At 56.7% G+C, this 56,071-nt stretch carries 57 protein-coding genes and 1 pseudogene (1 of these 58 cut by a window edge); 38 read left to right on the top strand and 20 right to left on the bottom strand.

The genetic code is table 11. The annotated features are described in order from the left end of the window. On the bottom strand, nucleotides 1-79 hold the 5' end (the start) of the coding sequence (gene glpX, locus EYQ49_02415; protein HIG24733.1) for a class II fructose-bisphosphatase. 914 nt of this gene lie to the left of the window's left edge; only the first 79 of its 993 coding nucleotides appear in the window; its start codon is at nucleotides 77-79; the stop codon falls past the left edge of the window. A 95-nt stretch (nucleotides 80-174) separates the two neighbouring features. Here glpX and EYQ49_02410 point away from each other — a divergent pair, with 95 nt between their 5' ends. Beyond that, complete coding sequence (locus EYQ49_02410) at nucleotides 175-963, top strand: hypothetical protein (GenBank protein ID HIG24732.1); 789 nt, start codon at nucleotides 175-177, stop codon at nucleotides 961-963. 43 nt (nucleotides 964-1,006) lie between these two features. On the opposite strand, the gene EYQ49_02405 is transcribed toward EYQ49_02410, so the two are convergent. Next, the gene (locus EYQ49_02405; GenBank protein HIG24731.1) at nucleotides 1,007-1,984 is read right to left on the bottom strand and encodes a hypothetical protein; all 978 of its coding nucleotides are present in this window, start codon (nucleotides 1,982-1,984) and stop codon (nucleotides 1,007-1,009) included. 35 nt (nucleotides 1,985-2,019) lie between these two features. Here EYQ49_02405 and EYQ49_02400 point away from each other — a divergent pair, with 35 nt between their 5' ends. Beyond that, complete coding sequence (locus EYQ49_02400; protein HIG24730.1) at nucleotides 2,020-2,586, top strand: dienelactone hydrolase; 567 nt, start codon at nucleotides 2,020-2,022, stop codon at nucleotides 2,584-2,586. Here the strand turns inward: EYQ49_02400 and EYQ49_02395 are convergent. Then, nucleotides 2,583-4,061 (bottom strand): MFS transporter, encoded by a 1,479-nt coding sequence (locus tag EYQ49_02395; GenBank protein ID HIG24729.1) that lies wholly within the window; start codon nucleotides 4,059-4,061, stop codon nucleotides 2,583-2,585. The two genes, EYQ49_02400 and EYQ49_02395, sit on opposite strands and share 4 nt — an antisense overlap. Nucleotides 4,062-4,167: 106 nt before the next feature. Between EYQ49_02395 and murA the strand changes: the two genes are divergently transcribed. From murA to EYQ49_02365, 6 genes are all read left to right on the top strand, one after another. After that, nucleotides 4,168-5,406 (top strand): UDP-N-acetylglucosamine 1-carboxyvinyltransferase, encoded by a 1,239-nt coding sequence (gene murA, locus EYQ49_02390; protein HIG24728.1) that lies wholly within the window; start codon nucleotides 4,168-4,170, stop codon nucleotides 5,404-5,406. A gap of 185 nt (nucleotides 5,407-5,591) precedes the next feature. Next, nucleotides 5,592-5,891 (top strand): NifU family protein, encoded by a 300-nt coding sequence (locus EYQ49_02385; GenBank protein HIG24727.1) that lies wholly within the window; start codon nucleotides 5,592-5,594, stop codon nucleotides 5,889-5,891. Nucleotides 5,892-5,914: 23 nt separating this feature from the next. Continuing rightward, nucleotides 5,915-6,706 (top strand): enoyl-CoA hydratase/isomerase family protein, encoded by a 792-nt coding sequence (locus EYQ49_02380; GenBank protein ID HIG24726.1) that lies wholly within the window; start codon nucleotides 5,915-5,917, stop codon nucleotides 6,704-6,706. 24 nt (nucleotides 6,707-6,730) lie between these two features. Beyond that, nucleotides 6,731-7,609 (top strand): rhomboid family intramembrane serine protease, encoded by an 879-nt coding sequence (locus EYQ49_02375; GenBank protein ID HIG24725.1) that lies wholly within the window; start codon nucleotides 6,731-6,733, stop codon nucleotides 7,607-7,609. A 12-nt stretch (nucleotides 7,610-7,621) separates the two neighbouring features. Further along, nucleotides 7,622-7,792: a DNA-binding protein gene (locus EYQ49_02370; protein HIG24724.1), complete on the top strand. Its 171-nt coding sequence runs from the start codon at nucleotides 7,622-7,624 to the stop codon at nucleotides 7,790-7,792. Nucleotides 7,793-7,849: 57 nt separating this feature from the next. Beyond that, a complete protein-coding gene (locus tag EYQ49_02365; protein HIG24723.1) occupies nucleotides 7,850-9,118 on the top strand; it encodes a DUF3089 domain-containing protein in 1,269 nt (422 codons plus the stop codon). Nucleotides 9,119-9,263: 145 nt separating this feature from the next. Here the strand turns inward: EYQ49_02365 and EYQ49_02360 are convergent. Beyond that, nucleotides 9,264-9,488 (bottom strand): annotated as a pseudogene (locus tag EYQ49_02360) (TIGR00266 family protein). Between the two features lie 175 nt (nucleotides 9,489-9,663). Between EYQ49_02360 and EYQ49_02355 the strand changes: the two are divergent. Beyond that, nucleotides 9,664-10,350 carry a hypothetical protein gene (locus tag EYQ49_02355; protein ID HIG24722.1) on the top strand — a complete coding sequence of 229 codons (687 nt, stop codon included), beginning with the start codon at nucleotides 9,664-9,666 and terminating at the stop codon, nucleotides 10,348-10,350. On the opposite strand, the gene EYQ49_02350 is transcribed toward EYQ49_02355, so the two are convergent. Beyond that, nucleotides 10,347-11,198 carry a class I SAM-dependent methyltransferase gene (locus EYQ49_02350; protein HIG24721.1) on the bottom strand — a complete coding sequence of 284 codons (852 nt, stop codon included), beginning with the start codon at nucleotides 11,196-11,198 and terminating at the stop codon, nucleotides 10,347-10,349. The two genes, EYQ49_02355 and EYQ49_02350, sit on opposite strands and share 4 nt — an antisense overlap. Nucleotides 11,199-11,251: 53 nt before the next feature. On the opposite strand from EYQ49_02350, the gene EYQ49_02345 reads away from it, so the two are divergent. Together EYQ49_02345 and mnmA are read left to right on the top strand one after the other, a co-directional pair. Beyond that, the gene (locus EYQ49_02345; GenBank protein HIG24720.1) at nucleotides 11,252-12,385 is read left to right on the top strand and encodes a cysteine desulfurase; all 1,134 of its coding nucleotides are present in this window, start codon (nucleotides 11,252-11,254) and stop codon (nucleotides 12,383-12,385) included. Then, nucleotides 12,385-13,413, top strand: coding sequence for a tRNA 2-thiouridine(34) synthase MnmA (mnmA, locus tag EYQ49_02340; GenBank protein HIG24719.1), 1,029 nt, complete (start codon nucleotides 12,385-12,387; stop codon nucleotides 13,411-13,413). Before EYQ49_02345 ends, mnmA begins: the two co-directional genes overlap by 1 nt. Here the strand turns inward: mnmA and EYQ49_02335 are convergent. Further along, entirely contained in the window at nucleotides 13,410-14,294 is an 885-nt protein-coding gene (locus EYQ49_02335) for a hypothetical protein (protein HIG24718.1), read from the bottom strand. The two genes, mnmA and EYQ49_02335, sit on opposite strands and share 4 nt — an antisense overlap. A 64-nt stretch (nucleotides 14,295-14,358) precedes the next feature. On the opposite strand from EYQ49_02335, the gene ligA reads away from it, so the two are divergent. Beyond that, entirely contained in the window at nucleotides 14,359-16,401 is a 2,043-nt protein-coding gene (gene ligA, locus EYQ49_02330) for an NAD-dependent DNA ligase LigA (GenBank protein HIG24717.1), read from the top strand. Here the strand turns inward: ligA and EYQ49_02325 are convergent, their stop codons facing one another. After that, nucleotides 16,402-16,815 carry a hypothetical protein gene (locus EYQ49_02325; protein HIG24716.1) on the bottom strand — a complete coding sequence of 138 codons (414 nt, stop codon included), beginning with the start codon at nucleotides 16,813-16,815 and terminating at the stop codon, nucleotides 16,402-16,404. Between the two features lie 44 nt (nucleotides 16,816-16,859). On the opposite strand from EYQ49_02325, the gene EYQ49_02320 reads away from it, so the two are divergent. From EYQ49_02320 to gatB, 4 genes are read left to right on the top strand one after another with little or no spacing between them, the layout of a single operon-like run. After that, nucleotides 16,860-18,722, top strand: coding sequence for a serine/threonine-protein kinase (locus tag EYQ49_02320; GenBank protein ID HIG24715.1), 1,863 nt, complete (start codon nucleotides 16,860-16,862; stop codon nucleotides 18,720-18,722). Nucleotides 18,723-18,777: 55 nt separating this feature from the next. Beyond that, nucleotides 18,778-19,080: an Asp-tRNA(Asn)/Glu-tRNA(Gln) amidotransferase subunit GatC gene (gene gatC / locus EYQ49_02315; GenBank protein HIG24714.1), complete on the top strand. Its 303-nt coding sequence runs from the start codon at nucleotides 18,778-18,780 to the stop codon at nucleotides 19,078-19,080. Further along, on the top strand, nucleotides 19,077-20,510 hold the full coding sequence (gene gatA / locus EYQ49_02310; GenBank protein HIG24713.1) for an Asp-tRNA(Asn)/Glu-tRNA(Gln) amidotransferase subunit GatA: 1,434 nt from the start codon (nucleotides 19,077-19,079) through the stop codon (nucleotides 20,508-20,510). Before gatC ends, gatA begins: the two co-directional genes overlap by 4 nt. Next, a complete protein-coding gene (gene gatB, locus EYQ49_02305; GenBank protein HIG24712.1) occupies nucleotides 20,507-21,940 on the top strand; it encodes an Asp-tRNA(Asn)/Glu-tRNA(Gln) amidotransferase subunit GatB in 1,434 nt (477 codons plus the stop codon). Before gatA ends, gatB begins: the two co-directional genes overlap by 4 nt. Here the strand turns inward: gatB and EYQ49_02300 are convergent. Next, on the bottom strand, nucleotides 21,937-23,241 hold the full coding sequence (locus tag EYQ49_02300; protein HIG24711.1) for an MATE family efflux transporter: 1,305 nt from the start codon (nucleotides 23,239-23,241) through the stop codon (nucleotides 21,937-21,939). The two genes, gatB and EYQ49_02300, sit on opposite strands and share 4 nt — an antisense overlap. 60 nt (nucleotides 23,242-23,301) lie before the next feature. Between EYQ49_02300 and ilvD the strand changes: the two genes are divergently transcribed. Continuing rightward, nucleotides 23,302-24,993, top strand: a complete 1,692-nt coding sequence (gene ilvD, locus EYQ49_02295) for a dihydroxy-acid dehydratase (GenBank protein ID HIG24710.1) — start codon at nucleotides 23,302-23,304, stop codon at nucleotides 24,991-24,993. 39 nt (nucleotides 24,994-25,032) lie between these two features. Here the strand turns inward: ilvD and EYQ49_02290 are convergent, their stop codons facing one another. Both EYQ49_02290 and EYQ49_02285 read right to left on the bottom strand, forming a co-directional pair. Next, nucleotides 25,033-25,353 (bottom strand): nuclear transport factor 2 family protein, encoded by a 321-nt coding sequence (locus EYQ49_02290; GenBank protein ID HIG24709.1) that lies wholly within the window; start codon nucleotides 25,351-25,353, stop codon nucleotides 25,033-25,035. A 10-nt stretch (nucleotides 25,354-25,363) separates the two neighbouring features. Beyond that, a complete protein-coding gene (locus tag EYQ49_02285; protein ID HIG24708.1) occupies nucleotides 25,364-25,681 on the bottom strand; it encodes a nuclear transport factor 2 family protein in 318 nt (105 codons plus the stop codon). Between the two features lie 253 nt (nucleotides 25,682-25,934). Here EYQ49_02285 and ilvB point away from each other — a divergent pair, with 253 nt between their 5' ends. From ilvB to ilvC, 3 genes are read left to right on the top strand one after another with little or no spacing between them, the layout of a single operon-like run. After that, complete coding sequence (gene ilvB, locus EYQ49_02280; protein ID HIG24707.1) at nucleotides 25,935-27,668, top strand: biosynthetic-type acetolactate synthase large subunit; 1,734 nt, start codon at nucleotides 25,935-25,937, stop codon at nucleotides 27,666-27,668. Next, nucleotides 27,665-28,174, top strand: coding sequence for an acetolactate synthase small subunit (ilvN, locus tag EYQ49_02275; GenBank protein HIG24706.1), 510 nt, complete (start codon nucleotides 27,665-27,667; stop codon nucleotides 28,172-28,174). Before ilvB ends, ilvN begins: the two co-directional genes overlap by 4 nt. 35 nt (nucleotides 28,175-28,209) lie before the next feature. Then, complete coding sequence (gene ilvC / locus EYQ49_02270) at nucleotides 28,210-29,241, top strand: ketol-acid reductoisomerase (protein ID HIG24705.1); 1,032 nt, start codon at nucleotides 28,210-28,212, stop codon at nucleotides 29,239-29,241. A 60-nt stretch (nucleotides 29,242-29,301) separates the two neighbouring features. Here ilvC and EYQ49_02265 read toward each other — a convergent pair whose 3' ends face one another. Continuing rightward, a complete protein-coding gene (locus EYQ49_02265) occupies nucleotides 29,302-30,507 on the bottom strand; it encodes an acetyl-CoA C-acetyltransferase (GenBank protein ID HIG24704.1) in 1,206 nt (401 codons plus the stop codon). Nucleotides 30,508-30,689: 182 nt separating this feature from the next. Here EYQ49_02265 and EYQ49_02260 point away from each other — a divergent pair, with 182 nt between their 5' ends. From EYQ49_02260 to EYQ49_02245, 4 genes are all read left to right on the top strand, one after another. Beyond that, complete coding sequence (locus tag EYQ49_02260; GenBank protein ID HIG24703.1) at nucleotides 30,690-30,821, top strand: redoxin domain-containing protein; 132 nt, start codon at nucleotides 30,690-30,692, stop codon at nucleotides 30,819-30,821. A gap of 3 nt (nucleotides 30,822-30,824) precedes the next feature. Continuing rightward, a complete protein-coding gene (locus tag EYQ49_02255) occupies nucleotides 30,825-31,157 on the top strand; it encodes a redoxin domain-containing protein (GenBank protein ID HIG24702.1) in 333 nt (110 codons plus the stop codon). Nucleotides 31,158-31,159: 2 nt separating this feature from the next. Next, entirely contained in the window at nucleotides 31,160-32,362 is a 1,203-nt protein-coding gene (locus tag EYQ49_02250; GenBank protein ID HIG24701.1) for a 2-methylfumaryl-CoA isomerase, read from the top strand. A gap of 185 nt (nucleotides 32,363-32,547) precedes the next feature. Then, a complete protein-coding gene (locus EYQ49_02245; protein ID HIG24700.1) occupies nucleotides 32,548-32,886 on the top strand; it encodes a WhiB family transcriptional regulator in 339 nt (112 codons plus the stop codon). A gap of 14 nt (nucleotides 32,887-32,900) precedes the next feature. Here EYQ49_02245 and EYQ49_02240 read toward each other — a convergent pair whose 3' ends face one another. The 4 genes from EYQ49_02240 to EYQ49_02225 are packed head-to-tail and all read right to left on the bottom strand — an operon-like array spanning nucleotide 32,901 to nucleotide 38,476. Next, on the bottom strand, nucleotides 32,901-34,169 hold the full coding sequence (locus EYQ49_02240; protein HIG24699.1) for a Glu/Leu/Phe/Val dehydrogenase: 1,269 nt from the start codon (nucleotides 34,167-34,169) through the stop codon (nucleotides 32,901-32,903). Nucleotides 34,170-34,199: 30 nt separating this feature from the next. After that, the gene (locus EYQ49_02235; GenBank protein ID HIG24698.1) at nucleotides 34,200-36,521 is read right to left on the bottom strand and encodes an HAD family hydrolase; all 2,322 of its coding nucleotides are present in this window, start codon (nucleotides 36,519-36,521) and stop codon (nucleotides 34,200-34,202) included. A gap of 24 nt (nucleotides 36,522-36,545) precedes the next feature. After that, nucleotides 36,546-37,292, bottom strand: coding sequence for an NUDIX domain-containing protein (locus EYQ49_02230; protein HIG24697.1), 747 nt, complete (start codon nucleotides 37,290-37,292; stop codon nucleotides 36,546-36,548). Then, nucleotides 37,289-38,476, bottom strand: a complete 1,188-nt coding sequence (locus EYQ49_02225; GenBank protein HIG24696.1) for a CoA transferase — start codon at nucleotides 38,474-38,476, stop codon at nucleotides 37,289-37,291. Before EYQ49_02225 ends, EYQ49_02230 begins: the two co-directional genes overlap by 4 nt. A gap of 74 nt (nucleotides 38,477-38,550) precedes the next feature. Between EYQ49_02225 and EYQ49_02220 the strand changes: the two genes are divergently transcribed. Both EYQ49_02220 and EYQ49_02215 read left to right on the top strand, forming a co-directional pair. Then, nucleotides 38,551-39,384, top strand: a complete 834-nt coding sequence (locus EYQ49_02220) for an SDR family NAD(P)-dependent oxidoreductase (protein HIG24695.1) — start codon at nucleotides 38,551-38,553, stop codon at nucleotides 39,382-39,384. A 34-nt stretch (nucleotides 39,385-39,418) separates the two neighbouring features. After that, the gene (locus EYQ49_02215; protein ID HIG24694.1) at nucleotides 39,419-40,666 is read left to right on the top strand and encodes a cytochrome P450; all 1,248 of its coding nucleotides are present in this window, start codon (nucleotides 39,419-39,421) and stop codon (nucleotides 40,664-40,666) included. A 75-nt stretch (nucleotides 40,667-40,741) separates the two neighbouring features. On the opposite strand, the gene EYQ49_02210 is transcribed toward EYQ49_02215, so the two are convergent. The 5 genes from EYQ49_02210 to EYQ49_02190 are packed head-to-tail and all read right to left on the bottom strand — an operon-like array spanning nucleotide 40,742 to nucleotide 45,632. Beyond that, entirely contained in the window at nucleotides 40,742-41,695 is a 954-nt protein-coding gene (locus EYQ49_02210) for an MBL fold metallo-hydrolase (protein HIG24693.1), read from the bottom strand. 46 nt (nucleotides 41,696-41,741) lie between these two features. Then, complete coding sequence (locus tag EYQ49_02205) at nucleotides 41,742-43,526, bottom strand: nitrite/sulfite reductase (protein ID HIG24692.1); 1,785 nt, start codon at nucleotides 43,524-43,526, stop codon at nucleotides 41,742-41,744. Then, a complete protein-coding gene (gene cobA / locus EYQ49_02200) occupies nucleotides 43,523-44,284 on the bottom strand; it encodes a uroporphyrinogen-III C-methyltransferase (protein ID HIG24691.1) in 762 nt (253 codons plus the stop codon). Before cobA ends, EYQ49_02205 begins: the two co-directional genes overlap by 4 nt. Further along, nucleotides 44,281-44,958, bottom strand: coding sequence for a bifunctional precorrin-2 dehydrogenase/sirohydrochlorin ferrochelatase (locus EYQ49_02195; protein HIG24690.1), 678 nt, complete (start codon nucleotides 44,956-44,958; stop codon nucleotides 44,281-44,283). The genes cobA and EYQ49_02195 overlap by 4 nt, the downstream gene beginning before the upstream one ends. Next, the gene (locus EYQ49_02190; GenBank protein HIG24689.1) at nucleotides 44,940-45,632 is read right to left on the bottom strand and encodes a phosphoadenylyl-sulfate reductase; all 693 of its coding nucleotides are present in this window, start codon (nucleotides 45,630-45,632) and stop codon (nucleotides 44,940-44,942) included. The genes EYQ49_02195 and EYQ49_02190 overlap by 19 nt, the downstream gene beginning before the upstream one ends. Nucleotides 45,633-45,767: 135 nt before the next feature. Here EYQ49_02190 and EYQ49_02185 point away from each other — a divergent pair, with 135 nt between their 5' ends. From EYQ49_02185 to EYQ49_02130, 12 genes are all read left to right on the top strand, one after another. Further along, the gene (locus tag EYQ49_02185) at nucleotides 45,768-46,409 is read left to right on the top strand and encodes a PaaI family thioesterase (protein ID HIG24688.1); all 642 of its coding nucleotides are present in this window, start codon (nucleotides 45,768-45,770) and stop codon (nucleotides 46,407-46,409) included. After that, on the top strand, nucleotides 46,406-46,915 hold the full coding sequence (locus EYQ49_02180; GenBank protein HIG24687.1) for a hypothetical protein: 510 nt from the start codon (nucleotides 46,406-46,408) through the stop codon (nucleotides 46,913-46,915). Before EYQ49_02185 ends, EYQ49_02180 begins: the two co-directional genes overlap by 4 nt. Next, nucleotides 46,912-47,580: a branched-chain amino acid ABC transporter permease gene (locus EYQ49_02175; GenBank protein HIG24686.1), complete on the top strand. Its 669-nt coding sequence runs from the start codon at nucleotides 46,912-46,914 to the stop codon at nucleotides 47,578-47,580. The genes EYQ49_02180 and EYQ49_02175 overlap by 4 nt, the downstream gene beginning before the upstream one ends. Continuing rightward, nucleotides 47,574-47,873, top strand: coding sequence for an AzlD domain-containing protein (locus tag EYQ49_02170; GenBank protein ID HIG24685.1), 300 nt, complete (start codon nucleotides 47,574-47,576; stop codon nucleotides 47,871-47,873). The genes EYQ49_02175 and EYQ49_02170 overlap by 7 nt, the downstream gene beginning before the upstream one ends. 30 nt (nucleotides 47,874-47,903) lie before the next feature. After that, entirely contained in the window at nucleotides 47,904-48,602 is a 699-nt protein-coding gene (locus EYQ49_02165) for a hemolysin III family protein (protein HIG24684.1), read from the top strand. A gap of 36 nt (nucleotides 48,603-48,638) precedes the next feature. Further along, nucleotides 48,639-49,007 (top strand): hypothetical protein, encoded by a 369-nt coding sequence (locus EYQ49_02160; GenBank protein HIG24683.1) that lies wholly within the window; start codon nucleotides 48,639-48,641, stop codon nucleotides 49,005-49,007. Nucleotides 49,008-49,062: 55 nt separating this feature from the next. Further along, a complete protein-coding gene (locus EYQ49_02155) occupies nucleotides 49,063-50,262 on the top strand; it encodes a pyridoxal phosphate-dependent aminotransferase (protein HIG24682.1) in 1,200 nt (399 codons plus the stop codon). Beyond that, nucleotides 50,213-52,168, top strand: coding sequence for a S9 family peptidase (locus EYQ49_02150; GenBank protein ID HIG24681.1), 1,956 nt, complete (start codon nucleotides 50,213-50,215; stop codon nucleotides 52,166-52,168). The genes EYQ49_02155 and EYQ49_02150 overlap by 50 nt, the downstream gene beginning before the upstream one ends. Nucleotides 52,169-52,224: 56 nt before the next feature. After that, nucleotides 52,225-53,160, top strand: a complete 936-nt coding sequence (locus EYQ49_02145) for a hypothetical protein (GenBank protein HIG24680.1) — start codon at nucleotides 52,225-52,227, stop codon at nucleotides 53,158-53,160. A gap of 195 nt (nucleotides 53,161-53,355) precedes the next feature. Continuing rightward, nucleotides 53,356-54,930 (top strand): 2-isopropylmalate synthase, encoded by a 1,575-nt coding sequence (locus EYQ49_02140; protein ID HIG24679.1) that lies wholly within the window; start codon nucleotides 53,356-53,358, stop codon nucleotides 54,928-54,930. Between the two features lie 63 nt (nucleotides 54,931-54,993). Beyond that, on the top strand, nucleotides 54,994-55,569 hold the full coding sequence (locus EYQ49_02135) for a DUF2892 domain-containing protein (GenBank protein HIG24678.1): 576 nt from the start codon (nucleotides 54,994-54,996) through the stop codon (nucleotides 55,567-55,569). Beyond that, nucleotides 55,569-56,071 (top strand): MBL fold metallo-hydrolase (locus EYQ49_02130; protein HIG24677.1); only part of this gene is annotated, 503 nt, incomplete at its 3' end. The genes EYQ49_02135 and EYQ49_02130, both read left to right, overlap by 1 nt.

Here is a 56,071-nt window from a genome sequence, read left to right as displayed (position 1 = left end):
CCGCGAGGGCAGCGGCTTCGGTTACTCGCACCAGTTCGAGGGCGAGATTGCGGTCATCAAATTCTAGATTTTCGTTCATAAGGTTGAACCTAGTGGGTGGGAGGGGCGGTGACACGGCCGGAGTGAGTTTCCTTTGGTGGTGTGGTTCGTTGCTGCAGGTGCGAAGATGGGGGCATGAGATGGTGCTTTCAATGTGGAATCCAATATGACGAGGGTGTGGCGGACTGCGTGGAGTGCGGGGTTGAACTTGTTGATGAAGCGCCGACCGCTTCTGATGAGGTCGGCACGGAAGGCGAAGATCAGTTGGCTTATGAACTGCACGAGTGGGCGGGGGAGTCCCGTCGATTGTTGGATCAGCAACTTACCGGACATTCGGTAGCGCATTCGTGGCAGGGAGCCACTTTGGTGGTGCGGTCTGAGGACGAAGTGCTGGTTGATGAGTTGGTGGCTTCTACGGATGGAACCGGCGGCCCAGTGTTGGACCCGGCTGCGGAGAAGATTGCTTACGAGGTCGAGGGTTGGGCGGCTGATGAGCAAACGGCGTTTACCGAATTGTTGGGCCGTTTAGGTATTCCTCATGAGTTTGATGAGGCGGGCGATTTGTTGGTGTTGGCCGCTGATGAGGATGCGGTGGAGTCGGCTTTGGATGCTTTTCAAGGTGGGTCTGATGAGCGGCCAGAACTTGAGGGGTTGGCGGCTAATGGTTTGTTAACTGATATTTTTGTGGCTTGCGACCGGTTGCGTCGAGACCATCATGACAACCGTGGGGTGGAGGGCTTAGTGGACAACGCTCCGGTGTTGACGAGTTACCGTCCTCCGTTTGGTTTCGATCCGCAAATGTGGAATGCCTTGGGTGAGCGATCGGCTGAACTGGCCGAATTGTTGGCCACCGGCGACACCGACCCTGACGAGATCAAAGAACGGGCCAAAGTGTTGGCCGAGGCTTTACGCCAACTGGTCTAAATATTTTCAGCCACAGTGACATGGTGTCTGACACCATGTCGCGTTAAAGGGGCTTGATGAGGGACTTCCAGAGGGTGAGGTAACTGGGCCATTGCAGGTCGCCGAGGTAGCCGTCTTCTTGGAGAGCGGTTTGTAGGCGTTTGAGGTTGCGCCATGGCACGGTCATATCGACGTGGTGGGCTAAGTGGTAGCCGACGCCTACGGGGGCGATGATGGCTCGCGACCAGGGGGTTTGTTTGATGTGGTGGGTGGTTTGGCGCCGGTCGGGGGAGCGGGTCATACCGGCATGTTCGGCTAAGGCTCGCAGACGGTTGATTACTTGGTAAATGAACATCCACGGGGTCAGCCAGAGGAGAAGGTAGAGCCACGGGTGGCCGTTGGCGGCGAAAACAGAAAAGATGAGGATTTGGCCCAGAAGGAACATGCCGGTGAGTTTGAGGTGCCGGGGCTGACTGAGGTTCCTGAAACGGGGCCGCACTATGCGAAAAGCGGATACCCCGGTGGCGTCGCGTACCAACTTGCGACGCATTGAGGCTTTGGTGATGGGGTAAAGGCTGTAAAGCAAAAAGTCGGGTTCTTTGGGGCCGAATTCATCGCGGTGGTGGTTGATGTGGCCGATGCGGTAGCCGTGGCTGCCGGTGCCGAAGGTCAGCCAACCGATGAGGGTGATGCCCACGAAGTCGTTGATGCGCTGGTTGCTAAAGAGCAAACGGTGGGCGGCTTCGTGGTGGAGGATAAACAATCGGTTTTGGGCGAGGGCCATGAGGGGCACGGCGGCGGCCCAAGTGGCCCAGTGGTTGAGGGTTAGGGCCGCCCAAACGATGAGTACCGGTAGGGCTACGGCTCCGAGCACGGTGCCGATGTTTCTTAGGTTTGAGATGCGTCGGAGTTCGTCACGGAAAGCGCCGCGGGGTCGGCCGTCGGGGTGCAGGCGGTCGCTGCCGGCAAAGGGTGCCGGGTGGGGGGCCATGCCGCCGGTCATGGTGGCCACCAGGGTGTCGTGGTCCACGGGTTGGTTCATGTTGTCAGGTTACTCAAGGCCTTAGGCTGGGTGCTATGTCCGGCGCTGCTGATCTTTCGCTTTTTTTGACTCCGGGGGCGGGTTCTAACCGAGAACATCCGTGTTTGGTGGAAATAGAAAAACAGGTGGCTCCGTTGGCGGTGCAACGTTTTGATTTTCGTTACCGCCAAGAAGGCCGTCGTTTTCCGGATCGAGCGCCCAAGTTGGTGGCCGAAGTTAACGAGGCGGTGACTGCTTGGGGGGTGGACCCGCAGAACCTGGTGTTAGGTGGGCGATCCATGGGGGGACGTATTTGCTCAATGGCCGTGGCTGAGGGTTTGCCGGCCGCTGGTTTGGTACTGATTTGTTATCCGTTGCACCCGGTCAAGAAACCCGAGACCTTACGGGTGGATCATTTTGGTGACCTGCAGGTGCCGTGTTTGTTTATTTCAGGCGACCGTGACGAGTTTGGCACTCCCGAGGAGTTTGACCAACATCTTCATAAAATCCCCGGCCCGGTAACTCGAGTGGTTTTGGAAGGCAAGCGCCACGACCTTAAAGGCGCCGACGAAACCATCGCCGCCACCGTGGCCGACTGGCTGGTGTCGCTGCCTAATAGCTAAACATCTTCAAGGTTTGCATCGTCGGGGTTGAGTTCTTCGAGGGCTTTGCGGGCTGTTTCGGGGTAGCGAGAGATGACCAACCAGGCGGCCAGAAACGGCCCCAAGGTCACAATGGCAAAAGCTGGGCCGTAGGCATCGAAGTGGTTGTGTAACCAGCCGACCAAAAGCAAGCCACAAACACTGCCCAGCACTCCGATGGTCACGATGGTGCCGTTGGCTTTGGCTCGATGATGAGTAGAGAACAGTTCTGGGCCGTAGACCCCGAGGGCTACGGTGAGCGACCCCACTACCACACCGCCCAAATGGCTGGCCCACATGAGGGGCCCGGCAAAAAAGTAACTTCCGGTTATGAGCACTGCTCCTCCAGCCAAACCGAGGGCACCAACATGGCGGCGGCCTCGGGTGTCGGCCCATTTGCCGGCCAGAAAAATACCGATGGCCGCTGGGGTGGAGGTCAACAGGGTGTAGATGGAAATGCCGGTGGCGTTGAACCCTCGTTGCTCGCGCAAGAAGTCGTTTTGAAACTGGCTTGCCGGTGAAGCAAAAAGCAGGAACAAGAAAGCCCCGGTAGCCAGCAAAGCCAACCGTCGATATTCGGTGCGTAACGGGGCACCGTGTAGGTCGGGGGTTTGTTTGTTGGCCACAAAACGGCGAGTTTCGGGGAGACGACGGCAAGCAGCCAGCACTAAGGGCAGCGACAGTAAGGGCACGAGGTAAACCACTCGCCAGCCTTGGGGGTTGAGGTCGGCTACCGGGAGGACCCAAACCGCCATGCCGGCACCTAAAGCGGCAGCGAGCGACAGCATGCTTACCCCGTAGGCTCGGGCGCCCCGGGGCAACTCTTCGGCCGCCATAACCCCAATGAGGATGCCCATGCCGGTGGTCAGGCCACGGGCAAAAAGTTGCGACCCGCCCAGAAACCAGAGGCCGGGGGAGAGCGCCCCGAGCCCGGTCAAGAGAACCGCCCCGAGTATGGCCCAGCGCAGGAGTCGGCGGCGCCCGTGACGGTCGGCCAGCACCATGACCCCTAAGGCCACTAACACCCCGATGCGCACGACAGCCAAGGTAACGCCTTGAGCGGTGCTGGTGCGGTTGAACTCGTCGGCAGCGAAAGTAATGGTTTGGGTGATGACTGTGCCGAGGTAGCCGTCGATTACTTGTAAAACAGCCAGCAGCGAAAGCACCCGGGCCGCTCGGGCATCTAGCCGACTGGGCGGTGACCACCAAGGGATGCGGCGTCGGGGTAAGGCACGACGCATGATCAAGGTAAAAAGGGGCCGCCAGACGGGGACGCTTAAACGAAACTGGTAGGTCTCGGTGACCTGATGTTCTTGAGCACCCTCGGTTACGGTCAAGGTGCGCTGGTAATGCTCAAACGGCCCGTGGTCTAAAACGAAACGGTTGGGGCCGTCGGGGCGTTCGCCTACCAAGTCGTCTCTTGCGGTACGAAGTTCGGCTAGGCCGGCATCGTCCACCGTCAGGTGATGAGAAACAGAAGAAATAAGAGGTCTCTTTCAAAAATGGTCTGCGATACAGCATACTTAACAGGTGAGCAGTGATTCTCTTTCTCCCGAGGCAGCAATTTTGGTGCGACCTTCGGGGCCTCTGCGCGGCACGGTAAAAGTGGGTGGGGCCAAGAACTCGGTGCTAAAACTCATGGCCGCTTCTTTGTTGGCGCCGGGCCAGTTCACCATCAGGAACGTGCCGGCCATTGCTGATGTTATGTGGATGGGCGAACTTCTTGAACACATGGGCGTCTCGGTAAGTCGAACGGATGATGTGCTGACCATTGAGGTGCCCGACCAACTCACGCCGGAAGCGCCTTATGAACTGGTGGAACGCATGCGGGCATCCATTGTAGTTTTGGGGCCATTGTTGGCTCGTTTTGGCCGGGCCAAAGTATCGGTACCGGGCGGCGACGATTTTGGCCATCGACCCATCGACATGCATCTGCAAGCTTTAGAAGAACTCGGCGCTACTTTTTCTACTAGCCATGGTTACATCGAGGGCCGTGCCGAACGCCTAGTGGGTACTCGAGTCTTGTTGGAGTTCCCGAGTGTGGGGGCCACAGAAAACTTGTTGATGGCTGCCGTGTTAGCGCAAGGCACCACGGTGATCGATAACGCTGCTCGTGAACCAGAGATTGCAGACCTGGCAGATTTCTTGAACGCGATGGGGGCCAAAATTACTGGAGCGGGCCGTTCGGTGCTCGTCGTCGAGGGGGTCACTGAACTTCATGCCGTAGAGCACACGGTAATCCCTGACCGTATTGAGGCCGCTACTTATTTAGCAGCAGTGGGGATCGCCGGCGGCGAGATCACCATTGCCGGGGCACGAGCCGACCACATGTCGATGCTTTTGCGAAAAGTTGGCGAAATGGGTATGGAGACCAACCCGGTGGTCAATGGATTGGAAGTCAAAGTCGACCAGCGTTTGCGGTCGGTTGATGTTTCTACTTTGCCTTACCCGGGGGTGGCTACCGATTACAAACCGTTGTTGGTGGCCATGTTGTCGGTGGCTGACGGGGTGGGCATCGTGACGGAAAACATTTTTGCGGGGCGCTTTCGCTACGCCGATGAGTTGGTGCGCATGGGCGCCGATATTCGTGTGGAGGGCCATCATGCGGTGGTGCGGGGCATGGCCGCGCTCTCTGGTGCACCGGTGCGGGCGCCGGATATTCGTGCGGGGGCTGCGCTGGTGGTAGCGGGTCTGGCGGCGGAAGGCGAAACGCTGATTGCTGAGGCGCATCACGTTGCTCGGGGCTATCAGGATTTAGTCGGCAACTTGTCGGCTTTAGGGGCCGACGTTTCTTACGCTTGATCGTCGGGCGGGTCCATGCGGCGGGAGCGCCGGTCGGCGACCCATAAAAGGGCGGCTACCACAAGTAGCGGGCCGGCCACCACCAGTATTTCGTCCCAGCCACCTTGGTGGGCCAGCATCAGAGTTTTTTCCACTGGTTCAATCTAGTGGGTGGGAGTGGGGTTGTGGCGTGAGAGACTAACCCTATGTCACTAAATGTTGTTCCTGAGGCTGCCGGTTCGTTAGTCGAACAGGTTGAAAAAGTTATTGCGGTTATTCGGCCGGCTATCCAGGCTGATGAGGGTGACATAGCTTTGATCAACGTGGATGAAGAAACCGGCGAGGTTCTGGTGGAGTTAATGGGGGCTTGTGTGGAATGCCCGGCTTCGGACCAAACCCTCAAAGCAGGCATTGAGCGCATAATGAAAGACCGGGTGCCGGGTGTTACTTCGGTGCGTAATACCGGCGAGACGCTGGTTGATGACGGTACGGCTATCACTTTTTGATAACAGCGGCTACGGTCACTGCTATGGATGATTTTAATTTTTTGCAAGTAGCCCGTCATGAGGTAACTGATGGCGGTCCGGTAGTGGTCATTACTTTGGATCGCCCCAAGGTGAACGCCTTGTCGACGGCACTATTGAATGAGATCTTGGTGGCGGCGGAGGCCTGCACTGCGGACCCTCCAGGTGCGGTGGTCATTACGGGGGCTGGCCGGTTTTTTGCTGCTGGGGCAGAGATTTCTGAGTTCACCGACCCGGCTACTCGTGGTGCTATTGGTCAGGCTTTTCGGGATGCTTTTGATGCGGTGGCGGGCATACCTTGCCCGGTGGTGGCGGCGGTTAATGGTTTTGCGTTGGGTGGCGGAGCGGAGTTGGCGTGGTGCTGCGACTATCGCATTGCCGGGGAGTCCACGGTGTTTGGTCAACCAGAGATTTTGTTGGGCATTATCCCCGGGGCGGGCGGTACCCAGCGCTTGACCCGTTTGCTTGGGGTGGCCCGCACGAAGGAACTGGTTTTTGAGGGCGGGCAGTTGGCGGCTACCCAAGCCGCGGATTTAGGTTTGGTGAACGCTGTGGTGGCCGATGACGAGGTGCTGAGTGTGGCTATGGCTCGGGCTGAAGCGTTGGCTCGAGGTCCGCAGTTGGCGTTACGGGCCGCTAAGGCGGCTATTGATTTTGGTATTGACGGCTCGTTGGCGGAGGGGCTTGACTTAGAGGGCGAAGTATTTACTGAACTTTTCGACACCGATGATGCACAAACTGGCATTGCTTCATTTTTTGAACATGGCCCGGGCAAAGCCACTTTTTCCGGTCGCTGAGTTAACCCGATACCGTTTCGTCTTATGAATGCTTCGGAGGCTTGCGACCGCCACCCTGACCGCCGTGCGGGGGTGACCTGTCAGCGTTGTGGGAGCCGTATTTGCCCTGATTGTATGCGCAGTGCTTCGGTGGGGTTTCATTGCCCGTCGTGTGCGGCGGGTTCGCCGATAGAGGCCAAGAATCGCCGTAGGGTTCGGCGGGCTTCGGGCGACCCGGAGGCCACTCGGGCCATTATCGGGCTGAATGCTTTGGCATTCCTTTGGTCTTTGATGAACGGTGGCAGCCTTTCGGGGGCTGGGGGTGACACCACGTTAGATTTTGGCTTGTTGGGCTTTGGCCGCACTCGGGTGGATGGTTTGATGACCGATATTGGGGTGGCTGAGGGCGAGTGGTGGCGTTTGGTTTCGTCGGCCTTTTTGCATGCCGGTATTTTGCACATTGTTTTCAACATGTATTTGTTGTGGATGTTGGGCCGCCAGTTAGAGCAGTTGCATGGCCGGAGCCGTTTTGTGGGCTTGTATGTGGGTTCGTTGGCTGCCGGTTCTTTGGGGGTCATGTTGATGGACCCCACGGCGTTGACGGTGGGGGCGTCGGGGGCGGTGTTTGGTTTGATGGCCGCCATGTTTGTGCATCAGCAGCGTCGGGGCATTAGCCCGTGGCGGAGCGGTATCGGCGGTTTGGTGTTGCTGAATGTGTTCTTTACTTTTGGTCGTCCGGGCATCAGCATCGGTGGCCATTTGGGTGGTTTGCTGGGCGGAGCGTTTTTGGCCTGGGCCCTCGACGAGATGGATAAAAAACAAGTCAGCCGTCAACGCAGCACTTTGGTGATAGCGGCCTTTACTGTGTTGTGTTTAGTGGCCAGCGTGTGGGCCGCCAACCGTTGGTACGACCCAGTTTTCTAAGTTTGTAATGTACTGAGCAACTACCTTCAAGTCCCCAAGGCCACGATCTACTCATGGCGATACCACGGCACCGCACCACCCGCAGTCAAACTCGGGCGACACCTACGTTGGAGACCAGATGACGTTGAAGCGTGGCTAGTCGAGCGAACTTCGACGGGAAGCCACTCCTCCGACCCGCTATAGACACGCCCTTGTGGTGACAAGGCTCAACACTTCAAAGGAGACGCAATGTCAGAATGAATGAAAAAACTTGTTGGCCTCGCCATTTTTGTACTTCTGTTGATGGCGTGCAGCAACAAGACAGAACCCTTCAATGAAATTTCAACGGTAAGTTTTGAGACGACAATTCCGATTGTTGAGACAGTAATACCTCAAATATTAGAGAATCCGTATCAAGGCTATGTAAGCGATTTGTACAGTGATCCAGCAACTTGGCTTTGCTGGCCAGCCGTTGATGATGTTTGTGAACGTGATCAAACAGCAACAGCCATTTATCCTGATGGAACATCTGAAGTGGTTTCTTTTGAAAAGACCTCAGAAGCTGTAGTTGATTGTTTTTATGTTTACCCAACAACAAGTGGAGACATGACTCTAAACAGTGATTTAATTCCCGCAACGGCAGAAGAAATTTCTACCGCATGGTTTCAAGTTTCTCGCTATAGCCAAGTGTGTGACGTATATGCCCCGATGTATCAACAAATGACCAAGGCAAATATTTCTAGGGCTATCGAGGTTCCAGAAGACGACTTAATAGGGGGCCCGGGTACAACTGGCTTTGAAATTGCCTATGAGGATGTTGCTGATGCTTTCAAATATTACATTTCAAAAGCCAGCACAGAGCGTGGCTTCATCCTGATCGGCCACTCTCAAGGTGCAGCAATGTTGACACAACTACTCAAAAGAGAAATTGATCAAAATCCGTTACTTCGTGCTCGCCTAGTTTCCGCTCACCTTTTTGGAGGAGCACATATAGCTCAAAGCGATAATGAATTTGAAACAATTTCTGGTTGTAAACAGGCAAATGAAATTGGCTGCATCATTGCGTATAACGCTTTTCGTATTGATACTCCTCCTCCTTCTAATTCATGGTTCGGTCGGACATGGCATGATGCCTCTTGGAAAGATCAAGATATTTCTTGGGAAAATATCTCTTGGGATGAAGTCGTATCTAATCCTTCGTTATGCGTTAACCCTGGAAACTTTGGTTCCGGTAAAGCAGAGTTGACGCCATATTTTTTTGTCAATGAGGGCGTAGAAGAAGTTTTTGAAATAGCGACAACTTGGGTGACGTATCCGGGTTTACTTACTGGTGAATGCATAAATGATGGAACGTTTGGTTACTTGTCTGTTGAAATTTTGGCTGATTATGAAGACCCTCGTGCAAATGAAATTTCTGGAGATCTTGATCCTCAGTATGGGTTACATGGGGTGGATATGAATATTGCTTTAGGTAATTTAATAACCGCAGCTGAAACCCAATCTATTTCTTACTTGGCTTCGAAACCTTAGCTTTCTATCTTAAAGAGCTCAAAAATTTGCTTATTAAGGCCTATGAGAGTAACAGTACAACTGACAGCCAAATTCCTGTCTTGTCTAAATTTCAAATGTAGACAAAAAAATTGAATACGGGGACTGTCCCCGCGTTACACGGTGGTCAGTCGCTGAACATTTTTCCGAGACCACCGAGGACGGATCCTTGGCCGGTGGAGGTGCCGCCAGCGGAGGGTGCGTTGGCCAAAATGCGGTCGGCCAGGCGAGAGAAGGGCAGCGCTTGCAGCCATACTTTGCCGGTGCCTTGCAGGGTGGCTAAGAAAATTCCTTCGCCGCCGAAGACCATTGATTTTAGGTTTCCGGCTCGTTCGATGGAGTAGTTGATGCCTTCTTCGATAAACATCATGCCGCCGGCTTCGGCACCATGGTTTCGCCGGGGTCTAAGCCGATTTCCACGAATTGCCGGTCGTCGCCTTTGATTTCGAAGTCTATTTCTTGACAAATGGGGGGGTATGGAGGCTCCTGATGCTTGGTTGGGGTCGGCCAGATTCTAAGGTGTGTCTATGGACAGTACCAGTCATCACGATATTGAGTTTTTTTGGGACCCTATTTGCCCGTTTGCTTGGCAAACTTCTCGCTGGCTGCGTCGAGTAGCTGTTTTGCGTGGCCTCACCGTGCGTTGGCGGTTTATTAACCTTTCTATTTTGAATGAAGAGCGAGATTACGGCGCCGAATTTCCTGAGGGCTACGCCGAGTCACATATGAAGGGTCGCTACATGTTGCGGGTGGCGGCGGCGGTTCAAGACATTGAAGGTGCGGAGGCTATGGGGCCGTTATATGAGGCGTTTGGTCAATCTATTTGGCATCGGGTGTTGGAACCCGGCGCTGATTATCGGGCTGATATTGCTACCGAAGAACATTTGTGTGCGGTGTTGGCGGCGGCCGGTTTTTCAACTGATTACGCCGCTGCTTACCGAGATGATTCTTGGGATGACCTGTTGCGAGCAGAAACGGAGGCCGCAGTGGGTCGCGCCGGGAGCGATGTAGGTACCCCTATTTTGACTTTTGGCCCGCCCGATGGCCCGTCTATTTTTGGTCCGGTTATTTCGGCGGTGCCGGAAAGCGATGCTGATTGTCTTGAGCTTTATGATGCGGCATTGACGCTCACGAAGTTCGCTACTTTTTCTGAACTTAAGCGCTCTGATCGTCAGTCGCTTGACCTCCCGTTGCTTACCGGGCGTTTGGATTAGTTCAAGGGTTTTTGCCACACCGATACGTGGGTGCCGGAGGTTTTCGTAAATGCTTCGCCGGCCCAGTTTTCGTGGCGGGTGAGTAAGCCCATCCCTGTTTGGGCTGCCATTTGGTCGAATTGCTCGGGGGTGAGGTAGCGCAAAAGGTAGGGGAACAAGCGGTTGCCGTCTTCGGTTATTTCTATGCGTTGGCCGGTGATGGTTTGTTGCTCGGGGTCTATTTGTACGGCGTCCAGTAACACTCGGTCGAGTTCTACGGTGCGTACGGTGAGCCCATCGTGGCCGTCGGGGGCGGGTACAAAGGCTTCGATAACTAGGTGCCCGCCGGGTTGCAGCAGCCGCTCGATGCTGGCCATGCAGGTGGTCTGGGCAGCCAAGGTGGTCAGGTTAAAAAAAGTGTTGAACCCCACCAGCACCACGGCGAAAGAGTTGTCTGCGAGCCCGGGCGGGTCGGCCATGTCGCCTTCTATCAAAGTGATTTGGTCGGCATCTGGTTTGGCTCGTAGTAAATCCAACATGGCGGCCGAGGCATCCACTCCGGTAACCGTGAGGCCTTGAGCGGCCAGGGGGAGGGCCAGGCGCCCGCTGCCCACGCCGAGTTCAAGAACTGGTCCGCCGTCGGCCAGGTGGGCGACGTGGGTGGCTACTTGGTCGGGGTTTCCGATGCGGGTGAGAGCGATACCGCCGTCGTCGCCGTACCACTCGTCGTAAACAGCGGCGTGCCGGTCGCCGTAAGTGCGTGCTGTGTAGTTCTTCACTCCTATAGTCTGCCACCAACTTACCCCGCCTTCCAAGATGAAACATGGGGCCAGGTCCCACGTCTCATCTCGGCCAACAGATGGGGACAGTCCCCATCTATTGGCTTAGGGGTGTGGTTGGCTTTTGGTCGTAGCCTTGGGGTATGGAGGCTTACCTGGATCACGCAGCGTCAACCCCGGCCCGTCCGGAGGTTATTGACGCCATGGTGCCTTGGTTGGCTGACCATCCTGGTAACCCGTCGGGGGCACACAAGTCGGCGCGAGAAGCCCGCCGCGCCATCGATGATGTGCGTGATTTGGTGGCCGAGTTGGTCGGCGGTGACCCTGGCGATGTGGTGTTTACCAGTGGTGGCACGGAAGCCGACAATTTGGCGGTCGATGGGGTTCTGGGGGCTACCGGCGGTTTGGCGGTTTGTTCCGCTACTGAACACCCGGCGGTGCTGGAACCCGTGCAAGAATCTGGCGGCCTTATCGCCCCCACCGATAAGGCCGGTCGAGTAGATCTAACTACTTTGGCTGAGATTCTTGATGCCGTTGACGACGTGGCCTTGGTGTCGGTCATGTTGGCCAATAACGAAACCGGTGTCATTAATCCGGTAGCCGAGGTAGCGGCTTTGGTGGCCGAAAAATCCTCTACCACGGTGGTGCATACCGACGCCGTGCAGGCCACCGCTTGGATAGATCTGGCCACCCACTGTGCCGGGGCTCATTTGATTAGCTTGACTGGACACAAAATTGGGGGCCCCAAAGGAGCGGGTGCTCTGGTGGCCAAAAAAGGAACCCCCTTGCGGCCCGTGCTGCGTGGCGGCGGGCAAGAACGTGAACGCCGTAGCGGTACCCAAAACGTGCCAGCCATTGTGGGGCTTGGAGCGGCGTTGCGCTTGGCTATGGATGAACGCGCCGCGGTGGTTGCTCGGGTGGGTGCGTTGCGGGATCGTTTAGAAACTGGCTTATTAAGGACGGTTGAAAACACCACCTGCAGTTTGCCCTCTGGTGCTGAACGCACCCCGTTGGTAGCACATCTGTGCTTTGGTGGGATAGCCAGCGAGTCGCTGCTGTTTCTTTTGGAACAAGATGGCATTGCGGCTAGTGCTGCGTCGTCGTGTGCCAGTGGGGCGCAAGAACCGTCGCATGTGTTGGCGGCTATGGGGGTAGATCGTCAGGTTGCTGAGGGCGCGCTGCGGTTGTCTTTGGGTTGGACCACCACCGAGGCTGAAATAGATCACGCCCTTGAGGTGATTCCTCCGGCGGTGGCTCGATTGCGGGAGTACGCCTGATGAGCCGAGTCATGGTGGCCATGTCGGGCGGGGTGGATTCCTCAGTAGCGGCGGCGTTGATGATTGAAGCCGGCCACGAAGTGGTTGGGGTGACTTTGCGTTTATGGGGTGGCGAGTCTGACTCAGGGTGTTGTGCGGTTTCTGATGTGGACGATGCCCGCCGGGTGGCCGACACTTTGGGTATCGATCACCATGTTTTCAACATGAGTGAAGATTTTGATCAGCATGTGGTGGAGCCGTATGTGGCGGCCCATGCGGCGGGGTTGACCCCTAACCCGTGTCTGGAATGCAACCGCCATATTAAGTTCGACTTGTTGCATCGCCGGGTAGAGGCCTTGGGTTTTGAGCGTTTAGCTACTGGGCATCATGCGCGGGTGGTGCAAACGGCGGCCGGGGTGTACCGCATGGCTCGAGCGGTTGATGCCGCTAAAGATCAGTCCTACGTTTTGCATATGCTGGGTCAAGAACAGTTGGCTGCTTTAGATCTCCCGGTGGGTGAGATGACCAAAGATGAGGTGCGGCAACGAGCGGCCATTTTAGGCCTGCGTACGGCCACTAAGCCCGATAGCCAAGACGTGTGTTTTATTACCCAACAACATGGACGGCAAGATTTTTTACGGCAACGAATTTCTCTTACCCCGGGCCGAGTGGTTGATGCCGACGGTAATGAATTGGGCAAGATTGAGTCGGTAGAAATGGTGACTATCGGGCAACGCAAGGGGGTGGCCACTGTGGGGGGCGCTGACCCGCGTTACGCCATAGCAGTAGACGTGCCGTCAGCCACGGTGACCGTTGGTTCGGCGGCCGATTTGCTGGTGAAGGTCACCCCGGTGAAAAATTTTACGTGGGCAGAAGAACCTTTTGCTGGGCCAGTGCTGGCGCAAATTAGTGCCCATGGTCAGCCTATGGAAGCCGAGTTGGCGGGCAACGAGGTTCGTTGGGCGCAGCGGCAACGCCGGGTAGCGCCGGGCCAGGCCGTGGTGTTTTACGACGGCGACCAGGTAATTGGTGGAGCGATTGCTGGTTAACCGACCGGCATCTTGCGTTTAGCGGCTTCGGCCAACAGCGCATCGGGCCGGGCCGGTGCGCACAGTAATCCAGCGATGCTGGTGGCTTCGGCTACGCCACTAGTTGAGGTTGGCCACACCTCGTGTTCGGTGGCGCAACGTACGTCGAGCGCCAATCCGTAGGCACCTTGGGTCAGGTCAAGGCTGGTGCTTTCTGAGGAGGCCGGCCCTACTTGGGCTAATTCGTGGCGTTGGAACAAGGTGGGTTCGTTTAGCGAAAGGTGATCGTGGAGAACTAATCCTGCGGGTACCAAAACCACCCATCGCCGGTTGAGTTGATGCAATGAACGCACGACCAAAGCGAACAAAAGCCAGCCCGCTACTAAAAAAATGAGCCCAGAAATTAGGTGCTGGTTGACCAGCAACCATGGGCCGGTAAACAGCCCGGCTACCCCGACTATTAATGCAAGGGGGCGCAGCAACGTGGCCACTAAGGCCGGGGCGCGTAGCAGAAAGCGCCGTTCGTCTCCGTAAGAAACGCCGTCGACGAATACTCCGCCGAGGGGGGCGCTGGCACTGACCAAGAGGGCGGCCAGCACGTTGGCTGCTCCAGCAACAAGTGAAGCATCAAGGGTAGATCCGGCGGCAAAGATAACTAGACCTATGAGCGCTGCTGAGCCGAAGCGTACGACGGTCAGGGTGGCAGGTCGGGGAAGCAGGGTAGAGAAAAAACCGAGACCCCAAAGTAGCCAAAGTCCGACCGATAGCACGCTGCGCCCGGGCAGGTCTACGGGGTCAAGTTTGGTGGCCAACAGTGGGCCCAAAGTTATTGGCAGGGCAAGCCAGAGGGCTCGTAGGGCCCAGAGGGCAACTTGTTCGTTGCGTTGAGAAACGTCATTCACCCTGTCACGTTAGAGGGTTGGCGAGCGTCCCGGCCCTGTCACACCGAGAGGGTAGAATGAAGAGGTGGAAAAGTTTAAAGATTCTCAAGATGCGGCGGCTCGAGCGGCTCTTTTGCGCACCCAAATCGAGCACCACAACGAGTTGTACCACACCCAAGATGCCCCAGAAATCCCCGATGCCGACTACGACGCTTTACTAGTCGAGCTGCATCGTTTAGAAGCCGAACACCCAGAACTGGTTACTGCAGATTCACCCACTCACCAAGTGGGGGCGTCAACTATCAATACTTTTGCTGAGGTGGCGCACCAGTTGCCCATGATGTCGTTAGACAATGCTTTTGATACCGATGAGTTGACGGCTTGGGCCGACCGGGTGCGGCGGCGACTTGGTGATGAGGCCCCAGAGCCTGCTTGGGTATGCGAATTGAAGTTTGACGGCTTGGCGGTTTCACTGCGTTACGAAGATGGCGTATTGGTGCAGGCCGCCACTCGAGGGAACGGAAAAGTAGGCGAAGACGTCACGCCGAACGTGCGCACCATTGCTGGGATCCCTCAAGAACTTGCCCCAGGGGCGCCCCCAGTACTTGAGGTACGGGGCGAGGTCTACATGGGTCTCCAAGCTTTTGCTGATCTGAATGCTCGGCAAGCAGCGGCCGAAGAAAAATTGTACGTGAATCCTCGCAACACGGCGGCCGGTTCGTTGCGGCAAAAAGACGCCAAGGTGACTGCCACCCGCAAGTTGTCATTTTGGGCTTATGCCTTGGGCGAGATGATCGAGGGGCCTGAGATTGCTTCGCATCTCGAAATGTTGACTTGGCTGGGCACTTTGGGGTTTCCGGTTAATCAGAAAACAAAACGCTTCGCAAGTTTTTCCCAAGTGATTGACCACGTAAACCATGTTGAAAAAATACGTCACGACTTGGACTACGAGATCGATGGGGTAGTGGTCAAGGTTGATGCTTTGGGGTTGCAAACGGGGTTAGGGGCAACCGCTCGTGCCCCCCGCTGGGCCATGGCTTACAAGTTGCCGCCCGAAGAACGCACCACCACGCTGCTCGACATTGAGGTTTCTATTGGGGCTGGCGGTCAAGCCACACCTTTTGCTCGTCTGGAACCGGTCTTCGTGGGCGGGTCAACTATTGCCGCGGCAACCCTGCACAACGCTGATCAGGTAGCGGCTAAAGATGTGCGCCCTGGCGACACGGTGATCGTACGCAAAGCCGGTGATGTTATTCCAGAGGTGGTGGGCCCGGTGTTGGCCGACCGTCCCTCTAGTCGTAAACCGTGGCGGTTCCCTACGGAGTGCCCAACTTGTGACGTAACGCTGGTGCGGCCCGAAGGCGAGGCGGCTACTTTCTGCCCAAATCATGCTTGCCCGGCACAGGTACGTGGGCGTCTTGAACATTTTGTTTCTCGGGGAGCCATGGATATCGAAGGCTTCGGCGAACAAAGGGTTGATCTTTTTGTCACCGAAGGGCTGCTCTCTGATGTGTCGGGCATTTTCACTTTGGATTTCGAACGCATCGCCGCTTTTGAAGGCTTCGGAGAATTATCTCTCAACAACTTGGCGGCGGCGATAGAAACCGCAAAGCAACGACCGTTGGGGCGACTGTTGTTTGGTTTGCGTATCCCTCACGTGGGCACCACGGTGGCCGATCTCATCGCCGATGCTTGCGGCGATCTTGATGGGTTAGAGCGAGCTTCGCAAGAAGACCTTGAAGCCGTTGAAGGGTTGGGTCCTATCATCGCGGCCTCGGTGCATGGATGGCTTCGCCTTGATCACAACCAAGAGTTGCTCCAGCGTTTGCGAGCGGCTGGCCTGAATCTCAATGCGCCGCAAGCATCAGGCGATAAACAAGAACAAACCCTTGAAGGTTTCAGCGTGGTGGTTACCGGGACGTTAGAAACCATGAGCCGTAGCGACGCCAAAGCAGCCATTTTGGCTCGCGGCGGCAAGTCCCCGGGCAGTGTTTCAAAAGCCACCACTGCGTTGGTGGCTGGTGCGGGCGGCGGGTCGAAACTCGGAAAGGCTGAAACGTTGGGTGTTCCGGTGCTTAACGAAATCCAGTTCGCCGAGTTGCTCGCTACCGGCCAACTGCCTGCTTAGCTATCCGTCTACCCGGAAGCACCAGTCAAAGACTTGGGTTTGGTCGGGGGTGCGAATGGGCCAGTATCTAACTCGGGCGCAAACTTCTTGAGCGGGGAGCCGTTCGAGAGCTAAACCTTCGTCGGGGCGAAAAATGACGGAGTTCAGGGCGGCTTGGATGCGTTGCTGGTCTAAAGGTATGGCTGTGCCGCCGATATGAATAATTTCTCCGGCCCAACCGGAAGCCAAAATGATGCCTACATTTGATTGCGGCAAAATGGTGTCTCCCCGGGGCGGAAGTAACTCCACAACGGCTGGGTTGGTGTCTACGCTCACGTCGCCGTAGTTGTCGCCGCCCGCTAAAGACGCAGCCACGAAGGCTCCGGCGCCGAGGGCCAACAAGACAGCAATGACAAGTGCGTTACGACGGTTCACCTAGGCGAGGTTAGCGAGCCGATTCGGGTAGTAACGTAGCGAGGGTGAATAACCTAAGAAATTCTTCCCAAACACCCGATCTCTCGGGCACCTTGCTTGACGGTCGTTACTTGTTGCGCCAAGCAGTGGGTACCGGAACCTCCGGCACGGTTTATGCCGCCGACGACACGAACTTGCAACGGCGAGTAGCGGTCAAAGTGTTGCACCCCTCGTTGAGCGGCGATCAAGAGTTCGTTGAGCGTTTTCGCTCTGAAGCGCGCACCGTGGCTTCTTTGAATCACCCCCATGTTTTAGCTATTTACGACTGGGGTGTTGATGGGTCGGCTTATTTGGTAACGGAGTATTTGGGGGGCGGGAGTTTGCGCTCCATGTTGTCTACGGGCCGCACGTTGAGCCCCGCTCAGGCACTCATGTTGGGGCTTAACGCTTGCCGGGCTTTGGATCACGCCCATGGGCAAGGTTTGGTGCATCGTGACATCAAGCCTGCCAACTTGTTATTTAACCAAGACGGCCGCATGTGTATCGGTGACTTTGGGTTGGCGCGAGCGCTCGCCGAGGCTTCACATACCGAGATTTTTGCTGAAGGCATGGTGGGGACGGTGCGCTATGCCTCGCCGGAACAAGCTCGAGGCCAAATGTTAGATGGGCGATCTGATATTTATGCGTTGGCTTTGGTTTTGGTGGAGGCGGTAACGGGCCATGTGCCGTTTGTGGCTGACACTTTGTTGGGTACTTTGCGGGCTCGAGACGGCGAAGCGGTTCCGGTGCCTGCGGCGTTGGGTCCTTTGGGTCCCATTGTGCAAAAAGCGGGGGCCGCTGAACCCGTGGATCGCCCGAGTGCCGCTGAGTTGGGGAAAATGTTGTTGAGTGCGGCGCCGCAAATGTCTCGCCCCGAACCGTTGCCTTTGGTGGGCCCGGGTGAGGTGGGGGCTGCTCCTTTGCCGGGGGAAGCGACCATGGTGGCGCCCAGGGTTTCGCCTCCGCTTGCTACTCCTCGAGAACGCTCGGTGCGTCCGGTGGGCCCTAAACGTCGTTGGCCGGCGATGTTGTTGGCCGTGTTGTTGTTGGCCGGTGCTTCGGTGGGGGGTGCTTGGCTTTGGCAAGGGATGCAGGTTGATCAAAGCGTGGTGCCTTCTTTGGCTGGACGGTCCATTGAGGAAGCTCATTTGCGTTTGATGGATCTCGGGTGGACGGTTGAAGAACGTTATGAGCGTCGTGATGGCACGGTTGAGGGCCAAGTTTTAGGGACCGACCCTTCCGCGGGAGCCATCTTTGATGTGGACCAAGTGGTGTCGGTCATCGTGTCGTTGGGCCCTACTCGGGTGGAGATTCCTACTGGCTTGGCCGGGGTGAGCTTGGCAGAAGCCACCCGACTTCTTGAAGAGGTCGGGTTGGTGGTGGGTGCGGTTGTTGAAACAGCCAGCGAAGAAGTGGATTTTGGTTTGGTAGCTGAGGTGTTGTTCTTGGCGGATGATTTACCTCGCGGGGGTGCGGTTGATTTAATCGTGTCAACCGGGCCAGCACCGCGGGTCATTCCTGATGGTTTGGTGGGCGGTACGGCTGACGAAGTTGAACAGGTTTTGCTGTCGCTGGGTTTTGTGGTTGAGCGGTCCGAAGTATTTAGCGAAGCGGTAGGGGTGGGTGCGGTTGATTCGTTGAGCCCGGCAGAGACCATGGAAGTTCCGTTCGGTTCGGTCGTCATGTTGGCGATTTCTCAAGGCCCTATGCCTCGCCCGGTGCCTGGAGTAATCGGTTTGTCGCTCGACGCAGCGGAGGCTCGTCTGCAAGCAGCGGGCTTTCGAGTGATTGCTGTTGATGGCCCGTTGGCTGGCGAAGTAATCGGTCAAAACCCGATGGCCGACGAAGAAGCGGTCCCGACGGACACTATTGAATTGATCACCAGATGAAACAACCGCCGGCTTATGGTGGGCGCTGCCCGCTAGCCCTCTAACCTCAAACCTCATGACCGATCCTATTTCTCGTGACGATGTAGCCCATGTGGCTCGTTTGGCTTGCCTGTCGTTAACTGATCAAGAACTTGAGGCCTTTACTGGCCAACTCGCTGACATTTTGAGCCATGCGACTGACCTTGAAGCGTTGGACCTGACTGGGGTGGAACCCACCTCGCATCCTTTGCCGCTGGTCAACGTGTTGCGGCCCGATGTGCCGGGTGAACCGGTGGACCGGGACGAGGTTTTGGCGGCCGCCCCTAGTGTGGAGGATCACCAGTTTCGGGTGCCTCCAGCGTTGGGAGGCAACGCATGAGCGCTCTCGAATTGGCGGCGGCCATCCGAAGTGGTGAGCGTTCGGCTGTTGATGTTCTTGAAGAACATTTGGCAGTTATCGATGCTCGAGAAGACGAGATTCATGCTTTTAACTTGGTGATGGTCGAACAGGCCCGCCGAGAGGCGGCAGATGTTGATACCCGTTTGGCGGCCGGTGAAGAGTTGGGCCCGTTGGCTGGGGTGCCGGTTGCTTTGAAAGACAACATGTGTACCCGTGGGGTGCCTACTACGTGTTCGTCAAAAATCTTGGCAGGCTGGAAGCCTCCTTACGACGCCACGGTGGTGCAACGTTTGGCTGCTGCTGGTGCGGTAATCATTGGTAAAACCAATATGGATGAGTTCGCTATGGGCGGCTCAACGGAAAACTCTGCTTTTGGCCCGACCCGCAACCCGTTAGATACCAGTCGGGTGCCGGGGGGTTCGTCGGGGGGTTCTGCTGCTGCGGTGGCGGCGGGTTTTGCTCCATTGTCCTTGGGTAGCGATACCGGTGGGTCTATTCGTCAGCCAGCAGCGCTTTGCGGCTTGGTGGGGGTGAAACCCACTTACGGTCGGGTTTCACGTTACGGCCTAGTGGCTTTTGCTTCCAGCCTGGACCAGATTGGCCCGTTTGCGGCCACGGTGGCCGATGCGGCGTTGTTGTTGGAAGTTATTTCTGGCCACGACCCGTTGGATTCCACTTCTATTGCTGAACCTGCCCCTGGCTTGCTTTCGGTGCTTGATCAAGGCGTTGAGGGTTTACGGATTGGTATTTTGGATGAACTCAGCGGCCACGGTGTTGAGGGTATTTCTCCTGACGTGTTGGCTCGCCTTGATGCCGCTGTTGAAGCGTTAACGGCTGCGGGGGCCACGGTAGAGCGGGCCTCGGTGCCGGCCACGGTGTACGGGTTGTCGGCTTATTACGTGATTGCGCCAGCGGAGGCTTCGTCGAACTTGTCTCGCTACGACGGGGTGCGGTTTGGCCCTCGAACCGATGGGGCAACTACCAACGAGATGATGATGGCCACCCGAACCGAAGGGTTTGGTGACGAGGTTAAGCGCCGCATCATGTTGGGTACTTACGCCTTGTCGGCCGGCTACTACGACGCCTATTACGGCAAGTCCCAAAAAGTGCGTACCTTGATTTTGAAAGATTTTGCTGAGGCGTACGAAAAGTTTGACTTGTTGATTAGCCCAACGGCGCCCACTACGGCGTTTCCTTTGGGCGACAAAACAGAAGATCCGATGCAAATGTATTTACAAGATGTGTGCACTATTCCTTCGAACCTGGCGGGCCACCCGGCGATGTCGGTGCCTTTCGGGGTGGGTGACGATGGCTTGCCGGTTGGCGTACAGATTTTGGCACCCGCCATGGGCGAGGCCACCATGTTCCGGGCCGCCGCGGTGCTAGAAAAATCTGGGGGTGCCCAATGAGCGGCGATGTGCTTGACGGTTGGGAAGTGGTGATTGGTTTAGAGGTGCACGCCGAGTTGGCGACCCAAACCAAAATGTTTTCGTCGGCTCGCAACGTGTTTGGTGGCGAACCCAACACCAATATTGACCCGGTGTCGCTGGGTTTGCCTGGTTCGTTGCCGGTGCTTAACGAAAAAGCTATCGAGTTGGCTATTCGGGTGGGGTTGGCTTTGAACTGTAAAGTGCAACGCTCGGTGTTCGCCCGGAAAAACTATTTTTACCCTGATATGCCCAAGGCTTATCAGATTTCTCAGTTTGATTTACCGATCAACGAAGGCGGTTGGTTGGAGTTGCCTAGTGGCCGTAAAGCCATGATCGAACGAGCACACCTCGAAGAAGACACCGGTAAGAGCTCGCACGTGGGCGGTGGGGGCCGTATCCACGAGGCCACTTATTCGCTGGTGGATTACAACCGTGCTGGCGTGCCGTTGATTGAAATTGTGGGGGCTCCTGATTTGCGTAGTGCAGAAGAGGCCCGCGGTTATGTCGCTGAGTTACGTTCTATTTTGGTAGCCATCGGGGCTTCGGATGGCAAAATGGAAGAGGGTTCGATGCGGGTGGATTGCAACGTGTCGGTGCGCCCCATGGGTACTGAAGAACTTGGCACTCGTTGCGAAGTAAAAAACATTAACTCGTTGCGTTCTTTGGGTCGTGCGATCGAATATGAATCTCGGCGGCAGGTTGATTTGTTGACGTCGGGTCAACGTATTGAGCAGCAAACCCGTCATTGGGATGAAGCCGAGGGTCGTACCCACAAGTTGCGTTCCAAAGAGGAAGCTTTCGATTACCGCTATTTTCCTGAACCAGACTTGGTCCCGGTTGATCCTTCGCCGGAATGGATTGCGAAGATCGCGGCCAGTTTGCCCATGTTGCCGCGCCAGCGTCGGGTTCGTCTGGCCGAGGCTGCACAGGGTGAGGTTGTTGATGCGGCCTTAGTGGTTGAGCGAGGGCTGGATGATTTGGCGTTTGAAACGATCGAATCTGGTGCTGATGCGGCTCGGGTGTTGGTGCATTGTGTAAACAACTTGGCTGACGGTGCCGGGGAACTTTCTGCCCAGTCTTTCGCAGCCTTGGTGGCTATGGAAACCGGTGGCGAATTGTCGGCTACCCAAGCCAAAACAGTGTTGGCCGATTTGGTGGCTTCGGGCGGCGACCCGGCAGCGGCCGCCGCCGCTCATGGTTTTGAAGCCATGGATACCTCAGAACTTGACGACATCGTGGACGGCATCATTGCTGCGCACCCGGATGACTGGGCTGCTTACGTTGAGGGTGACGAGGGCGAACGGAAAAAGAAGTCTGGTTTCTTTGTTGGTCAAATTATGAAAGCCACCCGCGGGCAGGCTGACGGCAAATTAGTTAACCAGATTTTGGCCCAACGGGCTGCCGGCTAAGCCCCGGTTACTTGCCACCGGCCACTTAAGAAGCGGCGATAAAGCAGGCTGGTGCGGGCCAGCATGAAGAGCCAAATTCCGCCCCAAACCCAGCCGATGCCGAGCCCGGCGACCCTGGTCAAGATGATGGCGGGTATGCCGATGCCCGCGGCGCTGGCCATGGCTTTGGCCATGTGGCGTTGGTCGCCGGCGCCAATCAGAATCCCGTCCAAAGCGAAGGCCACGCCAGAGAGCGGCCCCATGAGGGCTACGTGAACTACTAAAAAGCCGGAGAGGGCTATGACCGCTGGGTCGGCGGAAAAGACTTGAGCGAAAGGCGTTTGGGCAAGGAAGAGCACCACGCTAAGTGCGCTGCCGATGCCTACTGACCAAACGATGGTGCGGCGCCCCACCAAGTGGGCTTCGTCGGCTCGGCCGGCGCCCAACAGGTTGCCGATCATGGCTTGGGCGGCGATGGCCATGGCGTCCATGGACATGGCCATAACGAACCAGGCTTGAAATGCTATTTGGTGGGCGGCTACGTCGATGGTGCCAATGCGGGCCGCTACTGCGGTGGCGGTCACGAAGGTACTGGTCAGGGCCATGTTGCGCACCAGTAGTTCGCCGGCCACGGTTAGCAGGCGCCGCATGGCGGCAAAGTCGGGAGTGAGTGATACGTGGTGGGGGCGGATGGCTCGGCTGATCCAAAGGAGGTAACAGAATGCTCCTACCCATTGGGCGACCACGGTGGCCATAGCGGAGGCGCCGATCCCCAGGTCGAAACGGTAGATCAGTACTAATTCAAGAACCAGGTTCAAGAGTGCGGTGCCGATGGCTACCCAAAGGGGTCGCACGGTGTCTTTTATGCCTCTCAGGTAGCCCACTCCGGCCAACATGACCAGCATGGCGGGCGCACCGTACATGCTGAGCCGAAAGTAGATGCTGGCGTGAGCAAGGAGGTCGCCGCGGGCGCCTAAGAGTTGCAGCAGGGGAGTGGCGGCCAAAGTGCCTCCGGCGGCGAGAGCTAGGCCGAGGAAGATTGCTAGCCAGAGGCTTTGTACGGCGTGTTCGGCGGCTCGTTTTTCTTCTCCGGCTCCGGTGAGGCGAGCGATGGCGGCGGTGGTTCCGTAAGCCAGAAAGAAACACAGTCCGTAGATCAGCAGCAAAGCAGCGGAGGCTACGGCTAGCCCAGCGAGGGGTACCGTGCCCAGGTGGCCGACCACTGCGGTGTCGGCTAACACGTAAAGTGGTTCGGCGATGAGTGCCCCGAGGGCCGGTATGGCCAGGGTGAGGAGTTCCCGGTCGCGTGATGAAATCTTCATTGCTGCAGACTAGGGCGGTCCAAGGCGTCAATGCGGGTTCGGGGGCTCTAACCTGAGAATATGAGCGACTCTAAAGAACATGATCTTAAACCTCGATCCCGTGAGGTAACCGATGGCGATAACCGGGCTCCGGCTCGGGCCATGTTGCGTGCCGTGGGTATGACCGAAGACGATTTTTCTAAAGCCCAGGTGGGGGTGGCTTCTTCGTGGAATGAAGTTACGCCTTGCAACATGCCCCTTGATGGCCTGGCTAAGCGAGCCAAGTTGGGGATTACTGCGGCTGGTGGTTTCCCCATGGAGTTCAACACCATTGCTGTTTCGGATGGTATTTCTATGGGCCACGAAGGTATGCGGGCCAGTTTGGTGAGCCGTGAAATTATCGCTGATTCGGTTGAAGCGGTTATGCATGCGGAGCGTTTTGATGCTTTGGTGAGTTTCGCTGGTTGCGATAAGTCGTTGCCGGGCATGTTGATGGCGTCGGCTCGTATTAACTTGCCGGCGGTATTTGTTTACGGCGGGTCAATTTTGCCGGGCGAGCACAACGGTAAAAAACTGGACATCGTCAGCGTGTTCGAAGCGGTGGGTGCTCATGCGGTGGGCGACATTGATGACGCCGAGTTGTTGGCTATTGAACGTAAGGCTTGCCCGTCGGTGGGTGCTTGTGCCGGCATGTTTACCGCGAACACTATGGCGGCGGTAGGTGAAGCGTTGGGCATGTCGCTTCCTGGCTCGGCTTCGGCTTCGGCGGTGGATGACCGACGAAACGATGTGGCTTATGCCAGCGGTACGGCGGTCATGCAGTTATTGGCGGCCAATATTCGGCCTCGTGACATTATGACCAAGGCTGCGTTTGAGAACGCTATTGCTGTGGTGATGGCTCTCGGGGGCTCTACCAATGCGGTGTTGCATTTATTGGCCATCGCTTTTGAGGCAGGCGTTGATTTGCATCTTGATGATTTCAACAAGGTGGCGGCTCGGGTGCCGCATTTGGCTGACACTAAGCCGCATGGCAAATACCACATGTTTGATATTGATCAAATCGGTGGCGTGCCGGTGGTGATGCAAATGCTGCTTGAAGAGGGTTTGTTGCATGGCGATGAAATTACGGTGACCGGTCAAACAATGGCAGAAAACTTGGCCATGCTTGATGCTCCGGCTCCGGATGGTGAGGTTATTCACACCTTTGATAATCCTTTGCATGACATTGGCGGCATCGCTATTTTGAGTGGTTCGTTGGCTCCGAAAGGGTCGGTGCTCAAGGTGGCGGGTATCGATGTTGAACATTTTGATGGCCGGGCTCGGGTATTTGATGGCGAAGATGCGGCGATGGAAGCGGTGTTGGGTGACCAAATTGAGGCCGGGGACATTGTGGTTATTCGTTATGAGGGGCCCAAGGGTGGCCCGGGGATGCGTGAAATGTTGGCCATTACGGGCGCTATGAAGGGTGCGGGTCGGGGCGGCGATGCGGCGCTTATTACTGATGGCCGTTTTTCGGGCGGCACCCATGGTTTCTGTGTGGGCCATGTGGCTCCGGAAGCGGTAGATGGCGGCCCTATTGCTCTTATCGAAGAGGGTGACCGTATTGTGATTGATGTGCGTAATCACAGTATTGACTTGATGGTCGATGAAGCAGTTTTGGGTGAGCGTCGAACCAACTTGAAGCCGTTTGCTCCGCGCTACACCTCAGGTTTCTTAGCCAAGTACGCCGCCTTAGCTAAAGGCGCCGAACGCGGAGCCATCACCGAGGCCTAATCCCGCCGCGTATTTTGGCCGCTCATCACGACAAGGCGGTTAGCTAAAGGTGGAGATGGCCACGGTTTGGCGGACGATTTTGCCGTTTTCGACGACGAAGGTGTCGGTAGAGAACGGCATGCTGTCGGTTTTCCAAATGAGGGCGTACACGTTGTCGTGTTCGGCGCTTTGAACCTCCTGAAAGCCGTTGAATGTGCCCTCGGGTGTGTACTCGTACCAGCCGCGGATGGCTTCGTGTCCCACGGCGTTGGCCATGGCTGAAACAATTGCTGCGTCCTCGGCGTAAGTGGCCATGAGTGCGTCGTAGTCCCCGGCCAGAATTGCTGCCCGGTGACGGTCGATGAGTTCTTTGTGTGACATGTTTCTCCGATTAACCCATGTGGAAGGCAAAGGTTTGACGAAAAATTTTGTTGTCCTCAATGACGAAGGTATCGGTGGCGAACGCCATCATGTCGGTTTTCCAGGTGACGATGTAAGTGTTGTCGTGTTCAGCGTTGTTGATTTCTTGGTATCCGGCAAAGCTGGCTGCGGGGATGTTTTCAAACATGTTGCGTATGGCTTTGGGCCCTTCGATGATCCCCATAACTGACACGATGACCGAACGGTCGTCGTAGTCGCTTAACAGGGTGTCTAAATCGCCGGCCACGATGGCGTCCATGTGGCGGTCAATGAGTTCTTTGTGCGACATTGAAAGTTCCTTAAATAGTGTGGTGAGGGCACATCTTGCCTCACTTGGCGACAAGTTGTCCATTCGGTGGGCTCCTCGGGTTGCGGCCCGGGCTCTCATCGCCCCATACTTAGTGCCTATGCAGGGAATTTACTTCGCGACCAAGGTCGTAGTAGTGCCTTAGGCACACAACGTCGCCGACGATTGTGTGCTCGACCTCCCGCTTTCGGGAGGTCGTTTCATTTTCTGCCCATCAACCCAACCCGGAGCCAGCATGAAGTTAGACGGTGGTCAAGCCCTCATCCGATCCCTCGAACTCGAGGGTGTAGAGGTGATGTTCGGCCTGCCCGGTGGCGCTATTTTGCCGGTGTATGACCCCATTATTGATTCGTCTATCCGCCATATTTTGGTGCGCCATGAACAAGGCGCGGGCCATATGGCTGAGGGGTATGCCCACGCCACGGGCCGCCCCGGGGTAGCTATGGTGACCAGCGGTCCGGCGGCCACCAATATCGTGACCCCGTTATGTGATGCTTACCTTGATTCGGTGCCCATGGTGGTTATTACTGGTCAGGTGCCGACGGGTGCTATTGGTACTGATGCTTTTCAGGAGTGTGATACCACGGGTATGACTTCGGGTATTACTAAGCACAATTTTTTGGTGACCGATGCCCAAGATATTCCTCGCACTATCAAAGAGGCTTTTCATATTGCGACTACGGGTCGTCCGGGCCCGGTTTTGGTAGATATTCCTAAAGATATTGTTGACCCTAATAATCCCAATTCGGCGATGGAATGGTTCGACAATGTTGAGATGGATCTCCCTGGTTATCACCCGGATACGTCGGTAGAACCGGCGGCTATTCAAGCAGCGGTGGCTTTAATGCAAGCAGCAGAACGCCCGGTGCTTTATGTGGGCGGCGGTATTTTGAAGGCCCGAGCGGCTGAGGCGTTGCGTGAACTCGCCGAGCTCACGGGTTTTCATGTGGTGACCACCTTGATGGCTCGTGGGGCGTTTCCGGATAGTCACGAATTGTGTTTGGGTATGCCAGGTATGCACGGCAATTTCACTGCGGTGACCGCTATGCAAGAGTCTGATTTGTTGATTGCTTTGGGTTCTCGTTTTGATGATCGTATAACGGGCCGCCTTGACGGGTTTGCGGTGGATGCCAAGATCATTCATGTTGATATTGACCCTGCCGAGTTGGGCAAGGTGCGCCGCCCTGATGTGGCCATTCAGGGTGATTGCCGGGTGGCTATTGAAGCCATGGTGGAGTTGTTGCGTGTTCAGGGAGTGGGTGAATCCGATCGTCAGGCTTGGCGTTCGCGTATAAGCGGCTGGCAAGAACGGTTCCCGTTGACTTATGACCCTTCGGTGCCTGGTGAGGCGTTGAAGCCTCAGTTCGTTATCGAAAAGCTTCGGGACGCTACTCCGGATGACACCATTGTGGCGTCGGGGGTTGGGCAACACCAAATGTGGGCCAGCCAGTACTGGAAGTTTGACCATCCTTACACTTGGATTAACTCCGGGGGTTTGGGCACGATGGGTTTTTCTATTCCGGCGGCTATTGGGGCTAAAGTGGGTTGCCCTGATAAAACGGTGTGGGCTATTGATGGCGATGGTTGTTTTCAGATGACGGCCCAAGAGTTGGTGACGGCCACTGTGGAGAATATTCCGATCAAGGTGGCTTTGTTGAATAACTCGTATTTGGGCATGGTGCGTCAGTGGCAAGACATGTTTTATGACGAGCGCCATTCTGAAGTCTTTTTGTCTAAGGATGTTCCGGATTACAAGGGTTGGGCCGAAGCTATGGGTTGTTTTGCTTTGCGGGTCGATGATCCCGACGAGGTTGAGAACGCTATTGCGCAAGCTAACGAGGTTAATGACCGTCCGGTGGTTATTGATTTCCGTACTGAGGCTCGTGAGAAGGTGTATCCCATGGTTGCTTCGGGAACCACCAACTCTGATTTGTTGGTGCACCCTTCGCAGGAGGACCAGCCCCGATGACTGAGGAAACTGAGCGCCGTAACCACACGTTGGTGGTGACGGTAGAGAACAAAGCGGGTGTCTTGGCTCGGGTTGCTTCGTTGTTTGCTCGTCGGGCGTTCAACATCAAATCATTGGCGGTGGCTCCTATTGACGATGAAGATTTGAGTCGGATCACTATTGTGGTTGATGGTGCTTCGGCTCCGTTGGAACAAGTGGTGAATCAGCTCAACAAGTTAATTAACGTGGTCCATATTCAAGATTTGCAGCCTGGTCATGCGGTGGAGCGTGAGCTCATGTTGGTCACGGTGACGGTGGAACCAGACCATCGGGACGACATTGTAGAAAAACTGGATCGCGCCGGTGGCAAAGTGATGAGCGTGGGTATTGATGCCATGATGCTTTCGCTGGTCGGTACCCCGGACCGCATTGACGTATTTGAAGAGTTCCTTCGCCCGTACGGTATTTTAGATTTGCAGCGCACTGGTCGGGTGGCTTTAGCTAACCTTGACGAACCAATCGATTAATTACTACTAACTGAAAAGAAAACCAGGAGAGAACAATGGCCAATATTTATTACGAAGGCGATGTTAAAAAAGAAGCTATTGCTAACCGCAAGGTGGCAATTTTGGGTTATGGCTCGCAGGGTCACGCTCATGCCCTGAACTTGAAAGAGTCCGGGGTCAACGTGTGCGTTGGTTTGCGTACGGAGTCCAGCTCGGTCGCTAAGGCCGAAGAGGCCGGTTTGACGGTGCGTACCGTGGCGGATGCTTCGGCGTGGGCTGATGTCATCATGCTTTTGTTGCCTGACACTGATCAGGCCGCTATTTACGAAGAGCACATTGCCCCGAACCTGAACCCGGGCGATGCTTTGGCTTTTTCACATGGCTTTAATATTCGTTTTGATTTGATCACTCCGCCAGAAGATGTGGATGTGATCATGATTGCCCCGAAGGGCCCTGGCCATTTGGTACGCCGTACTTATGAAGAGGGTGGCGGTGTGCCGTGTTTGATCGCCGTTGAGCAAGACCCTACGGGTGGCGCTAAGGACCTCGCTTTGGCTTACGCCGATGGCGTGGGTGGCGCTCGAGCCGGGGTTATTGAAACCACCTTTACTGAGGAATGCGAAACCGATTTGTTCGGTGAGCAGGTGGTGTTGTGTGGCGGGGTCACCGAGTTGGTGCGTAGCGCTTTCGACACTTTGGTAGACGCTGGTTATCAGCCAGAGATCTGCTACTTCGAGTGCTTGCACGAATTGAAGTTGATTGTGGACCTCATGTACGAACAAGGAATTGGCGGCATGCGTTACTCGGTGTCAGATACCGCCGAGTACGGCGATTTGACCCGTGGACCTCGGGTTATTGATGACAGCGTGCGGGCCACTATGAAACAGATTTTGGACGAGATTCAGTCGGGGCAGTTTGCTGAGGAGTGGGTAGCCGAAGCTCGTTCGGGTCGTAAGAACTTCTACGCCATGGAAGAAGAGGGCCGCCAGCACCGTATTGAAAAGGTGGGCACCGAGCTTCGTGCCATGATGCCGTGGATCAGCGCCGGCAAGGTGTCCGTTCAGGATGCTTCGGGTGGCCAAGGCTAAGCAACTTAGGCACAAACAACAAAAGCCCCCCACCCATTGGGGGGGCTTTTGCGTTGCGGGTTAGTTCAGGCGTTGGACAACCATGGCCATGCCTTGGCCGCCGCCTACACACATGGACTCCACACCGAATTCTTTGTCAGAATCCTCGAGGCCATTAAGCAGGGTGGTCATGATGCGAGCGCCGGTGCAGCCAAAGGGGTGACCCAAGGCGATAGCGCCACCGTTTACGTTGAGCCTGTCGTAGGGAATACCCAGTTCGTCAGCAGAACCCAGTACCTGAGCGGCGAAGGCTTCGTTGATTTCGAACAAATCGATGTCGCTGACCGACATGTTGGCTCGCCCCAAAGCTTGGGTGATGGCTTCGATGGGCCCTAAGCCCATGATTTCTGGGTTAAGGGCTGACACGCCGGATGAAATAATGCGGGCCAGTGGTTTGAGGCCCAACTCGGCGGCCCGGGTGTCGCTCATTACTACTACGGCTGCTGCGCCGTCGTTGAGGGGGCAGGCGTTGCCGGCGGTCACTGTGCCGTCGGGGCGGAACACGGGGTTCAGTTGCGACACTTTTTCGTAGGTGGTGCCGGGGCGAATACCGTCATCGACAGAAACTACCGTGCCGTCGGGCAGGGTGTAGGGGCTGATTTCTCGTTCGAAGAAACCACGGTTGAGGGCGTCTTCGGCCCGGTTTTGCGACTGTACGCCCCACTCGTCTTGGGCTTGACGAGAAATGCCACGGGATTCCGCTACGTTTTCGGCGGTTTGACCCATAGCGATGTAAAGGTCAGGCAAGCTGCCTTCTAGGGGCGACCAAGGGGCGGCACCTTCGGCGCTGCGTTCGGCGCTGCGGGCTTCGGCGGCGGCAAAGTTTTCGTTGTGGGTAGCGGTGTCGGCAGCTCCATACATGAAGCGGCTGACGCAGTCCACGCCACCTGAGACAAAGGCGTCGCCTTCACCGGCCATGATGGCGTGGGCGGCCATGCGGATGGTTTGCAACGATGAGGAGCAGTAGCGGTTTACGGTTACGCCGGGGGCTTCGAGGCCGGCCAGCAAGCTGACCACGCGACCAAGGTTGAAGCCTTGTTCGCCGCCGGGTTGGGCGGTGCCCCAGATGACGTCTTCAATTTCGTTGCGGGGCAGGTCGGGGACTTTGTTGAGCAAAGCGTCCACGATGAAACCTGACATGTCGTCGGGGCGGGCGTCGGGGAGGCTGCCTTTGACGGCTCGGCCTATGGGGGTGCGGGCGGTGGCGACGATTACTGCTTCGGGCATGGGGGGTCTCCTCGTTTTTTGGTCCGGTGGGTTACCGGCCGGTAGGGGCAGCCTAACCTTGTTGTTCACTTCTTTCCGAAGCGGGCGTTGAGGGAGGGGTATCGCCTTACGCGTCCGCTAGTTGCTGTTGCTTGGCTGCGTTGCACTAGGGTCTTGGCTGTTCGAAACTTTTGGAGGAAAATATGCTTGAAGTAGGGAGTGCAGCGCCGGCTTTTTCGGCGCCTGATCAGCACGGCAGCACCGTGAGTTCGGGTGATCTGGCCGGTAAGTGGGTGGCCCTTTGGTGGTACCCCAAAGCCAGTACCCCTGGTTGAACGATTCAAGGAGGGGGGCTCCGTGATCGAGCCTCCGAATTTACGGCCGCCAATGCGGTGGCCGTTGGCGTCAGTTTTGACACCGTTGAAGAACAAAAAACTTTCGCTGATGCGGAGGGTTTTGGCTACGCCTTGTTGTCAGACCCCGACCGGGTTATGGGTGCGGCTTATGAAGCGGAGCGTCCTGCGGGCACCCCGTTTTCTGATTATCCGCAGCGCATTACTTATCTCATTGCCCCGGACGGCACTATTGCTAAGACCTACGACTTGAATGAGTCCAAAACATTGGATCAGCATGCTGATGACTTGTTGGCAGATATTGCCGCGTTGAGTTAACGGTGGTTCGGCCTTTAGACGGCCTGCGGGTAGTGGAGGGGTCGGCTTTTGTGGCTGCCCCTTCGGGCGGTATGACTTTGGCGCAATTGGGCGCTGATGTCATACGTTTTGATGCCTTAGGTGGTGGGATAGATCATCAGCGCTGGCCGCTTACCGGCGACGGGGTGAGCTTGTATTGGAACGGTTTAAACAAAGGTAAACGTTCGTTGGCGGTCAACTTGCGAGACCCCGAAGCTCAAGAATTACTCACCGAGTTGATTGCTGGGGCGGGTAATTTTTTGACGAACTTTCCGGCGGGCGGGTGGATGTCTTATGACCGCCTTAGTCAGCGCAAAAAGGATTTAGTGATGGTGGCTATTACGGGTAGTCACGATGGCACTACGGCGGTGGATTACACGGTGAATTGTGCGGTGGGGTATCCGGCAGCTACTGGTTTTGCTGATGATCAGCGTCCTGTTAATAATGTGGTGCCGGCGTGGGATTTAATGTGTGGGCAGATGGCGGCGGTTGGGTTGTTGGCTGCTGATCGCCAGCGCACGCGAACTGGTCAGGGTTCGTTGGTGGCGTTGGCGTTGGCTGATGTGGCGTTGGCCACGGTGGGCATGTTGGGTAATTTGGCTGAGGCGCAAATTAATGGCACGGAGCGTCAACCTATTGGCAACGACCTTTATGGGGCGTATGGCACGGACTTTACTACGAGCGATGGCCGGCGTGTCATGGTGGTGGCTATTAGCCCGAAGCAGTGGCGAGGGTTGCAGGCGGCTACCGAAACGGTTGATGCGGTGGCTGCATTGTCGGTTTCGTTGGGGGTGGATTTTTCTGATGAGGGGCAGCGCTTTTTGGCCCGTGAAGATTTGCGAACGGTATTCGGCCCGTGGTTTGCTGGTCGAACCTTGAGCGAGGTGGCGGAGGCGCTTGATGCTCATGGGGTGTGTTGGGGGCCGTATCGAACGTTTGCGCAGTTGCCGCAAGAAGACCCACGGTGTTCGACGGCCAACCCGATGTTTGCTGATTTGAATCAACCGGGGGTGGGCCAGCACCTGGTGCCTGGTTCGCCGTTGGCTTTTGCGGGGGTTGAGCGGGGGGCGGCTACGGCGCCGCGTTTGGGTCAGCACACGGAACAAATTTTGGCTGAGGATTTGGGCCTAGGGTCGGCGGTTATTGGCGGACTTATCGACCGTGGCGTGGTGGCTACCGACCGGTAACTGGTTGTTACTACCGGGGAGTAATCGTAGGGAGGTATCAGGGCCTCACTGTACTATCTGTAAAAAAGATACTGTAATTCAATAACAATCATTATCAATTGCTTTACTTCGCGCTAAATATTGCCTACCTTCAATGTTGCTGGACGAGGGAGCCGACACGGGTGGTTTCAGCAAGGAGTAGGGAAATGACCGAAGTAGCAGTCACCATGCCAAAGGAATACCCCACCATGAGTTGGATAGACAATGGCAGTTGCCGCGGTGAAAGCAAAATATTCTTCGCTCCTTTCGCCGAACGTCCCGAAGCTCGAGTGCGCCGCGAGGCCAAAGCTCGACAAGTATGCGCCGAATGCGCTTCCATGGACCCCTGCAAAACCTACGCACGCACCAATCGTGAACTCGGTTTCTGGGGTGGCGAATCAGAGTCCGAACGAGCCACCGCCGGGTTCGCTCCCACCACACCTATCATCGGTCGCCGCCAGGTCGCCGCTCAACGAGCCGCCGCTGCACTTTTCAAAACCGGCTGATCAACCAGCCTGAGTTAGGGGAAAATTCCCCGCTGCTGGTACACCTTCTCGAGCCGGCGTAAAGCCACGGCGTAGGCCGCATCACGCCGAGACGCGATACCGAGTTCTTGACGAATGGCCACCACCGCATCGCTGGCCGACCATAAAATCTCTCGCAGTTTGAAATCCACGTCGTCAATATCCCAGCGTTGTGCCGAACGGTTCTGCAGCCATTCAAAGTAAGACACCACCACGCCACCGGCGTTAACCAAAATGTCCGGCAAAATATCTATGCCTCGTTCGGCCAAAATATCTTCGGCAGCCAAAGTGGTGGGGCCGTTGGCTGCTTCCACAATTACCTGGGCTTTGATTGATCCAGCGTTTTCTGAAGTGACCTGATTTTCTAAAGCGGCCGGAATCAAAATATCTACATCCTGAGACCACAAATCGGCGGGGTCTATGGCCTCGGCTTGGGGGAAACCTTTTACCGAACCATGTTCTTGTACCCAGTCGGTGAGGTCAAAAGCATCGATGCCTTCGGGGTTAGCAATGGCTCCCGCATGGTCAGAAGCGGCCAAAACCTGTGCCCCATGGACCTGCAAAATACGGCCTGTGGCGCTTCCCACGTTGCCCCAACCCTGTATGGCTACGGTGGCGCTTGACAAATCAAACCCCACTTCGTCGGCCCAGTGTTGTAAACAAAATACCACGCCTTGGCCCGTGGCTTTTTCTCGTCCAGGGCTGCCGCCGGTTTCTAACGTTTTACCGGTAACAATCCGTTTTACGTTTTGGCGCTCCGAGGCCCCGGTGGAATTAGCGTAGGTATCCATCATCCACACCATGGACTGCGCATTCGAGCCCATGTCGGGTGCCGGAATATCGTGGTCGGGCCCGATGTTGGTGCTCAAACTGTGGGTGAAGCGCCGCACAATGCGTTCCAATTCGCCGGTGCTGTGGTCCCACGGGTTAAAGGTGATGCCGCCTTTAGCGCCCCCAAAAGGAATGTCACACAAAGCGGATTTCCAAGTCATCCACGAGGCCAAGGCCTTTACCTCATCAAGGTTCACCAAGGGACTAAAACGCATGCCCCCTTTGAAAGGCCCAAGCAAATTGTTGTGTTGAATGCGGTAGCCACGGAAAACCCGGTAGTTGCCGTCATCCATCAAAACAGGAAAGTTGACGATGATCTCATTTTTTGGTTGCGACATAATGCAACGCAAATCATCGGAGAGGCCAACCAGGTCGGCTCCACGGTTGAATTGAGCAGTCGCCGTAGCGAACAAACTGATGTGTTCATCGGACATTTTGTGACTCCATCTCTCTGACAGAGAACCTTACTCTTGTGGGTTGACAAAAAAACGGGGGACTAAAGCAACCGCCAACGAACCAAGGCCTGCGCATAATGCAATGACCCACCACATGCTGGTGGGCGGTGAAGCCAATTCAAAAAACTCTCGAGCCGAGGCGCTAAGCATGATCCCCACGTAGGCCAGCCCCATGGCGGCCACCAAGGCGACCTTCCAGCGCAGTAGCGGGCGGCTGATAGACAACAAAATACTCAATCCGGTGGCCAGCAAAATGATGGTGGCTGCTGTTCGGGCTTCATCCAAGGTGGCGCTGCTGGCCCGCACTATCTCGTAGCCCACAAACGTGGCCAAGCCGGCGGCCACCCCAGCCGGTAACGAAAAACGCAGTACTCGCGGCAAAAACCCTGGACGCACCAAACTGGTGTCGGGCGCTAAGGCTAAAAAGAACCCGGGTAAACCGATCGAAAATGTGCCGATCAAAGTGAGTTGTTTGGGTAAGAAAGGAAACGGGCTGCCCAGCAAACCAACAAGTACGGTAAGTAGCACCGCATAGGTGGCTTTGGTAATAAATAGGTTGGCTACTCGCTCAATGTTGTTGATTACCCGGCGGCCTTCGCTGAGCACCCGGGGCAGGGTGGCAAACCGGTCATCGAGCAACACCAATTGGGCTACTGCTCGAGTAGCAGAACTGCCGGAGCCCATGGCGATACCCATGTCGGCGTCTTTGAGCGCCAGCACGTCGTTTACCCCGTCGCCGGTCATGGCGACCGTGTGGCCACTAGATTGCAGGGCGGCCACCATGGCTCGTTTTTGATGCGGGGTGACGCGACCAAAAACAGTGTGGTTGGCTAAAACTTTGGCCAACTCTTCGGGGTCTTGGGGCAGGTCGCGAGCATCAAAACCGGTGTCGGCGTTGGCTATGCCGGCTCGGCGAGCCACGGCGGCCACCGTTGAGGGGTGATCCCCAGAAATAACTTTCAAGGTGATGCCTTGGTCAGCGAGGTAACCAAGGATTTCTGGGGCATCGGGCTTGACGGTGTCTTCTAAGAGTACGAAAGCAAGGGGGGTGCGCTGGCCGGGCAAGGTTTCTAAGTCGGCGCCCGATTCGGTGCAGTGGGTAAGTACCAGCACGCGCCGGCCTTGTTCGGCGTGGGCTACTACTTGTTGGCGCAGGTCGGTGGCTTCTTCGCTCAACAAAATGTCTGGTGCCCCTAAATGGAATACCCCGTGGGGGCCAAAGTCGGTGACCGCCCATTTGCGGGCTGAAGAAAATGGCAGCAGGGCGGCGGCGGTCCACCCGGGGTTGGGGTGAGCGGCAGCGATGGCTTGCAAGGTGGGGTTGGGGTGCGGGTCGGCGGCGGCCATGGCACCCAAAGCGGCTTTTGGGTCAGCGCTTCCTAAGGCTTCAAGCCCGGCGTAAGAAATGTCTCCGGTGGTGATGGTGCCGGTTTTGTCGAGGCAGAGTACATCGACGCGGGCCAGTAATTCTACGGTGGCGAGTTCTTTGGCCAAGGCTTGGCGGCGGGCTAAAGCAATGACCCCCACAATGAATGACAGGCTGGTCAGCAGCACCAAGCCGTCGGGCACCATGGCCACCGCAGCGGCCACCATGCCCCGTAAGGCTTCAGAGGCTTCGTCTTCTTCCATGAGCAGGCGCAACAAAAGCAGCAAAGAGGCAGGCGGGATAATGAAACTCAGCCACCGCAAGATGGTGTTGACGCCTTTTCGGAGCTCGCTGTCGGCCAGTTTGAATTGGCGGGCTTCTTCGGCCAGCGACACAGCGTAGGCCTCGGCACCGATGCGGGTGGCTTGGTAGTGGCCCGACCCTGCGGAGACAAAACTGCCCGAGAGCACTTCGTCGCCGGTGGTTTTTTCTACCGGGTCGGCTTCACCGGTGAGCAACGATTCGTCAATTTCTAAACCCAAACCGTCGAGGATTTGCCCATCGACCACAATTTGGTCACCCGGCAATAAAGCTAAAAGGTCATCGGCTACCACTTCAGAAACCGGTAGTTCGCTAACTTCGCCGTCTCGCACTACCCGTGCTTGTGGTGCCGATAACACGGCTAAAGCGTTGAGGGTGTTGCGGGCTTTGAGTTCTTGAAAAATACCGATCACGCTGTTGGAAATAATCACTCCGGCAAACAAAGCGTCGCTGGCAAAACCGGCCACCAAAATGAGCACCAGCAGCGACCCCATGATGGCGTTGACCGGGGTCAGTACGTTGGTCCGGATGATTTCGGTGGTGGTGCGCACCGGAGCGTCAGGCACATCGTTGGTGCGGCCGTCGGTTACTCGTTGGGTTACTTGGGCAGCGGTGAGCCCGCTGAGGGGCGTGGTGGTGTTCACACCCTGATTTTAGGCGGCTGGGCGCTAGTCGGTGGTTTGTTCAAAAACAAAGCGCTCTTTGCCCAAGGTCAAACGGTGACGGGCACCGGGTATTGATGAGTCGGTGGCGTCGTAGCCAGCGTCGCCTTCCCACATGGCCACCGGGCCGTTGTCGGTGCGAGCCATGTGGGTTAGATAGAATATGGGGTCCATGTCGTCGAGTGCGACTAGGGCTTGGTCAACGTTGGTAAAGCGGGTCAACAAGGTGAGGGTCATCCAGGTGGGGACTACCAGTTCTATGTCCCCTTGGTCGCGGCGGGTTAAGGCGTCTTGGGGGCGCATCCATTCGTGTTCGGTTATTTCGCCGTGGTCTATGGCCACTTCGCCGGCATTTCCGGCAGCCGATCGGGCGGCCAGAAAGAAAGTGGCGTAACGTTTGGGGGTAATAGGCGGGGGTGTCCAGTGGGCGAACCACACTAAGTTTTCTGCGTCGACGGTGATGTCGGCTTCTTCGGCGGCTTCGCGTGCCGCAGCGGCCGAGGCGGTGGCCAGGTCGTCTACTGACCCGTCGGCACCGGTTACTTGGTCTTCGGGGTCGATGCGCCCGCCGGGGAACACCCAGGCCCCACCGAAAGCGATTTTGGAATTTTTACGCAACATGAGCACTTCGAGGCCCTCTTCTTGGTCTCGCAAAATAACTACGGTGGCGGCAGGGATGAGTTCGGTTGTGCCGTGCAGGGCGTGGTGTTTGTTCCAACTGTCGTAACGCTTGAGGTCGTTTTCTTCGATCATGCGATAACTCCGGCTTTTCTGAGGGCGGCGATTTGGTCGGCTCGCCCGGTTTCGGTCACTACTTCGTCGGTGTGTTGGCCCAAGGTTGGGGCAGAATGTTCGCGTAAAGTCACTGGGGTGCCGTGAAAAACCGCTGGCGGTCGGGGCTGGTTGACCCGACCTGCTGTGGGGTGAGTGTGGGCGACAAAAGTTTGGTTGGCTTCGACCTGTGGATCGTCGGCAACTTCTTCAACTTGGCGGATGATGCCAAACGGCACGCCTCGGGCATCGAGGGCTTCCGTGGCTTCTTCAACGGTGACCGTTAAGGCATTCTCCATGACTTGTTTGCGTATTTCCCGGGCCTTGTCAAGGTTTTGCAACCGGTCGCTGAGGTTGGTCAGGTCGGGGTCTGAACTGTCTACGCCGAAAGCATCGGCGAGTCCGTGAAAACCGGTGTTGTCGGGTACGGCGACCGCTACGTGGCCGTCGGCCAGAGGGATGGGCGTATTTGCTGCGGTCATGGATTGTGTTCCGGAGTGGTCGGCGTCGAGCAAGATTTCGTGGTCGGCACCGTCGACAAACAAAAAGGCGATGGCTGCATCAAGCATTGAGAGTTCAATGCGTTGGCCTCCGGTGCCTCGGGAGCGGGCAAAGAGCGCAGCAGTTATGGCTTGGCTCATAGTGTGGGCGGTGAGTTTGTCCGCTATGAGTTGGCGCAGGAATACTGGTTTTTCATCGTTGAGGCCGGTTTGGTTGTCGGCTAACCCTGAGGCGGCCTGGATGGCTGTGTCGTAGACCCGCCGACTGGCGTGGGGGCCGGTGGGGCCAAAACCGCTGAGGTCGGCGTAAATAACTTCAGGGTTGTAGGCCACGACATCTGAGTAAGCCACGCCGAGGCGTTCGGCTACTCCGGGTCGATAGTTTTGGATAACCACATCGGCTTTGGCTATGAGGTCTTTGGTGATTGCTAGGCCTTCGGCCCGGCTGAGGTCTAAGACAACGGAGCGTTTGCCGCGGTTGCATATCTGAAAACTGGACGAAATGTCTTGGATCTTGCAGCCTAAGTGGCGCAAGATGTCGCCACCTGGTCCGCGCTCAATTTTGATGCACTCCGCTCCTTGGTCTACCAAAATGCCGGCGGCCAGGGGGCCGGTAATGGCTACGGAGAGTTCGACTATTTTTATTCCATCTAAGGGGCCGGGCATACACGACCGTACCCCGACCGATGCTTGTTCGGCTAGTTCGGTGTGCTAAATCTGCGTAGAGGCAAGGAGGCCACATGAAAGATTTAAAAAATAAAGTAGCGGTAGTGACCGGGGCGGCCAGTGGGATTGGTCTGGCTATGACCGAAGCGTTTGTGGCGCAAGGCATGAAGGTGGTCATGGCCGATGTAGATGAAAATGCTTTGTCGGCTCAAGCCACTCGGCTTGAGGCATCGGGGGCGGCCGTGTTGGGTGTGCTTTGTGACGTCACTGACCCGGCGGCGGTGCAGGCTTTGGCTGATGCGACAGTTGAGCAGTTTGGTGCGGCGCATGTGTTGTGTAATAACGCGGGTATTGCTCCGGCGGGCCCCATGTTGGGGGTCACCGCCGAAGAGTGGCAGTGGACGGTGGGGGTAAATGTTTTGGGGGTGGCTTACGGGGTGACGACTTTTGGCCCGTTGATGGTGGCTCAGGGGGAGGGTCACATTATTAATACGGCTTCGCAGGCTGGTTTGATGACTACCGAAGTGTTGGGCATGTATTGCGCTACTAAGCATGCGGTGGTGGGTTTGTCGGAATCGCTTTATCGAGAGTTGGTTGATTCGCCGGTGGGGGTGTCGTGTTTATGCCCGGAGTTGGTGAGTACAGAAATTTTTGATGCGGCGCGGTTGCGTCCAGATTGGGTGGAGGTCGATGAGGCCCATGACGCTTTGCAGCCGATGTTGCGGGAGTTACTAGATACCAGGGGCATTGCCCCTTCTTTGGTGGCCGATGCGGTGGTGGAAGCAATTTTGGCTGATCGTTTTTGGGTCTTTACTCATGAGGTGACGGTGCCGCAAGCTCAGCGCAGGTTTGCTGATTTGCTGGCCGGTCGTAACCCGTCGCTTCTCGAAGAGGGCGATTCCGAATGAGTAGTGGTTGACGATTGGGCGTTAGGGTCGGTTTATGAAACTTGGGCAAATTAATCTTTCGGGTCTAGATGAGTTTTGGGCGTTGCCCATGGAAGATCGGGTGGCGGCTTTCAACACTTTGCGCAACGAAGATTCCGTCCGGTTTTTCGAGGAGGCCGTTACCCCGTATTTGCCACCTGGCCCGGGGTATTGGGCTATTACTCGCCATGCCGACGTTATTGAGGCCAGCAAAAACCCGCAGCTTTTTTGTTCGGGTAGTGGGGTAAATATTCCAGATGTCCCACCGGAGTTCAACGAGTTTTTTGGGTCCATGATCAACATGGACGACCCTAGGCACGCTCGTTTTCGTAAGATCGTGTCGGCGGGTTTTACCCCGCGCATGATGACTTCGTTGATGGAAGGGGTGGAGCGCACCGCTACTGAGGTGGTGGATCGTATTGCCGGGTTGGGGGAGTGCGATTTTGTAACGGAGGTAGCCAGTCGTCTGCCTTTGGTCATTATTTGCGACATGATGGGTATCGACCCTGACCGTTACGACGAGGTGTTTCAGCTAAGCAATATTGTTTTGAGTAACGGTGACCCGGAGTACATCGACCCGGAGGCCAACCCGTTGGAGGCTTTTTTGATGGCCGGGGCGGGTTTGGCGGAGATCATGAACGAAACGGCGGAGGCTCGCCGGGGCGGGGACGGTACAGATTTAACGTCGCTGTTGGTCAACGCCGAGGTTGATGGCGAGAGGTTAACGAAAGAAGAGTTGGCGTCATTTTTTGTGTTGCTGTGCGTGGCGGGTAACGAAACAACCCGTACCGCTATTTCGTGGGGGTTGGAGTATCTGACGCAAAACCCCGAGCAGCGAGCGATTTGGTTGAACGATATTGAGGGTGTTACGCCGTCGGCGGTAGAAGAGATTGTGCGTATGGCGTCGCCGGTTATTCATTTTCGTCGCACGGTGACTACCGATGGGGCGATGTTGGGTGGCCACGAGTTTTCTGCCGGTGACAAAATTGTTTTGTGGTACAACTCGGCCAACCGGGACAGTGCGGTGTTTGAGAACCCGGATGTTTTTGATGTGCGCCGCGACCCGAATCCGCACGTGGGTTTTGGTGGGCCGGGGCCGCATTTTTGTTTGGGGGCCCATTTGGCTCGTCGTGAAATCTCGGTGATTTTTCGAGAACTCTTAACTCGTTTGCCGGATATTCACACCACGGCCGAACCGGACCGTTTGCGTTCGGGTTTCGTTAATGGCATCAAGCATTTGCCTTGCGCTTACACCCCGGCCTAAGCCATTGACCGACATATGGGGACAGTCCCCATCTATTGGCAAGAGGTAAAAATGTCTCGGGTTCGTCCTGGGTGTTTAGGTAAGCGACCAGGGGGCTTCGGGGTCGGTGGGGTCGTTGGCGGTGACTTTGTTGGTGGTTTTTAAAGCCAACAGGTGGGCATATACCGAGGCAGCGGCTGGTTTGTGAAGCTTTTCGTCGACGTGGGCGTACATCTCGGTCACCAGCGACATGATGGTGCGGGGCCCGTCGGTCAGGCCGGCCAATATTTGTTCGCTGCGGGCTTCGCGGTGGGCAATGAGGTCGGCTACGTAACTCACTGGTTCGGTGATGGCTGGCCCGTGGGTGGGGCGGTACAGCGTTTCGTCTCGGGTTAATAGCCGCCGCAGGTTGGCCAAGTAATCGTTGAGGTCGCCGTCGGGTGCGGGGATCACCGTGGTGGACCACCCCATGACGTGGTCGCCAGAAAAAAGTGTGGCCTCTTCTTGAAAGGCAAAGCACAGGTGGTTTGAGATGTGCCCGGGGGTGTGGAGGGCTTCGAAGGTGTACCCGGGGCCGGCAATGATTTGCCCATCGGTGACTAAATGGTCGGGCACGAAGTCTTGGTCGCCTGCTCCTTCGCCGTCTGAGGCTTCGGGTTTTTCTCCGTCGGCTATTGCTTGTGCTACACGTTTTTGGTGGGCGTCGATGGCTGCTTGCGGGTGGGGGCCGTAACCCCAGGTGGGGGCTCCGGTGGCTTTTTTTACGGCTGCTGCTGCGGGGGAGTGGTCGGGGTGGGTGTGGGTGATCAACAAATGGCTGACCGTTTGGCCTTTTACGGCAGCCAGCAAAGCGGCCACATGTTCGTCGTCGTCGGGCCCGGGGTCAACAATGGCCACCGACCCACCTGAAGGTGGCCCCACAATAAAAGTGCCGGTGCCGTGGTAGGTAAACACTGAAGGGTTTTGGGCCATAACCCGGCGCACTAATGGGGAAACCTGCTCTATGACTCCGTAAGCAGGAGCATCTTCGCCAACATGTTTTACGGCCATAAATAGAGTCTGCCCGACCGGCGCCGCCTAAACCGGTATCAGGCGGTTAGGTGGCGCATTCTGAGTCGCCGACTTCTGCTACATAGGGGTCGGTTTCGTCAAAGTCGGTGTAGAACTCGGGCCCTTCGGTGGGCAGAGGGAACTGGTCAAGATCTCGCAGGCCTTTAGTTATTTCTGTCACCCCGCCGACTCGGTCTATCCACTGGCGGAAGGTTTCTGCGGCGAGGCGTTCGCCGACAAATTGGCGCATGACCCGCACTACGGCTTGAGGGGCATTGCGGGCGGGGAGTCGCAGGGCTTTGGTGCCAAAGTGAATTTGTTCTTGGCCGACGTAGCCGCCGAGCAGCATTTGGTAGCCGGGGGCTGATTGTCCGTGGGCTCGGCGTTCGGCGCCGAAGAAACCGATGTCGGCGGTGTGGTGTTGTCCGCAACTGTTGGGGCATCCGGAAATGTTTATGCGCACGCCGCCCACGTCGGCCAGGCCGGCTTCTTCGAGGGCTTGGTCGATTGCTTTGGCTAAGCCGCGGCTTTGTGTGACGGCCAGGTTGCAGGTGTCGGCGCCGGGGCAGGCCACCACATCGCGTACTAGTTCGGCGCCTGGTTGGGCCATGTTGGCGGTTAAGAGGTCTTGGTAGAGTTCGGGGAGTTGGCTTTCGTTGAGCCCGCGCAAGACAAAGTTTTGCCGGTTGGTGACTCGAATGTCGCCGGTGAATTTGCGCACTACTCCGGCGAGGGCGCGAAATTGGTGGCCGGTAATGTCGCCGAGTTCGCACCAGGCGTAGGCCGAGACGGTTCCGTTTGCTGCGCCTCGCACCACGTTGGCTTTTACCCACCGGTCGTAGGGGGTGCCGGGGCCGAGAGTTACGGCTACTCCTTGGCCGATAAGGGTGGGTGTTTGGTCGCTGTCTTGGCCGGCCGGGGTGTCGCCTAATTCTGTGACCACCGCGGGGATACCGCCGGGCCAGGTCGCCGAGGCAGGGAGGAGTTTCCGGATAGAGAAAACTTGTTTACGTACTTCTTCTATGCCGAGGTGTTCGACTACCCATTTCATGCGGGCCCGGAGTTTGTTGTCGCGGTTGCCGGTTTGGTCAAAGACCCGCAGTACGGATTCAATAGTTGGCAGCAGGTCTTGGCGACTGGTGAACTCTTCGAGGGCCAAGGCGGCAAATGGTGTGGTGCCTAACCCGCCGGCTACGAAGACGCGAAAACCGTGTTCGATCTGACCGTCTTCGGCGGTGCGTTTGGCGGCGATGACCCCGACGTCGTTGAACATGGCTTGGCCGCAGTCGGTGTCGCAACCTGAGAAGTTGATTTTGAACTTTCGGGGCATGCGTTGGGCGAGTGGGTTGCGCAGAAAATGCTGGTGTACGGCTTCGGCCCAGGCGCTTATGTCGAGAACTTCGTAAGGGCAGGCGCCGGCCAGGTGGCAGCCTTGCACGTTGCGTACGGTGTCGCCGCAGGCCTCTCGGGTAGAGAGCCCCACGGTGGCCAGTTTGCGCATAACGAGGGGGATGTCGTCGAGTTGCACAAAATGGAATTGTAGGTTTTGTCGGGTGGTGATGTGCCCCCAACCGCGGCTGTGTTCTTCAACAACTGCGCCGAGGAGGTCGAGTTGGTCGGCGGTCATTGAGCCGTAGGGCACTTTGACGCGCACCATGTGGTTGGTGCCGCCTTGTCGTTGGCCGTAGATGCCGTTGTTGAGGCGAAATACCCGAAAGACATCGGGGTCGAGTTGGTCGGCGTGGTAGAGGGCCAGCATTTCTTCGAACTTGACTATGTCTGCCTCGATGGCGGGGTCTAAGGGGGTGAGGGTGGCCTGGGGTGGGTTCATTTTGGGTCTCCAGAGGTAGACAGGTGGTCGGTGAGTTGATGCAGGTGGGTGTCGGTGACTTCGAGGGCCGCTACGGCACCGATGACCAACACGCTGGGGGCTTTTACCGGTACTCCGGGGAGTTCAGCCAGCGTGGTGCGGCGTATTTCTTGTTGGTCGGTGGTGGCGGAGCGGATGGCCGCTACTGGGGTGTCGGGGGCGAGTCCGCCGTCTTGAAGTTGTTGGGCTAAGGCAACAGTTCTGGAGGCGCCCATGAGGATGATCAGGGTGGTGCCCAGTTGGGCAGCTGCTTTCCAGTTGATGGGCTGGCCGGTGGCGGGGTCTTGGTGGCCGGTGATGACGGTGAACCCGCTGGAGTACCCGCGTTGGGTGACCGGAATGCCGGCGGCGGCGGGCCCGGCGATGGCTGAGGTTATGCCGGGTACTTCGGTTACTTCAGCTCCGGCGGCTCGTAGGGCGAGGGCTTCTTCTCCGCCGCGGCCGAAGACGAAGGGGTCGCCTCCTTTGAGGCGCACGACGGTTTCGGCTCGCTGGCTGGCGGTGATCAGCACGTGGTTGATGTGGTCTTGGTTGTTGATTTTACTGCCGGGGGTTTTTCCGACGTCGATGAGTTCGGCCCAGGGGGCGATGAGGGCCAGCACGTCGGGGTCGATGAGTCGGTCGTAGACAACAATGTCGGCGCGGGCTAAGAGTTTGGCGGCTCGTATGGTGAGAAGGTCGGCGCTGCCGGGGCCGGCGCCTACTAAATGTACGGTCATGAGGCTGCTGCGACTTGGTCTAGGCCCACGGAATCTAAACCCACGGCGTGGCGTAGGTAGATGCGCGCTTGGGGGTGTTGGCCACGGCAGAGGAGGGCGAAGGTGGTGTCAAGGGCGGCGGCCCATCCGGGGGATTCACTGCTGCCTAATTGGGTTTTCATTTCGTTGCGGGTTTCGTGGGCGAGGTCTAAGAGTGCGGTGTGTTCGGCGCCGATTTGTTGGTCGAGGCGTTTGCGTAGCCAGGTGGCGATGGCTGGGCTTTGGCCTTCGGTGGAGATGGTTATTTGGAGGCGTCCTTGACGGGTGATGGCGGGCAGGGTGTAGTTGCAGTTGGGGAGATCGTCGGCGCTGTTTACCCATATTCCGGCTGCTTCGGCGTCTTGGTGAACTTGGGCATCTATTTCTGGGTGGCCGGTGGCGGTGAGGGCGAGCCGGTAGGAGGCCACTTCTCCGCGTTGGTAGGGGCGTTGGTGCCAGCGCAGGTTTGGGTGGTTGGCTATGGCGGGTACGGCGCGGGGTGCTACCACGGTGAGGGCGGCACCCGCTTGGAGGAGTTCAATGCTTTTGCGGGCGGCGACTGGCCCGGCACCGACTAAGAGTACGGGGCGGTTTTGGAGGTTGAGGTTGATGGGGTAGGGGGTGGGGGAGGTCATGGTTAGAGGTGGATTCCGCATTCTGTTTTGTTGCTGGAGGTCCAGCGGCCGCTGCGGAGGTCTTCGTTCTCTGCTGGTCGTTCGGTGCAGGGCCAGCAACCGATAGATGAGTAGCCCTCAGCGGTGAGGGGGTTGGTCAAAATATTGTTTTGTTCCCAGTATTCGGTGAGGTCTTTTTCTGGCCAAGCGGCGAGGGGGTTTATTTTGATGAGCCCGCGTCGGTCTTGTTCAATAATTGGGGTGTGTGCTCGCTGGGGGCTGTCGGTGCGGCGTAACCCGGAGAGCCATGCGGTTTTGTCGGCGAGGGCTTGGTTGAGGGGTTCGACTTTGCGTTGGTTGCAGCATTGGTCGGTGTCGGCGGCCCAGAGGTCGGCGGCTGGGGGTTGGGGCCGTATTACTCGCAGGTTGATGCGGTAGCGTTTTTGTGCTTGGCGGAGGGTTTGGAGGGTTTGGGAAAAGTGGTAGCCGGTATCTAAGAAGATGACTTCGAGGTCGGGGTCGACTTTGAGGGCGAGGTCGATGAGGAGGGTGTCGGAAAATGAGGTGGTGAGGGCGAGGTTGTGGCCGAAGTTTTGTTGGGCCCAGGTAATGATTTCGCAGGGGTGGGCGGTTTCGTATTGGGTGTTGAGTTTTTCAATTTCGGTGGCGTTAAGGGCCGGGGTGCGTCGAATGTTTACCGTTGTGATGGTTTCCATGGTGCAATTCCTTAAACCTGAGTGATTTGGTCGGGATTAAGAAAAGACTGTAATCACAATGAAAACTCAACGCAACCTAAATACGACTATTTTTGTCGGGATTTGATTTTGCTGTGCATCTGCCAGACTAAGCGAATGCTAAATCAGCCAACACAAAACAGCCCCGGTGCCGAGGTGGCTGACCAAGTACGCAGCCTTATCGCTGACCTCAACCAGCGAGACTCCACAGACCAAGCGTTGGTCGAGGCGGCCAAGTTCGTCGCTCAAGCTCGCAAAGTGTTGGACGGCCCGGTGCGCCTTCGTTGGTACGAAGTAGACGTTGACGCCGATGACGAAACAGCCGCCAAACTTCAAAAAGAGTATCGACAGCATTCGCTGTTTCGTGGCGGCCATAACCCTTTGGCTCCTCCAATAACCATGAGCGAGGAAAGTCAAGCAGATGGGTCGAAGCGGATAGTGGGCATGCTTTGTTTGGGTTCTGAGCGAGAAGGGCCACCGCGTACCGTGCATGGCGGCATGGTGGCCGCAGTGTTTGACGATGTGCTCTCTGGGGTGTTGGCCACCGCCGGAGCCTCGGGTTCGGTGACCGGCAAACTCACCGTGCGCTATCGTCGGCCTACGCCAATAAATACTGATCTGCGTTTCGAGGCCTGGGTCGAGCATCACCAAGGTAGCCGCCTCACCGCCCGAGCCCAGTGTGTGGCCAACGGCGAGGTCACCGCCGAAGCCGAGGCTTTGTTTATCAGTTTGGATATGCGTTCCATGGGCAGTGCATGAGCCAGCAACCGGTGGTGTGTTTTGTTTGCACCGGTAATGCCGCCCGATCGGTTATGGCTCGTGCCATGTACGCCCAACAGATGCCTGAGGCCCAACCGTTAAGCGCCGGGACGCTGGTTCTTGAAGGCCAACCCATGAGCCTGCGTACCCGTCAGGCGTTACGAGATTTGGGTCTCGACGACCCGGGTCATCTCAGCGTGCAGTTTGATGAACGCCATGTGCATGCCGACCTGATGGTGGTGATGGAACCGGGACACATTGCGTGGATGCGCCGCCATTTTCCCGAAGCAGCGAGCCGCACCGCTTCGCTGCCTCGGTTGGTTCGCCACCTTCAACCAGGAAAAAACTTGGCTGAGCAACTGGCCGCCCTGCAACTCGCAGATCTTGAGGTCGAATCGTGGGAAGAAGTTATTGACCCAGCGGGCGGCGACCAAGAAGCATTTCATCGTTGTGCAGAGGAGCTCAACGAGTTGGTGAGCGAGTTAGCGAAGCGGTTGCGTTTATGAGCCCGCATCGTCGGGAGTCTTTTGTTTTAGCGTTGGCTACTGGTTTGGTGGGGGTCACTTTTGGTGTCTTTGCTGATTCTGCTGGATTTTCGCTCGCTCAGGCCATGGTTCTGTCGTCCTTAACCTTTACCGGGGCTTCTCAGTTTGCCGCTGTTTCGGTTATTGGTTCTGGGGGTACTCCGCTTGCTGCGGTAGGTAGCGCTTTGTTGTTGGCGGCTCGTAATAGTTTGTACGGCCCGGTGGTGGCTCCGTTGTTACGCACGAAATCTTTGGGCCGCCGAGCGGTGGCCGCCCATTTTGTTATCGACGAAACCACCGCTATGGCTACTGCTCAAAAAGATCCCGAAGCCGGGCGGGATGCTTTTTGGTTCACCGGTGTTTGGTTGTTTATTTTTTGGAATCTGGGCACCATGGCCGGCGTGGTGGCTGGCAGTTCGCTTGAGGACCCTCAGGCGTGGGGTCTTGATGCAGCGTTCCCAGCGGCTTTTGTGGTTTTGTTGGTGCCGCATATTAAAACTCGCCCGAGCCAAAGCACGGCTGCTTTGGGGGCGTTGATTGCTTTGGTGGCTGTGCCGCTAGTGCCGGTGGGGCTACCCATGTTGTTGGCGGCCTTAGCGGTCGGTTTGGGCTGGTGGATGCAACGCCAAAATGGTGACCCATTATGAGTTGGTCGGCCCTTTTGTTGTTAGCGGCCGGGGCGTATGCCTTTAAGTTGATTGGCATGTTGGTTGGGGATCGTTTGGCGACGCGTTTTTCTGTGGTGGCCAGTTTGTTGCCGGCGGCTTTGTTCGCGGCCATTATTGTTTTGATGACTTTCGCCGAGGGGGGCCGCTTGGTGTTTGATGCCCGTTTGGTGGGGGTGGCTGCGGGTGCGGTGGCGTTGTGGCGGCGGGCTCCTTTTGTGTTGGTGGTGCTTGTTGCTATGGCTTCTACGGCGGCTTGGCGGGCCGTCACTTAATCTGTGCGTTGTATTGACTAGCGTGACCTTGTGGACCAACCAGATTTTCAACCGGTGATACCGCCCGGTGTGTCGCCGTCAATCAAACGCATGTTGTCGCGACCGCGACCGCGATGGCGGGGAGTTATTCATCGGGTAGCGGTGCCTTGTTCGTTGGTGGCCGGAGCCATCACCGTTGCTTATGCTCCGGCGGGGAGTGATCGTTTTGGGGCGGCGGTGTATGCCTTTGGGGCGTCGTTGATGTTTATCGCTAGTGCGTTGGTGCATCTCAAGCATTGGCCGATTCCTCTGTGGGAGCGTTTGTTCCGTTTTGACCATGCCGCAATTTTTGTGTTGATTGCTTCGGGTGCTACCCCGGTGGCGATTACGGCACTTAGTGGTCGTTCGGAAGCGCTCATGTTGTGGGCGGTGTGGATTGGGGCTGCAGTGGGGGTGGGTTTGCGGTTGTTGCCGTTTCATCCGCCGAAGGGGTTGATGAATACGTTGTTTTTGGTGCTGGGTTGGGTGCCGATTTTGGTGGCCACTGATTTGTATCATGCTTTGAGCCTCACGGTGTTGGTGCTTATTGGGGTTGAGGCGGTGTTGTATAGCGCCGGGGCGCTCATGTTGGGGGCGCGTTGGCCGAACCCTTCTCCGCATGTTTTTGGTTACCACGAGATATGGCATGTGCTGGTTACCTGTGCGGTGGCGGTGCATTACGTGGTGGTGGTTTTGATAACCAATGCCTGACCGGTGGGTGGGCTGTGACTGCGATAGGTTGCCAGCGTGAGATGGTTTTTTGTATTGATGACCTTGGTGGCGGTGTCTTGTGGGTCGACGTCGGTGACCGACCCGGCGCAGGCTCAGGACTGCACAGAGCTCGTTGAGGCGGGACGTGCGGTGGCCGAGCGGGTGTTGGAGCGTTTAGAAGGCCAAACGTTGTCTGAGTTAGAAGCGGCTGATCCAGAAACTCCGTTTGCTCCTATTGAGCGGTTGATGCGTTCTGATGAGTTCACGCAGCGGGCGGTGGTTTTGGGTTGCGGTACTGATCAGTTGCGGTTGCAGGCTTGTTCGGTTTACGCCGATTTAGAGTTTGATGCCCAAGGCGAGTTGGCGCGAGATTTTTTAGCTCCTTATTTAGCGGCTTGTGACTGACCTCTTGGTTTAGAGTGATGGGGTACCCGAATCTACGTACGGAGTTTTCATCCTCATGACCAGCAATCGACTTTCTCAACGCATTGGCGCTATTGCCGAATCGGCCACTATGGCCGTGGATAAAAAAGCCAAGGCCCTTAAGGCGGCCGGTGAGCCGGTTATTGGTTTTGGGGCCGGTGAGCCAGACTTTGCTACCCCGCCTCACATTGTTGAAGCGGCTGTAGAGGCGTGTTTGAATCCGGCGTCGCATAAGTACACCCCGGCGGGCGGGCTGCCGGTACTCAAAGAAGCGTTGGTAGAAAAAACGGAGCGTGATTCTGGTTGGCGGCCTACGGCGTCGCAGTTTTTGATTACTAACGGCGGCAAGCATGCGGTGTATAACTCGTGTGCTGTGTTGCTAGACCCCGGCGACGAGGTGTTGCTGCCGGCTCCTTATTGGACGACTTACCCGGAGTCCATTGCTTTGGCGGGCGGCGTTGCCGTGCCGTTGCTTACCGATACGGCGGCTGGTTTTAAGGTGACCGTGGATCAACTTGAAGCGGCGCGCACCGACCGCACTAAGGCTTTGATGTTTGTGTCGCCGTCGAACCCAACGGGGGCGGTGTATTCGTTGGAGGAAATTCAAGCCATTGGGCGCTGGTGTGTGGAGCACGGCATTTGGGTTATCGCTGACGAGATTTATGAACATTTGACTTACGACGGTCATGAGCATCATTCCATTCGAGCTGCGGTGCCTGAGTTGGCGGATACGTGTTTGATCGTCAACGGGGTGGCTAAAACTTATGCCATGACTGGGTGGCGTGTGGGGTGGATGATCGGCCCCGAAGACGCTATTAAGGCGGCCACTAACTTGCAGTCGCATGCCACGAGCAACGTGGCCAACGTGTCGCAGTACGCAGCGTTGGCGGCCGTGTCGGGAGATTTGTCGGCGGTGGTTGAAATGCGCTCGGCTTTTGACCGGCGTCGGGTGGTGATGACGCAGATGCTTCAGGCCATTGATGGGGTGGAGATGTTGGTGCCGCAGGGGGCTTTTTATGCGTACCCAGATTTGTCGGCCTTTTTGGGTCGAGAGATTGCTGGTCGGGTGGCTACGACGACGAGCGAGTTGGCGGCCATTATTTTAGATGTTGCTCAGGTAGCGATTGTGCCTGGTGAGGCTTTCGGCACACCTGGTTATGCCCGTTTGTCGTTTGCTTTAGGCGACGATGATTTGGTTGAAGGGGTTAGTCGTATCGCTGACCTGTTGGGCGGTTAATGCGGTGACCGTGGCGGCCCCGGGGGGTTCTTGGGTTTCGCCGTTAACGGCTCAAGCAGTAGTGGCTGGGGCGGTAAGCCCGGGTGAGGTTCAGGTGCATGATGGCCAGGTGTGGTGGTCGGAAAGCCGTCCCGATGAAGGCGGCCGCACCGTGGTGGTGTGCGACGGGGTTGATGCCGTTGGGCCAGAAATAAATGTTCGCACTGCTGTTCATGAGTATGGCGGTGGGGCGTGGACGGTGGTGGCGGGGCGACTGGTTTTTTCTGATTTTTCTGATCAGCGTTTGTACCGTCAAGAGGCAGATGGCTCGTTGACGGTTTTAACTCTGGAGCCTGAGGAATCGCGGGGTTTGCGTTACGCCGATGGCTGCCCCACGCCCGATGGCCGATGGTTGGTGTGTGTGCGTGAACGGCATGGGGTTTCGTTGCTTGAACCCGAGAACGAGATTGTGGCCGTGGCTCTCGATGGCACCCAAGAAGTGCGGGTGTTGGTGGAGGGCCCAGATTTTGTGTCTAACCCGCGGGTGTCACCTGATGGTTCTCAGTTGTGTTGGGTGCAGTGGGATCACCCTGATTTGCCGTGGGATAACACTGAGTTGTGGTTGGCCGATTTTGACGATGGGGTGCTGAGCAATCAGTGTTTGGTGGCGGCGGAAGGTGAGTCGTTTTTTCAACCAGCGTGGAGCCCCGATGGGGTGCTGCATGTGGTCACCGATCGGGACAATTGGTGGCACTTGTACCGGGTAGAGGGCGACGGTTTGCGGCAGTTGACTTTTGGCGACTTAGAGGTGGCGACGCCGCAGTGGGTGTTCGGCTTGAGCCGCTATGCCTTTGTGGGTGATGAGGTGTGGTTGGCTTTTACCCAAGAGGGCACCGACCATTTGGGGGTTTTGTCTGCCGATGGCCAGTTGCGTCGGGTGGAGACTTCTGCCACCAGCATCAACTCGTTGGCGGCTTATAGCGAAGGTGTGGTGGCGGTGCTGGCGTCGTTTGGTGAAGAGCCAGCGGTGACGGTGGTTACGGGCACCGAGAGCCAAACGCTTTCGGTTCGCCGAGATTTGGGTCTTGACTCGTCGTGGTTTCCGCAACCTGAGATGGTGACTTTTGCCAGCAGCAATAATGAGGTGGCTTATGCCTTGGTGTATCCGCCCACCAACCCTAATTTTGAAGCCGAAGAGGGGCAGGCCCCGCCGTTAATGGTGTTGGCTCACGGGGGCCCTACCGGAGCGGCCCGCACTCAGTTGCAATTGTCTGTTACTTATTGGACCAGTCGGGGCTTTTGTGTAGCCGATGTGAATTATCGGGGCTCTACCGGGTACGGTCGGACTTTTCGCCACCGCTTGTGGGGCAATTGGGGGGTGCTTGATGTTGAGGATTGCCTTGCCGTGACCCAGCATTTGGTGGACCAGGGCAAAGCCAATGGCGACCGTTTGGCTATTAAAGGGGGCAGCGCCGGCGGGTTCACGGTGTTGGCGGCCGTTACTTTTTACGACCTGTTTTCTGCAGGGGCTAGCCGCTACGGGGTGGCAGACCTTGCTGCTTTAGCGGCCGACACTCACAAGTTTGAAGCCCGTTACCTAGATCGCTTGGTGGGTCAATGGCCCGAAGATGAGGCGGTTTATGCCCAGCGGTCGCCTATTAATCATTTGGATCAATTGGCCACCCCCATGTTGTTGTTGCAGGGTTCTTTGGACAAAATCGTGCCCCCTAACCAGGCGCACCTTATGGCGGAGGGCCTGCGGCAACGCCGGGTGCCGTTTGCTTTGCTGGAGTTCGCCGACGAGGGCCATGGTTTTCGTAAAGCAGAGAATCAGGTGCGAGCCCTCGAAGCCGAGCAGGCTTTTTTTGCGGACCGGTTTGGTTTTGTGGCTGCCGATGATTTGCCGCCGCTAAACATTGAGGGTTAACAACCCATTTACAAAAAGAGGTTGCGTTAGAGGTCTGCAGCAGCCACGATGTTGTTATGGCACGTGTACTGGTCACCGAGCAAATAGCTAAAGCAGGACTAGCAGTTTTGCGCCAGGCCGGCCATCAGGTTGATGTGCAAGAGGGTTTAGACGAACCGGGTTTGTGGGCTGCACTAGAAGGTGTACAGGCGCTGATTGTGCGCTCGGCGACCCAGGTAACACCGCAGATGTTGGCCGCCGGCCAAGACCTGGTGGTGGTGGGACGGGCCGGGGTGGGGCTCGACAACGTTGATGTGGAGGCTGCCTCAAACCAAGGGGTGTTGGTGGCTAATGCTCCGTACGCCAATTCTGTTTCTGCAGCTGAACACACTATGGCTTTGTTGCTGGCCGTGGCCCGCAATGTTCCTCAAGCGCATCGAGATTTGGTGGACGGAAAATGGAACCGTGCTCAGTGGACCGGCGTGGAGTTGTCGGGCAAGACTTTAGGGGTGATCGGGTTGGGACGTATCGGCCGGTTGGTGGCCGATCGAGCTAAGGCATTTGGCATGCATGTGGTGGCCCATGACCCTTACCTTGAGGCCATACCGCCGTGGGTGACGTTGGTTCCGCTCCAAGAGTTGGTGGGCCAGGCAGATTTTTTGACTTTGCATTTGGCTCGCACCCCAGAGACCGTAGGTTTGGTTAATGCCGAGTTGTTGTCGTATGCCAAACCTAATTTGCGGGTAGTGAACGTGGCTCGAGGTGGGGTAATTGACGAAGATGATTTGGCGGCGGCTATTGTTTCAGGCCAAATAGCAGGAGCGGCCTTAGATGTTTTTGCTGTAGAGCCCACTACCGAGTCGCCGTTATTTGGGTTGCCCGGGGTGGTGGTTACCCCGCATTTGGGAGCTTCGACGGCGGAAGCGCAAGACAAAGCGGGCACCGATATTGCTGAACAGGTGGTGTTGGCGCTGGCCGGTAAACCGGTCCCGTTTGCGGTGAATCAAAAATAAGAGTTGCATTGTGCGGTAAAGACCTGCCTATGATGTGGGGGATGCAACAGTTCACTTACCTCCTTCTGCTTACTTAGGGCGAACGCCTACATATTCGTTCGTCCGAACCTCCTTGCCTCCGGGCCGGGGGGTTTTTTCGTTTTCTGAAAGAAATAAAAACCGAAGCATCATCAACCAATCAACCAGGAGCCAACCATGAGCACCCCCGACAACAAAGAACGGGTAGTTATTTTTGACACCACCTTGCGTGATGGCGAACAATCGCCGGGCATTTCGCTGGACGTGGTTGAAAAATTAGAGATTGCTGAACAGTTGGCCCGTTTGGGGGTTGATTACATTGAGGCCGGGTTCCCTATTGCCAGTCAGGGCGACTTCGAAGCAGTGCAGGCCATTGCTACGTCGGTTAAGGGCCCGGTAATTTGTGGCTTGTCGCGTACGGCGCATAAAGACATTGACCGTTGTTGGGAAGCTATTGAACCGGCGGCAAAGCGGCGTATCCATACGTTTATTGCTACCAGCCCAACGCACATGGAATTTAAGTTAAAGATGAGTCCGGAGCAGGTGTTGGCTGAGGCGGCGTCGGCGGTGAAGCGGGCTCGGGAGTACACCGATGATGTGGAGTTCAGCCCGGAGGATGCTTCTCGCTCTGATTTTGATTTCATGTGCGAGGTGTTGCAAGCGGTGGTCGACAACGGGGCGGGCACGCTGAATATTCCCGACACGGTGGGTTTTGCTACGCCGACGGAGTGGGCGAAACGCATTGCCGATATTCGCAAACGGGTGCCGGGCGATTACGTAATTTCGACGCATTGTCACAATGACTTAGGTTTGGCGGTAGCCAACTCGTTGGCTGCTGTTGATGCCGGGGCCCGCCAGGTGGAGTGCACTATTAACGGTATTGGTGAGCGTGCGGGTAATGCGGCAATGGAAGAAATCGTTATGGCTATAAATACTCGGCCTGATATTTACCCCAATGTGGAGGTGTCTATCCGTACCGAAGAGTTGGCGCGTTCTAGCCAGATGGTGAGCCGTTTGACCGGTTATCCGGTGCAGTTCAACAAAGCGGTGGTTGGTCGTAATGCATTTGCTCACGAGGCGGGCATTCATCAACATGGGGTACTTAATGAGCGCACGACTTACGAAATTATGGACCCCGCTGCGGTGGGTCAAGGGGAAAGCCAGTTGGTTTTGGGCAAGCATTCGGGACGGGCGGCCTTTAAAGACCGTTTGGCAAAACTGGGTGTTGCTATTCAAGGCGATGCGTTGAATGCGGCGTTTACTCGCTTTAAAGAGTTGGCGGATCGCAAGATTCAACTCACCGATGCCGATTTGGAGGCTTTGGTGCATGAAGAAATTGGTGGCCAGGCCGAGCATGCTTACGAGTTGGTCAGCGTGGAGGCTCGTGGGGGCACTACCACTACGCCATCGGCTGATTTGGTGTTGGAAATCAACGGGGAAACTCTGGAGGTCTCGTCGGATGGTGACGGCATGATCGATGCTTGTTGCACGGCCATTAAAAACGCTACGGGGGTAGAGGGCCATTTGACCGACTATTTGGTGACGTCGGTTACTGGTGGGGTTGATGCGTTGGCCGATGTGACGTTGTCGTTTGAAAGCGACGATGGGGTCAAGGTGGCGGGCCGTGGGTTGTCTACCGATGTGGTGGAAGCTTCGGCGCGAGCTTTTTTGTCGGCGCTTAACAAGATTGCTCGCATTCGTTCTTCGGGCGAGGACCCTAATGCGGTGGAGCGTCCGGGGCACATTGGCTGAGTTTCTGGTCTTGCCAGCATTCGGCCGGTAAGGTGGCGGGGTACCCGATGTGGAGGAAATGCTATGACTGTCACCCTTGGATCTCGAGAACTGCAAGCAAAGTTGGGCACCGGTGAAACGGTGATCATGCTTGATGTGCGCACCAGTGCAGAATACGAGACCCGGCATATTCCTGGTTCAGTGTTGGTGCCTTTGGATGCTTTGTCGGGCCGTTGTTCAAAACTCGGCGACTTGCCGGGCACCGTGGTGTTGGTCTGCGAGTCGGGCATGCGTTCTGAGGAGGCATGTCAAAAACTTGCGGCCACTGGTTGCGGTAATGCCCAGGTGCTTGCCGGCGGCATCATGTCGTGGGCCGAAATTAATGGTGATTTGATCTACGGTGAGGCTCGTTGGGCTATGGACCGTCAGGTGCGGTTGACCGCTGGGTCTTTGGTGGTGCTTGGCGTGTTGCTTGATTTTGTGGTGCCGGGCTTGCGTTATTTGTCATTGTTTGTGGGGGCCGGTCTGGTGTTTTCTGCCGTGACGAACACTTGCACTATGGCCTTGGGTCTGGCAAAGTTGCCTTATAACCGTGGTCCGGTGGTCGACCCAGACGCAACCATTGCCAAGTTGCGTAAAGGCTTGGAGCTTTCTGCCTAATGATCTTTGACCAGTACTACTTGGATTGCCTTTCTCAGGCTTCGTATTTGGTGGGCGATGAATCCACAGGACGGGCGGTGGTCGTGGACCCTCGCCGCGATGTGGGGGAGTATTTGGCTGATGCTGAGGCCAAGGGTCTTACCATCGAGCTGGTTATCGAAACCCATTTTCATGCCGATTTTTTGTCGGGCCATTTAGAGTTGGCGGCCGCTACGGGCGCTGAGGTGGCGTATTCGTCGGTGGCCAGCCCGGCTTTTGATTTTCGCGCTATGCAAGATGGTGAACGGGTGAGCCTTGGCGAGGTGGTTTTAGAGTTCCGTCATACGCCGGGGCACACGCCAGAGTCCATGAGCATTGTGGTGTGGGAACACGCTGATGATGCAGAACCCCATGCGGTGTTGACCGGCGACACGCTGTTTATCGGCGATGTGGGTCGACCAGATTTGTTGAGCTCGGTGGGTTTCGCTCAGGATGATTTGGCCAGCCAACTCTATGACAGCTT

This window comes from Acidimicrobiia bacterium (assembly GCA_012959995.1).
Classification (GTDB): domain Bacteria; phylum Actinomycetota; class Acidimicrobiia; order Acidimicrobiales; family MedAcidi-G1; genus MedAcidi-G2B.
The sequence above is the reverse complement of the archived record's forward strand: the minus strand, read 5'-3'. Positions and strand labels throughout refer to the sequence as shown.

Coding starts and splice junctions, on each gene's coding strand:
- EYQ49_02150 (HIG24681.1), top strand. CDS start 50,213: ATGATTTGGTTGAAGGGGTTAGTCGTATCGCTGACCTGTTGGGCGGTT.
- EYQ49_02220 (HIG24695.1), top strand. CDS start 38,551: ATGAAAGATTTAAAAAATAAAGTAGCGGTAGTGACCGGGGCGGCCAGT.
- gatC (HIG24714.1), top strand. CDS start 18,778: ATGACCGATCCTATTTCTCGTGACGATGTAGCCCATGTGGCTCGTTTG.
- EYQ49_02135 (HIG24678.1), top strand. CDS start 54,994: ATGACTGTCACCCTTGGATCTCGAGAACTGCAAGCAAAGTTGGGCACC.
- mnmA (HIG24719.1), top strand. CDS start 12,385: ATGAGCCGAGTCATGGTGGCCATGTCGGGCGGGGTGGATTCCTCAGTA.
- EYQ49_02230 (HIG24697.1), bottom strand. CDS start 37,292: ATGATCGAAGAAAACGACCTCAAGCGTTACGACAGTTGGAACAAACAC.
- EYQ49_02290 (HIG24709.1), bottom strand. CDS start 25,353: ATGTCACACAAAGAACTCATCGACCGTCACCGGGCAGCAATTCTGGCC.
- EYQ49_02205 (HIG24692.1), bottom strand. CDS start 43,526: ATGAACCCACCCCAGGCCACCCTCACCCCCTTAGACCCCGCCATCGAG.
- EYQ49_02405 (HIG24731.1), bottom strand. CDS start 1,984: ATGAACCAACCCGTGGACCACGACACCCTGGTGGCCACCATGACCGGC.
- ilvN (HIG24706.1), top strand. CDS start 27,665: ATGACTGAGGAAACTGAGCGCCGTAACCACACGTTGGTGGTGACGGTA.
- EYQ49_02345 (HIG24720.1), top strand. CDS start 11,252: ATGGAGGCTTACCTGGATCACGCAGCGTCAACCCCGGCCCGTCCGGAG.
- EYQ49_02380 (HIG24726.1), top strand. CDS start 5,915: ATGGATGATTTTAATTTTTTGCAAGTAGCCCGTCATGAGGTAACTGAT.
- cobA (HIG24691.1), bottom strand. CDS start 44,284: ATGACCGTACATTTAGTAGGCGCCGGCCCCGGCAGCGCCGACCTTCTC.
- EYQ49_02355 (HIG24722.1), top strand. CDS start 9,664: ATGGACAGTACCAGTCATCACGATATTGAGTTTTTTTGGGACCCTATT.
- EYQ49_02300 (HIG24711.1), bottom strand. CDS start 23,241: ATGAAGATTTCATCACGCGACCGGGAACTCCTCACCCTGGCCATACCG.
- EYQ49_02145 (HIG24680.1), top strand. CDS start 52,225: ATGGCACGTGTACTGGTCACCGAGCAAATAGCTAAAGCAGGACTAGCA.
- ilvD (HIG24710.1), top strand. CDS start 23,302: ATGAGCGACTCTAAAGAACATGATCTTAAACCTCGATCCCGTGAGGTA.
- EYQ49_02185 (HIG24688.1), top strand. CDS start 45,768: ATGCTAAATCAGCCAACACAAAACAGCCCCGGTGCCGAGGTGGCTGAC.
- EYQ49_02285 (HIG24708.1), bottom strand. CDS start 25,681: ATGTCGCACAAAGAACTCATTGACCGCCACATGGACGCCATCGTGGCC.
- EYQ49_02375 (HIG24725.1), top strand. CDS start 6,731: ATGAATGCTTCGGAGGCTTGCGACCGCCACCCTGACCGCCGTGCGGGG.
- EYQ49_02365 (HIG24723.1), top strand. CDS start 7,850: ATGAAAAAACTTGTTGGCCTCGCCATTTTTGTACTTCTGTTGATGGCG.
- EYQ49_02260 (HIG24703.1), top strand. CDS start 30,690: ATGCTTGAAGTAGGGAGTGCAGCGCCGGCTTTTTCGGCGCCTGATCAG.
- EYQ49_02245 (HIG24700.1), top strand. CDS start 32,548: ATGACCGAAGTAGCAGTCACCATGCCAAAGGAATACCCCACCATGAGT.
- EYQ49_02175 (HIG24686.1), top strand. CDS start 46,912: ATGAGCCCGCATCGTCGGGAGTCTTTTGTTTTAGCGTTGGCTACTGGT.
- EYQ49_02215 (HIG24694.1), top strand. CDS start 39,419: ATGAAACTTGGGCAAATTAATCTTTCGGGTCTAGATGAGTTTTGGGCG.
- gatA (HIG24713.1), top strand. CDS start 19,077: ATGAGCGCTCTCGAATTGGCGGCGGCCATCCGAAGTGGTGAGCGTTCG.
- EYQ49_02190 (HIG24689.1), bottom strand. CDS start 45,632: ATGGAAACCATCACAACGGTAAACATTCGACGCACCCCGGCCCTTAAC.
- ilvB (HIG24707.1), top strand. CDS start 25,935: ATGAAGTTAGACGGTGGTCAAGCCCTCATCCGATCCCTCGAACTCGAG.
- EYQ49_02140 (HIG24679.1), top strand. CDS start 53,356: ATGAGCACCCCCGACAACAAAGAACGGGTAGTTATTTTTGACACCACC.
- EYQ49_02410 (HIG24732.1), top strand. CDS start 175: ATGAGATGGTGCTTTCAATGTGGAATCCAATATGACGAGGGTGTGGCG.
- ilvC (HIG24705.1), top strand. CDS start 28,210: ATGGCCAATATTTATTACGAAGGCGATGTTAAAAAAGAAGCTATTGCT.
- EYQ49_02155 (HIG24682.1), top strand. CDS start 49,063: ATGACCAGCAATCGACTTTCTCAACGCATTGGCGCTATTGCCGAATCG.
- EYQ49_02240 (HIG24699.1), bottom strand. CDS start 34,169: ATGTCCGATGAACACATCAGTTTGTTCGCTACGGCGACTGCTCAATTC.
- gatB (HIG24712.1), top strand. CDS start 20,507: ATGAGCGGCGATGTGCTTGACGGTTGGGAAGTGGTGATTGGTTTAGAG.
- EYQ49_02195 (HIG24690.1), bottom strand. CDS start 44,958: ATGCGGAATCCACCTCTAACCATGACCTCCCCCACCCCCTACCCCATC.
- EYQ49_02210 (HIG24693.1), bottom strand. CDS start 41,695: ATGGCCGTAAAACATGTTGGCGAAGATGCTCCTGCTTACGGAGTCATA.
- EYQ49_02225 (HIG24696.1), bottom strand. CDS start 38,476: ATGCCCGGCCCCTTAGATGGAATAAAAATAGTCGAACTCTCCGTAGCC.
- EYQ49_02385 (HIG24727.1), top strand. CDS start 5,592: ATGTCACTAAATGTTGTTCCTGAGGCTGCCGGTTCGTTAGTCGAACAG.
- EYQ49_02400 (HIG24730.1), top strand. CDS start 2,020: ATGTCCGGCGCTGCTGATCTTTCGCTTTTTTTGACTCCGGGGGCGGGT.
- EYQ49_02265 (HIG24704.1), bottom strand. CDS start 30,507: ATGCCCGAAGCAGTAATCGTCGCCACCGCCCGCACCCCCATAGGCCGA.
- EYQ49_02180 (HIG24687.1), top strand. CDS start 46,406: ATGAGCCAGCAACCGGTGGTGTGTTTTGTTTGCACCGGTAATGCCGCC.